The following is a 46,384-nucleotide window of genomic DNA, read 5'->3' on the forward strand; positions in this document are numbered from 1 at the left end:
GCGAGGCCGATCGGGGCGGTGTCATCTGGTTCTTCATGTCCCGCTCGAGCCAACCGGTGGCCGACCTCTCGAGGTCGCCGGACGTCAACGTCTCCTACGCGAAGCCCGATTCGGACTGCTACGTGTCGGTGAGCGGTTCCGCGCGCGTGATCGACGACCCGGGCAAGGCGAGGGAACTCTGGAGCCCGGCCGCCGGGGCTTGGTTCCCTGGCGGCGTAGACGATCCCGACCTGGCTCTGGTCGCCGTCCTCGTGGCCGAAGCAGAGTATTGGGACGTTAAGTCCAACAAGGCCGTGCAGCTCTTCAAGCTTGCCCGGGCGGCGATGACAGGCGAACGGCCGGCCGAGCTCGCAGAGCATCGGCGCGTCCGCTTGCGCTGACGCCACCCGGAACGAGTCCGGCTCAGCGCCGCGGCGTCGTCGCCGCGCCCACGCCGGCGCCGACCGCACCGCCCACCAGGGCGCCCGGCAACAGGCCGATCGGCGTCAGCGCCCCGACCAGGGCGCCCGTGCCCGCGCCGATGCCGCCACCCGTGACAGCGCGCTGGCCCCAGGTGTCGCCGCAGGCGGCGAGCGAGAGCGCGAGGACGGAAACGACAACCACTTTCATCATCTGTTCAGCTCCAGTTGCGGCTCGGAACGCAATCCCGGTGGGGCCCGTTCGACGGGCACACAAACGCCTTCGTCGTGCGCAAAGCTCCCACAAATGCCCGTCCTCCGGTGTGTTCTCCTCGTGACCATGATGCTGCTGGGCGGCCTCCCGGCCGGCCGGGCGCAGACCGTGGGCGGTTTCGACTATGCGCCCGAATACGATTTCTCCGAGTTCTGGGCGGCGACCGACGGCCGCTTCTTCAGGGTGATCGTGGCGGGCAATCCCTTCCCGCAGATGCCGGCCGAGGAGGCCAAGCAGCGGATGCTGCCGGTGATGCAGGCCAACAAGCCGCGCCCGGCGCTCACTTTCACCTACCAGCAGCCGCCGGAGGAGATGCGTCCCGACTACCGGCTGGTCCTGGTGTTCGATCCAGCAAACGACCTCACTGCCGCGCGCGTCTGCGCCGGCCAGATTTTTCTCAAGAAGCCGGCGGAGCCGCGCCCGGCCGGCCGGGTCTATGTCTTCGGCATCTATTGCCGCAACGATCTCGCTCTGTCGCAGACCACGGCCTGGACGCAGGCCGCCAGCCCCGAGGATCCGCGGTTGGGCCAGATGTTCGCCCAACTTTTCCTGGCGCTTTTCGACGACCGGCGCTGGCGTCGCTCTCCCTTCAATCCGTGGTTTGCGCGCTAGCCGATCCGGCCTAAGAGAGAGTCCGTTTGAGGGGGATATTCTTGGGTACCGACGTGGAAATCTGGATGCTGTTCGCGCCGTTCTGGCTGCTCGGCATCTTCGCGGCGCTTGGCGCGATCTGGCATTTCGGCCATTTCAGCCGGCGGTTTAAGCCGCATGAGCTGACGGCGGAACACCATCATCATTTCAAGCGGGCGCAGATCGCGATGATGGCGTGTGTCGGCCTGCTGGTGTTGGGACTGGTGGTCGGCGTCCTCGGGACGCTTTCGCGGGGCTAGGTCCCCGCAATCATTCGGCCACCAGCCCCACGACCTCATAGTGGCCCGGATCCTTGGTAGGACCGGCGATCAGCACCTGCTGGTCGCAGGCCGTCAGGACCAACACGAGCAGGCCTAGGGAAGCCAAGATCCTGCGGAACATGATAAATTCCTCCATCTGGCAGAGGAACGCCGGCTCTCTGCGTTTGGTTGCCGCGCCCTGCACCTTGCCGGGCGAAGATCGGGGAGAACAGGGGCGGGAGCCCATGCCTGCATGACCAGACGTCGAATGCTGCGCCGCATCGCCTACGTGCGGCGCAATCGCTGCAGCGCCTTGGTGTCGGCGCTCTGCTTCTTCACGCTGCTGAATCCGCTTCTGGCGAGTTCGGCGATCGGCGGTTCGGTGCTGGGTCTGGCGCTGTTCGTGGTGCTCGTCCTGGCAGTCTGGGCGCTGCGCCTCGAGCGGCCGGTCCTCTGGGGGCTGGGGGTGTTCGGTTTCATCACCGTCGATGCCCTCATCGCCGACCGCCTGGGCTACAGCGGCCTGCGTCCGATCGCGCTGGGGGCGACGGCGCTGTTCATCGGGGCGATCACCATCGCCCTGTTGCGCTACGTCCTCGACCGGCGGCCGATCACCACCGACAAGGTGTTCGGGGCGGTGGCGGCCTACATCCTGATCGCCCTGTCGTTCGCCAGCCTGTTCGGCTTCCTGCAGGTGTTCCAGCCCAATGCCTTCACCGCCACGATCGCGCATGGACCGGGCGGCAAGCTCAACTGGTCGGACCTGATGTATTTCTCCTTCACGGTGCTGACCTCGACCGGTTTCGGCGAGATCACGCCGGCGACGCCGATGGCGCGCTCGCTGATCGTGATCGAGCAGGTGCTGGGCGTCATGTACGTCGCCTTCCTGATCGCGCGGCTCGCCAACCTCTACGGCTCTGCGAAACGGCTGCAGTAAGAACCGTCCGGGCGCGCTAGGCGGTCCCGCCGTCCGCGCTATACTGCCGCCAAAATCAGGTGAGGAAGCCATGAGCATTACGGCTGAAGCGGCGGCGCCGCGCGAGTTCCGGGACGCTGTCGAGCATTGGGACGCGATCGTGATCGGCGCCGGGCTGTCGGGCATGTACCAGCTCCTGAAGCTCAGGCAGATGGGCTTCAAGGCGCGGGTCTACGAGGCGGGCGGCGGCGTCGGCGGGACCTGGTACTGGAACCGCTATCCCGGCGCCCGCTTCGATTCGGAGAGCTGGACCTACGGCTTCTCCTTCTCGCCGGAAGTGCTGAAGGAATGGGACTGGAAGGAGCACTTTTCCGGCCAGCCCGAGAACCTGCGCTACTGCGAGTTCCTGGCCGACAAGTTCGACCTGCGCCGCGACATCACCTTCAACACCCGCGTGAAGGCTGCGCACTGGGATGACGCCGCCAACGAATGGGAAGTGACGTTCGAGACCGGGGGCCGTGCCCGAGCGCGATTCCTCATCACCGCGATCGGACCGCTGTCGTCGCCGACCATGCCGACCATTCCCGGCATCGAGGATTTCAAGGGCGAGTCCTGGCATACCGGCCTGTGGCCGCATCATCCCGTGAGCTTCGAGGGCAAGCGCGTCGCGGTGATCGGCACCGGCGCCTCGGGCGTGCAGGCCATCACCGAGATCGCCAAGACGGTGGGGCATCTCACGGTGTTCCAGCGCACGCCCAACTGGTGCACGCCGCTGCGCAACTCGAAGATCGAGCCCGAGACGATGGCCGACATCCGCTCGCGCTACGACCAGATCTTCGCCCAGTGCCGCGAGAACTGGGGCTGCTTCGTCCACACCGCCGATCCCCGCCATTCGACCGACGTGACGCCGGAGGAGCGCGAGGCTTTCTTCGAAAAGCTCTACAACACGCCTGGTTTCGCCTTCTGGCAGGGCAATTTCCGCGACGTGCTGATGGACCAGGCGGCCAACGACGCGCTGACGGAATTCGTGATCAAGAAGATCCGCGCCCGCGTGAAGGACCAGAAGATCGCCGACAAGCTGATCCCGACCAACCACGGCTACGGCACGCGGCGCGTCCCGCTCGAGAGCGGCTACTTCGAGGTCTACAACCAGCCCAACGTGAAGCTGGTCGACATCCGCGAGACGCCGATCGAGCGGGTCACCGAGACGGGCCTGCGCGTCGGCGGCCAAGACTACGAATTCGACATGATCATCTACGCGACCGGCTTCGATGCCATCACCGGCGCTTTCGACCGCATCGACTTCCAGGGCCGAAACGGCGCGAAGCTGCGCGACAAATGGGCCGACGGGCCGCACACCTATCTGGGCCTAAACGTAGCGGGCTTCCCCAACATGCTGACGCTGGTCGGCCCGCACAATGCGGCGACCTTCTGCAACCTGCCGCGCTGCATCGAGCAGAACGTCGAGTTCGTGTCCGACCTGCTCGCCTACATGCGCGACAAGGGTCTCAGCCGCATCGAGGCGACGCCCGAAGCGGAATCGGCCTGGACCGCCCACGTCTACGACACCGGATCGCGGCTGCTGCTCACCAAGGTCGATTCCTGGATGACCGGCGTGAACAAGAACGTGCCCGGCCGCCTCAAGCGCACCTTCATGGCCTATGCCGGCGGCGCGCCCAAGTATCGCCAGAAGTGCGAGGAGATCGCGGCCAACGGATACGAGGGGTTCGCGCTTCGCTAACGCGTTCTCTTCTCATTCTCCCTTCCCCTGGCGGGGGAGAGGAGAATGAAAGCCACCACTCCTAACGAGCACCGCGCACCAGGCGTCCCGGGCGGGCACCGGTGAATTCGCCATCGCGATAGGTCACCTCACCGCCGACGATCGTGGCGCGGTAGCCCTCGGCCTTCTGTTCCAGGCGGCGGCCGCCGCCCGGCAGATTGTGGACCGGATGCGGCGCGGAGACTTTCAGCCGGTCGAGATCGATCACGTTGAGATCGGCCTTGTAGCCGACTTGCAGCCGGCCGCGATCGCCGAGGCAGACTGCGCGCGCCGGCACGTCGGTGAGCTGGTGGATCGCCCAGGGCAGCGGCCAGCGCTCGCCCTTGCGGTCGCGTGTCCAGTAGGTCAGCGCGTGCGTCGTATAGCTCGCGTCGCAAATCAGCCCATAATGCGCGCCGCCGTCGCCCAGCGCCATCACCGTATGCTCGTGGCGCAACATGCTCGCCATGTTGGCGTCGGAACAGTCGGTGTAGTTGGCGCCGGGATGGAACAGGATGGTGCGCCCGTCGCCGCTCACCAGCAGGTCGTAGGCGAGTTCGAGCGGCGTGATGCCGAGCGCCGCGGCGCGGGCATCGAGCCGCCGGTCGGCGGGCGGCGTGTAGTCGGGCGGATCGCCCAGTACGAACATGTTGGCGACGCTGCGCATGAAGGCCAGCATCTGCGGGTTGCGGTAGGAGGGCTGCTCCTGCAGCAGCTTCGCCTTCATCGCCGGATCGCGCAGCTTTGCGAGCTTGGCCTCGAGCGGCAGGCCTTCGACCTCACGATAGCTGGGGCAGGTCGAGAACGGATGGAAGGAAAGCTCGAGCCCGTAGAGGACGGCCACCGGACGCGCCGCGACCTGGCCGCGGATCGGCAGCCCGTCGCAATGGGCGCGCTCGATTTCCCGCAGCAGCGTCTGCCAGCGGCCCGGGTAGAGCGAGATGTCGAGCAGGGTGAAGGAGAGGGGCCGTCCCGAGAGTTCGACCAGTCGGCGCAGCATGGCGAACTCGGTGGCGCCCTCGGCCGTGGTATCCGCGAAATCGTCGAGGAGCTGGATCACGCCCTTGCCGGCCCGGCGCATGCCGCGCGCGATCGCGGCGAGCTCTTCCTCGCCCGCGGTGATGGTCGGCGTCAGGGCGCCGTCGGGCGTGCGATGGAACAGCGAGCGGGAGGTCGAGAAACCCAGCGCGCCGGCCTCCAACCCTTCCTGGACGAGTCTCGACATCTCGGCCATGTCCGCCGCGTTGGCCGGCTCCCGATCGACGCCGCGCTTACCCATCACGAAGACGCGCAGCGGGGCATGCGGCACTTGGGTCGCGAAGTCGATGTCGCACTGCCGCTTCGACAGGGCGTCGAGATAGTCGGGAAAGCTCTGCCAGTTCCACGGCACGCCCTCGCGCATGACCAGCTCGGGAATGTCCTCGACGCCTTCCATGACGTTCATCAGCGTGTCGCGGTCTTCGGGCCGGCAGGGTGCGAAGCCGACGCCGCAATTACCCATCAGCACCGTGGTCACGCCGTGCCCGGAGGACGGGGAGAAGCGATCGTCCCAGGTGACCTGGCCGTCATAGTGCGTGTGGATGTCGACGAACCCGGGTGTCACCGTGAGGCCGCGAGCGTCGATCTCCTCTCGGCCGCTGCCGTCGATGCGGCCCACGGCGGCGATCCTACCGTTTTCGATGGCCACGTCGGCGTCGCGCGGCTCGCTGCCTGTGCCGTCGATCACCGTGCCATTGCGCACGATCAAGTCATATGAGGCGGCCATGGCGCCCTCCCATGGGGGTTGCTTGGTTCCACTTTTGCCGCAGCATCGATTCGGCAGAGGGCGCAGGCAAGCCCGTCCCCGGGCGGAACCTTCGCTTTTCACCGCCGCAGGCATGATGTTTCTGCAGGGATTGCCCGGGCCGCTGAACGACGCCCGCGCGGCCCGGTGTCAGGAAAACGTGACTTTGAACCTTCTCGCAGCCGGGGTGTTATGCGGCGAAGGATCATCCATTGCCCCCTCCCGTCTCCCTGCTGTCCGTCGCCCACGCTCTGCCGCCGCACCGGCTGCTCCAGACGGAGGCCGCCGAAGCCGCGCGCGGGATCTTCGCGCACCGCTATGCTGCCTTCGAGCGGATGGCGCCGGTCTTCACCACCTCGGGCATCGAGGCGCGGCACACGGTGATGCCGCTCGACTGGTATCTCTCGACGCTGGGCTGGCCGGAGCGCAATGCGGCCTACCTCGCGGGCGCGCACGACCTGTTCGTCGAGGCCGCCACCCGGGCGCTCGCGGAAGCGGGATGTGCCGCGTCCGATGTCGACACGATCGTCACCATCTCGTCGACCGGTGTCGCCACGCCCAGCCTCGAAGCGCGCGCGGCGCGCCGCATGGGGTTCCGCCCCGACGTAGAGCGCGTGCCGGTGTTCGGCCTGGGCTGCGCGGGTGGCGTCTCGGGGCTGGCGCTCGCCGGACGCCTCGCGTCCGCGCGGCCGGGTTCGACCGTCCTGTTCGTGGCAATCGAGATCTGTACCGCGGCCTTTCGCATGGACCAGCTGACGCCGGCCAACATGGTCGCGACCGCCCTGTTCGGCGACGGCGCGGCGGCCTGCGTGGTGCGCGCCGGCGCGGACGAAGCCGGTCTCGCGCGGATCGAAGGCGCTGGCGAACATCTGTGGCCGGACACGCTCGACATCATGGGCTGGAAGGTCGACCCGACCGGGCTCGGCGTCGTGTTCGACCGCTCCATCCCGCCCTTCGCCGAGCAGCAGGTCGGGCCGGCGGTCGAGGGCATCCTGGCGCGTCTCGGAGTGGCGCGGGAATCGATCGACCGCTTTGCCTGCCATCCGGGCGGCGCCAAGGTGATCACGGCGCTGGAGACCACGTTGCGCCTCGCGCCCGGTACGCTCGATCACGAGCGGGAGGTGCTGCGCCAGTATGGCAACATGTCGGCTCCCACCGTGCTCTTCGTGCTGGAGCGGCTGCTGGCCGGCGGGCTCCCGAGGCGCACCGTGCTGACGGCGCTGGGGCCCGGCTTCACCTGCAGCTGCCTGTCGCTGGTCCGCGCGGCGTGAGCGCGCGGCGATGAGCTGGGCCGCCATCATCCTGGCGTTGGTCACGGCGCAGCGCCTGGGGGAACTGGTGCTGGCGCGCCGCAATACGAAGCGGCTGCTGGCCCGCGGCGGGCGCGAGGCGGGAGCGGCGCACTATCCGCTGATCGTGGCCATGCACGCGGCTTGGCTGCTGGGCCTTTGGTACTTCGCCGTTCTTCGGGCGCCCGCCGGGCAGGAGGTAAACCTCGTGTGGCTCGGCGTCTTCGTCGTCCTTCAGCTGGCCCGGGTCTGGGTGATCGCGTCGCTTGGCGGCCGTTGGACCACGCGCATCGTCGTCCTGCCGGGCGAGCCTCTGGTGAGGCGCGGGCCCTATCGCTTCGTCTCGCACCCGAACTACTGGGTGGTGGCCGGCGAAATCCTCGTCCTGCCTCTCGCCTTCGGCCTTACGGCCTTTGGGCTCGTCTTCACCGTCCTCAACGCGGCGATGATGTGGATCCGCATCCGGGCCGAGGCGGCGGCGCTGGCGCCTCAGTAGGACGCCAGGACCTCGATCTTGTTGTTGGCGACGATCAGGCGCTTGGCCAGCAGGCGGGCGAGGTTGGCCATGATCTTCTCGCCGGCGCGCGCATGGCTGGCGCGGAAGCGGGCGAAAGCGTCGAGCGCCAGGTCGAGGCAGACCACCTTCGTGTCGGCCCAGACGTCCGCCGATCGCGCGGTCTCGAGCAGGGCCATCTCGCCGACCGCCATGCCGGCGGACAGGGTGGCGAGGCGCACGCCGCTCTGCAGCCGGACGCTCACGATGCCGCTCATCACGAACATCAGCGACGAGGCCGTTTCACCGGCCGAGATCAGCCGTTCGCCGGTCCTGTATTCGCGCTGGACCAGCAGAGCCTTGAGTGCGCACAGCTCGTCGTCGTCCAATCCGCGCAGCAGTTCCTGCTCATGAAGATCGGTCGACGTGCCGAGTTCGAGATCGCCGGTCTCGCTGTGGATGATGCGGTCCTCGGCCCACTCGATGGCTTCGTCGAGCAGCCCGATGCTGCGCACGGCGGGCCGGTCGGTCAGCCATTCGGACAACGACTGCTCGATGGGTGTGCCGCGGGGAATGCCGCTGAACACCACCTCGACATGCGCTTGCGCGAGGTCGTCGAGGACGTCGGCGAGCAGTCGCAGCGATGCCTCGCTGACGGACGGCACGCGGCGGAAGTCGAGAATGAGATAGCGCAGGCCGGCGCGCAGGTTGCGGATGCGCCGCGAGACATACTCGATGTTGCCGAAGCTGAGCGCGCCGGTCAGTTCGAGGATCGCGCCATCGCCATGGTGCGCTTCCAGGATGGCCTGCTCGCGCGGCGGCCGGCTGCGCCGCGACGAGACGCTGCCGACGTCGTAGCTGGCGGCGATGCAGGTCCGCACGTCGCCGACCCGGTTCAGCATGTGCAGCCCGAAGTGCGTCGACAGGGCTTCGCAGGTCCGCAGGCCGCGGACGCTGTTGCCCTGGTCGTCGATCAGGGGTGAATAGGTGCCGAGGCCGAGCTGCGATGGCAGGGAGGCCACGATGCCGCCGCCGACGCCGCTCTTGGCCGGGATGCCGACGCGATAGACCCAGCGGCCGGCGGAGTCGTACATGCCCGAGCTGGTCATCACCGAAAGCGTCCGGGCCACGGCGTAGGAGGAAACCACCTGTTCGCCGGTCAGTGGATTGCGGCCCTTGTGCGCCAGCGTCGCCGCCATCACGGAGAGGTCCCGCGCCGAGACCCGCAGCGCGCATTGGCGAAAGTAGACGTCGAGCACCTTGTCGACGTCACCTTGGAGGACGCCGTGGTTGCGGAGCAGATATGCAATCGCGCGATTGCGGTCGCCGGTTTCGCGCTCGGACCGGAAGGTCGGCTCGTCGACCTCAAGGCGCCGTCCGGCAAAGCGGCTCAGCGCCTGCAGCAGCCAGTCGAAGGCGCCGTCCTGCTCGCGTTCGCAGATCAGCCCGGTACAGGCGATCGCGCCGGCATTGACCATCGGGTTGAAGGGCCGGTTGTCGGAGCCCAACCGGATCGAGTTGAAGGCATCGCCGCTCGGCTCGACGCCGACGATCGATTCGACGCGCTCGGCGCCGACCGTTTCCAGCGCGAGGGCAAAAACGAACGCCTTGGAGATCGACTGGATCGTGAATTCCACGGTGCTGTCGCCGATCTCGTAGACATAGCCGTCGACCGTCGTGACGGCGATGCCGAAGTGCGCCGGATCGGCGAGCGCGAGCTCGGGAATGTACGAGGCGACCTCGCCGCTCCGGTCCCTGGAGAACTCCGCATGGCAGCGTGCCAGGAACCGGGCGAGGGGAAGTTCGGCCACCGAATCGCGCTGCTCGTCCATAGTCTTAAGCCTCGATGATCTCTCGTACGCGCGTTGCCAGCGCATCCATGGTGAAAGGTTTGGTGATCACGCTCATGCCGGTATCGAGCGCCCCGAAGACCAGCGCGGCATTCTCCGCATAGCCGGTCATGAAGAGCACTTTCAGGTCGGGACGCAGCGCCCGAGCCGCGTCCGCCACCTGCCGTCCGTTCAGTCCGGGCAGCCCGACATCGGTAATCAGCAGGTCGATCCGCTGTGCCGACTGCACGATCTCGACGCCGCTGGGGCCGTCGACCGCCTCGATGGCGCGGTAGCCGAGATCGCCCAGCACCTCGACGACGAGATTACGCACGACCGGCTCGTCCTCGACGACCAGAACGGTCTCGCCGGTCTCGATCGTCGCATCCTCGGAGGTGCCGCTTTCGGTCTCCTCGGCGCCGGCCTCGCCCTCGAAGCGCGGCAGGCAGAGATGCACGGTCGTACCGCGTCCCAGCGCGCTGTCGATCCAGGCATAGCCGCCGGACTGGCGTGCGAATCCGTAGATCATCGAGAGGCCGAGGCCGGTACCCTGGCCCATCGGCTTGGTGGTGAAGAAGGGCTCGAAGGCCCGTGCGATCGTCTCGGCATCCATGCCCGTTCCGGTATCGGTCACGGAGATGGCGACATGATCGCCGGCCGGCCGGTCGGCATGCGCAGCCGCCTCGGCAGCGCCGGTGTGGCGGTTCTGCGTGCCGATCACCAGCCGTCCGCCCGACGGCATCGCGTCGCGTGCGTTGATCGCCAGATTGAGGATGGCCGATTCGAGCTGGTTGGCATCGCAGCGCGTGAGCCACAGCCCGTCGGCCAGTGCAAGGGTGAGTTCGACTCGTTCGCCCAAGGTCCGTCGCAGCAGCTCCTCCATCGAACCCACCAGTGGATTGACCTGTACCGGGCGCGGATCGAGTGGCTGGCGCCGGGAGAAGGCCAGCAGGCGATGGGTGAGGGCGGCGGCGCGATTGGCCGAGGCGATGGCACCGCTGATGAAGCGGTCGAGATCGCCCAGCCGACCTTGACCGACGCGGCGCTGCACCAAATCGAGACTGCCGGTGATGCCCTGCAGCAGATTGTTGAAGTCGTGGGCAATGCCGCCGGTGAGCTGGCCGATCGCCTCCATCTTCTGCGACTGTCGCAGGGCTTCCTCGGCCGCGCGCAGTTCCGCCGTACGCGCCTCGACCCGCGCCTCCAGCGTGGCATTCAGGGCGCGCAACGCCGCCTCGGCTTCGCCGCGTTCGATCACCTGGCGGGTGCGTTCGGCCACTTCCTCCATGAAGGCGACCTCGTCGGGACGCCAGTGACGGATCGGACGGTCATTGAGGTAGACGATGGTCCGCAGGCGCCCGGCGCGCAGGAACGGCACGACCAGGATGGCGCGTGTGTCCACGGCACGCGCGGTCGCGCGCGTTTCCTCTTCGTCGCTCAGCGGATCGTTCAGCAGATCGGCGATCACGACCGTCTCGCCTGCGCTGAGCCTGTTCACGATCTTGACGCCGAACGCGTGCGCGGGAACACGGCCGAGAAGCGGCTGGGCGCGGCCGTTCGTCCAGCACTCGGAGTAGTCGAACATGTCCTCGACCGGGTCGAGATGGCCGTAGCCCACGCGCGACACCCCGAAGAACCGGCCCATCAGGGCGCAGGCCTCGTTCAAAGCCGCATGGGTGTCGCTGCCGCGCAAGGCGTCGCTGAGTTCGAGCATGAAGGCGTGGCGCGCGTCGGCCAGCTTTGCGGCGCTGATGTCGATCGCGGTGCCGACCGCGCGGTAGCAGTTGCCTGCGGCGTCGAACAGGCCCTTGCCCTTGGCCGCGATCCAGCGGACGACGCCGTCGTCGTGCCCGATCGTGCGGTACTGCACGTCGTAGGTGGCCCGGACCGCCGGATCCAGCGCGGCTTGGAAGGCGCGGGTCGTGGCTTCGCGATCCTCGGGGTGAAGGCCTGCGTAGAAATCGTCCAGCGTGCAGACCGCGTCGGATGAGAAGCCGAACATCGCCTTGGTGCGCGGCGACCAGGTCAGCGTGTTGGTGACGAAATCGACGTCCCAGATACCGATCTCTGCAGCCTCGGTCGTGAGACGCAGCGACTCCTCGTTCAGGAGCGACTGCAACTCTGCAATCCGGCGCCCCGTGATGTCGTGGCCGCTGACGAAGATTCCGTATACGGCACCCGCCTCGTCGCGCATCGGTTCGTAGACGAAATCGATGTACCGGGTGCTGGCATCTGTCGCGAGCCGGACCTTCATCGCGTGGGCGACGTACCGTTCGCCGGTGCTGTAGACGCGGTCGAGCAGTTCGTAGAAGCCCTGGCCCTCGAGTTCGGGCAGCGCCTCGCGCACGCTGCGACCGATGAAGTCGCGCTGGCCGGCGATCGCGAGATAGGCGTCGTTCACATATTCATAGACATGGTCGGGGCCGGTCAGCACGGCGATGAAGCCCGGCGCCTTCTGGAACATGCGGCGCTGTCGCTCGATCTCCCGCATCAGCCGCTGCTCGTTCAGCACCTTCTGCGTGGTCTCGCTGCACACCACCAGCACGCCGCCCACCCCGTAGGGCGCGTCGGCGTCGTCGATCGGGCTGTAGCTGTAGGTCCAGTAGACGTCCTCGCGCCGCCCGTTGCGCGTGATCGGCACGAGGTGGTTCTCGTGCCAGGTGGCCCCGCGACCCGCCATGACCTGGTCGATCTGGGGTCCGATGATGGGCCAGATCTCCTCCCAGACCGTGCGTCCGGGCTGGCCGAGCGAGGACGGATGCCGTTCAGGGCCGATCGATTGACGGTAGGCATCGTTGTAGAAGCAGAGGAGATCGGGTCCCCAAAAGATGTAAATCGGGTGACCGCAATTCAGCATCAGGCGGATCGCCGTACGGAGCGATTGCGGCCAGCCGGCGGGATCGCCGAGCGGCGTCGCCTTCCAGTCATGAGCCAGCATGAGCGCACCCATCTCGCCGCCGCCGGCAAGGAAGCTGGAATCGCGCTGCTCGGAATTCATGGCCGGACAGTCATCGATTCGCGACCGTCCTGCAAGCGTGGCGCCCGGTCGGCGGCCCGTCAGATCACGCGCTGCGTGCGCGCGAAGGCCAGATAGAGTTCATGGGCGCGGGCGGCAATCGGACCGGGCTGCAGGTCGCGGCTTTCGTAGCGGCTGACCGGCTGGACCTTGCCGGCATTGCCGGTGGTGAAGATCTCGTCCGCATCGTCCAGTTCGGCCGGCGCGATGGTCCGCTCCTCGACCGTGATGCCGGCCGAGCGCAGCAGCCTGATGGTGCGCAGCCGCGTAATGCCTGCCAGGAAGCTGCCGTTCGGCACCGGGGTGGCGACGACGCCGTTGCGGGCGAGGAAGATGTTGGAGCTGCAAGTCTCCGCCACGTTGCCCAGCGGATCGAGCACGACGCCGTTGTTGAAGCCGCGCTTCATCATCTCCGCGACGCCGCGCGAGGAGTTGGGATAGAGGCAGCTCGCCTTGGCGTCGGTCGGCGCCGTCTCGGGCGCGGGCCGGCGGATCGAGCGGCAGAGGCCGAGGGTCAGCGGCGTGCCGGCGCGCATCGGCGAGACATAGGTGCAGAGCAGGAACTGCGCGGAGTCGGGATCGACCGAGATCGGACCGGCGCCGCCCTTGCCGGCCCAGAACATCGGCCGGACATAGAGCTCGGCCTTGGGGCCGAAGCGGCGCACGCTCTCGTGCATCAGCTTGAGGATCTCCCCGGGGGTCAGGCTCGGGTTCAGTCCGATGGCCCGTGCCGACCGCACGACGCGTTCCGCATGGAGGTCGAGGTCGGGGCCGCAGCCCTCGAAGGCGCGCCCGCCGTCGAATACCATGGAGCCCAGCCAGAAGGCATGGTCGCGCGGGCCCAGGATCGCCGGGTTGCCTTCGTGCCAGGTGCCGTTCCAGTAGGTGAGCGTGTCCATTTATTCCTCGTCCATTCTCGAAGCCGGCGGACATAGCAGACGATGAGCGGCACGGCCAATCTGGCCCCGATGCTGTTGGCATTGGGTGCGGCATTCTGCTTCGCCCTGGCGTTGATCCTGACGCAGTTCGGGTTGCGCACCATGCCGTCCTGGCGCTCGCCCCTGTATTCGATCGGCGGGGCGCTGGTCGTGGCGTGGATGGCCGCGCTCGTGTTCGTCGACTGGCGGACCTTCGATCTGGACGCGGCGCTGATCTTTGCAGGGGTCGGTTGCATTTTCCCTGTCGTGGTGTCGATCCTCTCCGTGCGTTCGAACGAGCGACTGGGGCCGGCGGTCGCCGGCGCGGTCGGCAACGTGACGCCGATCTTTGCCGTGCTCGGCGCGGTGCTGTTCCTCGGCGAGCATCTCGGCCTTCTGCAACTGGTCGGCCTGGCCATGGTGGTCGGAGGCGTGGCGCTGCTGGCGCTGCGCGGCGGCACCGGCGGCCGTCACTGGTCGGTCTGGGTGTTGGGCCTGCCGCTTGCGGCCGCACTGGTGCGTGGGGCGATCCAGCCCGCAATCAAGACGGGACTGGCCTTGTGGCCCGAGCCACTGGCCGCCGCCGCGATCGGCTACGCGCTATCGAGCGTGGTGATCGTCAGCCTGGTCGGCCGACGCGCCTTGCGGGAGGGCCCCGCGATGCGCAGCGGCGTGCTGTGGTTCCTGGGCGTGGGCTTCGCGAATGGCAGTGCCACCTTTCTGCTGTATGCCGCGCTGGGATTGGGCTCGATCACGATCGTGGCGCCGCTGGTCGCGCTCTTTCCGCTGATGGGCGTGGTGATGAGCTTCTTCTTTTTGCGCGGCGAGCAGCTGCATGTGCTCGGCTTGACGGGAATCCTCATGAGCGTGGCCGGGGTGATCATACTGCTGATGGCTGCAACCTGAGCCGTGACGGAAAAGCGGCCGAATCGGCGCGCGAATTCCCCAGGTGTGATGGCCACTCCCGAGGGCCTGCGTGCGTATCTATCGATACGGGGCGGCACATCGGCCGCCCGGAACGGAGGCAGACAATGATGAAGCGTATCGCTCTCACCGCGCTCGCCGCCGCCGCCACTTTCACGACGGCGGCGTTTGCACCCGCGGTCGTCGCACCAGCAGCCGCGCAGTCGCTCGGCATCTATTTCGGCGCGCCGCCGCAGCCGCGCTACTACGCACCGCCAGTCCAGCGCGTTTGGGCGCCGGGGTACTGGACATGGCATCACGGCCGGCAGGTCTGGGTCGACGGCCACTGGGTGACCCGCACCGTGGCATCGGCTCCGGGCTGGGGCCCGGGTTGGAGTCCTGGCTGGACACCGGGCTGGGGCTGGGGCCGCGACTAGCCCGCACATCGGTGTGACGCGAATGGACGGGGCGCTTCGGCGCCCCGTTTTTCGTTCGTCGCGGCCGTGCGCGATGGCAGGAAGCTGTTGCTGCCGGCTGACGCCGTACTAAGGTCGGCGGGAAACGTCGCCCCGGAACAAAGCGGGCGACGACCCAGGAGGAACGCACGATGACGGCCCCGCTCACAATCCGCCTGCATCCCGCCGACAACGTCGTCGTGGCGCGCATGGACGTCCTGCCCGGCACGAAGGTCGAGGGCGATGTCGCGGCCGCGACGCGCGTGCCCCCGGGCCACAAGATTCTAACGCGGGCGGTGAAGAAGGGCGAACCGCTGCGCAAGTACAACCAGATCATCGGCTTCGCGACGGAAGACCTCGCGCCCGGCGCCCACATTCACACGCACAATTGCGCGATGGGCGACTTCGAGCGCGACTATGCGTTCTGCGCCGACGCCCATCCCACCGACTTCATCGTGCCGCCCGCCACCTTCCAGGGTTATCGCCGGGCCGATGGCCGCGCCGCGACGCGCAACTATCTGGGCATCGTCACAACGGTGAATTGCTCGGCGGCGACCAGCCGCATGATCGCGTCTCGTCTTGAGCCATTGCTCGGTGACTTCCCCAACATCGACGGCGTCGTGCCGCTCACTCACGGCGGCGGTTGCGGGATGGCCGCGTCCGGCCTGGAGATGGATGTGCTGCGTCGCACACTCGCGGGCTATACCCGCCATCCCAACATGGCGGCGGTCGTGGTGCTGGGGCTGGGCTGCGAAACCAACCAGATTTCCGGCCTGATGAATGCGGAAGGCCTCAGGGAAGGTCCGAAGCTCATTCCGATGGCGATCCAGGACGAAGGCGGGGTCTCGAAGACCGTGATGCGCGCCGTTGGATTCCTGAAGGAACTCCTGCCCGAAGCGAACGACGTGAAGCGGGAACCGATTCCGGCGAGCGAACTCATCCTCGCCCTGCAATGCGGCGGCTCGGACGGCTATTCCGGTATCTCCGCCAATCCCGCGCTGGGCGTGGCGGTGGATCTGCTGGTGCGCAACGGCGGCGCTGCCGTCTTGTCGGAGACGCCAGAAATATATGGTGCCGAGCATCTCCTGACGCGGCGCGCCGTGACGAAGGAAGTGGGCGAGAAGATCGTCGAGCGCATTCGCTGGTGGGAGGATCATTGTGCTCGCACCGGCGGTGAAATGAACAACAACCCGTCGCCCGGCAACAAGGCGGGTGGCCTCACGACGATTCTCGAGAAGTCGTTGGGTGCGGTCGCCAAAGGCGGCACGACGAATCTCGTGGACGTCTACAAGTATGCGGAGCCGATCACGGCCAAGGGCTTCGTCTACATGGATTCGCCCGGCTACGATCCGGTCTCGGCGACGGGGCAGGTCGCCGGCGGCGCCAATGTTCTGTGCTTTACGACCGGCCGCGGCAGCGTGTTCGGCTGCAAGCCGACGCCATCGCTCAAGCTTGCGACGAATACCTCACTTTATCGGCGCATGACGGACGACATGGACATCAACTGCGGGACGATCGTCGATGGCGAGGAGACGATCCAGGAGAGCGGTCGCCGCATCTTCGACCTTATTCTTGCCACGGCCTCGGGCCAGAAAACCAAATCGGAAGTTTTGGGAATCGGGGACGACGAGTTCGAGCCGTGGAAGATTGGCGCAACAATGTGAGGAACGGCACGCAGCCATTTTGACCCGGCGGCGTTACGTCTCTCATATGCGATCCACGACTTGCGAACTTGGCCATGCTTTGGCAGCCCAGCCCACAGCGGCCACGGACTTTCCCCCGAGCTTCTACCCAAATTCCCGGTTGTCGAAGGCGGGAGCAGCGAGCGCTCCGCCAGCGCGCATTTGTTTGCTCGTCAAACTGCCCAGGAGAGAGAAATGGCTACAGGCACGGTCAAGTGGTTCAATGCCACGAAGGGATTCGGGTTCATTCAGCCGAGCGACGGCGGCAAGGACGTGTTCGTCCATATCAGCGCGGTCGAGCGGTCCGGCTTGAATGGACTGAACGAAGGCCAGAAGATCGGCTATGAAATCGCGACCGAGCGCGGCCGCTCGGCCGCCGTCAATCTCAAGGCTGCCGACTGATCATGCGAGTGGTTCCCCTCGTCGAACGTCCCGATCTGGCCGAACAGGTTTCGGTTTGGGGCTTCGGCGAGTGGGGACATCTCAACCCCGGCCAGACGCTCGATCGGCGCCGCGCCAAAATCCAGGGCAAGATGAACGTCGATCGCGTCCCGATCGCCTTCGTCGCCCTCGGCGACGATGACGGCATCGTCGGCACGGCCTCGCTGATATTCGACGATCTCGATGGCGATCCGCGCAACCCCTGGCTCGCCAGCGTCTATGTTCCGGTGGAGCATCGCAAGAAGGGCATAGCCTCGGCGCTGGTTCGAACCGTGGAGGATGCGGCGCGGCGCATCGGCTACGACCGTCTCTACCTTTTCACGAGCACTGCCCCCTCGCTCTACGAAGGGCTGGGCTGGAAGGCGCTTGAGCAGCGCGACTATCGCGGCGAGATTATCCAGGTCATGGAAAAGTCGCTGTGAGGAAGCCCGCATGCCATCCGACCTGCACTATCTGTCGCTCGACGAGGTCGCGCGCCGCCTGAAGGCGCGCAAGCTGTCGTCCGCCGAACTCACGGGGGCGATGCTGGACCGAATTCGCGAGATCGATCCTGGGCTCAAGAGCTACGCGACCGTGACCGCCGACCGCGCGTTGGCCGACGCCGGGCGGCTCGATGCCGAAACGGCGGCTGGGCGCTCGCGCGGTCCGCTGCACGGGGTACCCGTCGCAGTGAAGGACCTTTGCAACACCGAGGGCGTCGCGACCGCCGCCGGCATGGCGATCCATCGCGCCAACGTTCCGTCCGCGGACGCGACCGTTGTGACGCGCCTCAAAGAGGCGGGGGCCGTGATCCTCGGCAAGCTGCAGATGACCGAGGGCGCTTACGGTGCGCATCACCCCGCCATCCCCGCGCCGCTCAACCCCTGGAACGCCGCCTATTGGACGGGATCCTCCTCGTCGGGCTCGGGGGCGGCCACGGCGGCCGGACTCTGCTTCGCGTCCCTGGGGTCCGATACCGGCGGCTCGATCCGCTTCCCCTCGACCATGAACGGGCTGTCGGGCCTCAAGCCGACCTGGGGCCGCGTCAGTCGTGCCGGCGTCTTTCCGCTCGCCGAGTCGCTGGATCATGTCGGGCCGATGACCCGCAGTGCGCTCGACGCGGCGATCGTGCTGGGCGTTATCGCGGGCGCCGATCCCGCGGATCCGACGGCCGTCGGCCTGCCGGTGCCGGACTATGCGGCCGGCATCGATGCGGGCGTGCGCGGCAAGCGCATCGGTCTCGCCACCAACATGCATGGACTCGATGCGGACGCGCAGCGGGCGCTCGAAGATGCGGTCGCCGCCTTCAGAACAGCGGGTGCTTCCATCGTCGACGTGAAGCTGCCGGCGAACTTCGACCAGGGGTCTCGCGACTGGGTGCCGTTGTGCGCCGTCGAGGCCGCCGTGGCCCACGAGGGAACATATCCGTCGCGCGCAAGCGAATACGGGCCCGTGCTATCGGGCCTGCTCGACCAGGGTCTGCGTCTCTCCGCGACGGACCTCGCGAAGATGCAGCTGCGCCGCGCCGCGCTGACCGGCGACCTCAACAAATTGCTGGCGTCGGTCGACCTGCTGCTGATGCCGGTCATGGGCCGGGCGGTCTGGTCGACCGAGGCCCTGCAGGCCGCGGGACGGGATCCCGAGACGGTCGCGTCCCGGCTCCGCTATACCGCGCCGTTCGACCTCAGCGGTCATCCCACTCTCACCTTGCCCGGCGGAATGACGGCGGACGGCGTGCCCGTCGGGTTCCAGATCGTCGCCAGGGCCTTCGAAGAAGAGTCCATTCTCGCGGCGGGACACGCCTATCAGCAGCGGACCGACTGGCATCTGAAGCGCCCGCCGCTCTAGAACCGGCGTCCGCAGGCGTCAGGGGAGAGCGTGGACGCTGAATCGTCACTCATTTATAGTGACGCGACCGCCCTCCAGGACGTTTCCCGCCGCGCAAATGCCAAGCCTCTTCGCGAAAAACATGCGGCTGCGTCCAAGCATCCTCACGATGTTTGTGCTGCTGACGGTGCCGGTCTTCTTCGCGATCGTCGCCGTCAACTTCGTGTCGAACGAGAAGATCGCGCGCGACAATGCCGACGAACTGGTCCGCCGCTTCAGCGTCGATGCGATGGAGAACATCCAGTACCTGTTCGATCCGATCAAATCCCTGGTTCGCAGCGCCGCTGCGGTGGGCGGCGAGGAGCCCGATTTCTACGAAAGCAACCGGTCGCTGAAGTATCTGTTCAGCATCCTGCAGCACAGCGACCGAATCATCAGCGTGTATGTCGGCCTGACCGACGGCGTTTTCCGGCAGGCCCGTCAGATCGACCCCACAGTCGAGATCCAGGGCAAGCTGCCGCCCGTCGGCACCGTCTATGCCGACCGCTGGATCACGCCGCAGCGCGGCTCGTCGCCGATCGACCACTACCTGTTCCTCGACAAGGACCAGAAGGAACTGGGCAGTTCGGAGCAGACGACGTCCTACGACCCGCGTTCGCGCCTCTGGTATCGAACCGCGCAGCAGACCGGCGAACTGTCGGTGAGCGACGTCGATGTCTTTGCGACCCTGGGTCTCGTGGGATTCACCGTGGGCGCGCCGTTCTACGTGGATGGCGCGTTGCGCGGTGTCGCCGCGGCCGACATCACGCTCGACGGGCTCTCCACCTATCTCGCCGAGCGCAAGATCAGCCCGGGAACCCTGTCCTACATTCTCGACCATCAGGGGCGGGTCATCGCAAATTCCGAGCGGCTGAAGACCTACGCCACCCAGAACGGCCGGGTCGAACTGCAGCACATCGCCTCGATCGGACACGAACTGCCGGCCATCGCCTTCGGCAACCGGCCGCGCGAAACCGACAGGATGTTTTCCTTCAAGCACGCCGGTCAGGACTATGTTGCGAGCCTGACGACGATGCCGGCGGCGTTCGGCAAGAAGTGGCAGCTTTTCGTCATCACGCCGCTGTCCGACTTCACCAGCGCCTTCGACGAGCAGAACAGGCGGCTGGCCCTGTTCGGGGTGATCGCCATCCTGCTGCAGGTCTGCATCATCTACTTCCTGTCGAGCGTCATCTCCTCGCCGCTGGAGAAACTGGCGCTCAAGGTGACGAAGATCCAGGATCTCGGGAGCGACAATCTTCCGCCGCTGCAGTCGCCGATCCGGGAGGTCGCCGTCCTGTCCAAGGCGATCGAGACGCTCGACGCGGCTGTGAAGTCTTTCGCCGCGTTCGTACCCGTTGGCCTCGTGCGCGAGCTCCTCGATTCCGACCAGAAGCTGGAGCTGGGCGGCCACAGCCGCTTCCTCACGATCTTCTTCTCCGACCTCGAGGCCTTCTCGACCCTGTCGGAGGAGGTGCCGTCGCAGGAGCTGCTGCTGCGGGTCTCGGCCTATCTTTCTGTCGTGACGCGCGCGGTGAACGAGGAACACGGCACGATCGACAAGTTCATCGGCGACGGGGTCATGGCCTTCTGGGGCGCGCCGGCGCTGCTCGACGACCATGCGCGGAAAGCCTGCTTCGCCGCGCTGCGCATCCGCGAGGGCATGAAAGCGCTGAACGCGGGGTGGGAAGCCCAGGGGACCAAGCCGCTGAAGATACGCGTCGGCATCCACAGCGATGCCGTGCTCGTCGGCAACATCGGCTCCAAGGAACGCATGAGCTACACCGTCATGGGCGACGGCGTGAACATCGCGGCGCGCCTCGAGGGCGTGAACAAGGAATACGGCACGCGGATCTGCATCAGCCACGCCGTGTTCAAGGAAGCCGGCGAGAAACTGTGCGTTCGGCCGATCGACGACGTCACGGTGAAGGGCCGCCGCTCCAGGATCCCGATCTACGAACTGGTCGGCGCCTATGGAATGGGTCCGGAGTTCGAGCCGGACGAGGCGACGCTGCGGCTCTGCCAACTCACCCGCACGGCCTATTCGGCGATGGTCGCGGAGGACTTCGCGCTCGCCCTGACGCTCTATCAGGCGATCGCTGCGGAGTATCCCGACGATCCGGTCGTGTACGAGATGGTGAAGCGCCTCTCCGCCGTCGATCCGGCGCGCTTGGTGCCGTTGCAGATGTCGCGCTGATCGATGCTGCGCGTCCGTAAGCCTTCTCCGGCCGTCACGGCGCTGCGGCCGAGCGAGTACACGGCGGCGCTGGTCCAGGCGATCCGCTCCGAGCCGTCGCGGGTTCGTGGCGCCCGGGTGCTGGAGATCGGGTGCGGCAGCGGCGTCGTGCTGGCCGTGCTGGGCGATCTCGGCGCGGTCTCTCTCTGCGGCGTCGACATCGAGGCGGACGCGATTGCGACGGGCCGGTCGCTGCTCTGCGAACTCGGCCACCAGGCCGAGATCCACCAGGGCGATATGTGGCAGCCGGTCGCCGGCCGGCGCTTCGACCTCGTCGTCGCAAATCTCCCGCACTTTCCGATGGATCATTTCGAGGTGGCCGGGCGGCTCTCGACGTGGAGTTCCGGCGGCATCGACGGCCGCGAGCTGCTCGATCCGTTCCTCGAGGAGCTGGCGGAACACATCACCGCCGGCGGACGCGCCCTGATCACCCACAACGCATTCGTGGACGTCGAGCGGTCGCGCCGCATCCTTCGCCGGCACGCGCTCGCGATGCATATCGTGAGGACCGTGCTGGTCCATGTCGCCAAGGAGAAGATCGATCTGATGACGCCCTCGATCCTCGCGGCGGAAGAGGGACGATCGATCCATCGCTACGGTCCGCATGTCTTCGCGGACATGCACATCGTCGAGATCGCCGCGGCCGGAGCCCACGGATGATTTTCCTGCGGCGCATCGTGATCTCTGCCCTGGCGTCGCTCCTGGCCCTCGCCACCCTGCCGTCGCACGCCGAAACGCCCGATGCGGCGCTGGTGAAGCTGCTCGACGAGGCGAAGGCGGCCGCCGCCGTACCGGGGGCGTGCGCGCAGCCCGGCCTCGACCGGCTGGTCCGCATCTTCTGCGAGGGCAAGATCCGCGTTGGCGTCCGCGAATACTATCCCCTGTTCGGCACGCGCGAGGGCTGCGTCCGCTCGGGATACGACGTCGATGTCGCCCGTCGGCTGGCAAAGCATCTCGGTGTCGAGCCGGTCTTCACGCGCGTCAACGCCGCGACGCGCATCCCGCTGCTCGCCGACGACAAGATCGACCTCACCATCGCCACCATGGGCCACAACGCCCAGCGCGACGGCCAGGTGCGGTTCATCCGACCGCACTATTTCCAGTCCGAGACGATCATCGTCGGACCGAAGGGTCTCACGATCAGGGACTGGCCCGACGTTGCCAGCCGCACCATCTGCGTCACCGTCGGCAACGGCTCAAACGCCCAGATCGTCTCGCACAATGCCCGCCTGATGCTGTTCGACGAGGCGGGCGTACTGCCGGACAAGCTGCGCGACGAGACCTGCACCCTGGCCGCCCAGGACGACAGCTTCTTCGACTACTATTTCACCGATCCCGCCTTCGCCGGCAGCTACGACCGGAAGTTCGGCTTCGCGCAGCTCCCCTGGGGCATGGCGGTGGCTCTGGCCGGCAGCGACAAACTCGCCCGGGCGCTCGATCTCACCAGCCAGATCTTCCATCGCGACGGGGTCTTCCTCGACATCGCGAAGGAGAACCGCATCGGCCTCGGCTTTCTCGAGCGCCAGCGCGCAGTGTGGAACCGGCCGGAGTGCAACACAGCCACGGGCGCCGAAAACCCGGCCTGCGTGCTGCCGCCGCTCAGCGCCGTTCTGGAGCCGACGCCGATCGCGGCGCAGGTGGCGGCCTTCGAAGGCTGGATCGAGAAGCATACGGGCATCGCCCTGCAGCTGCCGATGTTCAAGACCATGCCGGCCTGGTTGCTGTTCAAGGCGGGTATCGTCAATTCACTGATCCTCGTGGCCGGCGCGCTTGTGGCGACACTGCTGTTCTCGCTCGTACTGGGCGCGATGCAGAGCTCGCGTTCGTTCCTGCTGCGCTGGCCGGCACGAGCGCTTACCGTCGTGCTGCAATCCTCGCCGGTCGTGCTGACCCTCGTCATCTCCGCGGCCGTGGCCCTGGCGCTGTTTCCCTATTCGTCGGCCGTCGCCATCGGCGCGGCGATTGTGGCGCTGGGCCTGATGAACGGAGCCAATGCGGGCCAGGCGATCGCCGAGGCGATGCACACGCTTCGGACCGAACGCGGCGGGCCCGCGGTACCGACCGCGGACCTGTACGGCCGCGCGGTCAGCCGCTCGGCGACCCAGATCGTGTCGTTCCTGATCAACGCCGCCAAGGGCACGCCGATCGCCAGCTTCATCGGGGCGCCGGAACTGCTGAGCGCACTCACCGACATCACCTCCTTCGCGAGTGGCCGGGCGAGTACCTATTCGCTGTTGCTCGTCTTCTATGTCTGCGTGGTCATCGTCGTCGTCTGGCTGTGCGGCAAGCTGCGGATATGGCTGGAGCGCCGGCAGGTGGTGTCGGCATGAGCCGGATATCGCCCGATTTCGTGCCGCAGCTCCTCGCCGGCATGGTGGTGAACTTCGAGATCGCCGCCATTGCGTTGCTGGTCGGCCTCGCTGTCGGCGGGCTGCTCACCTGGATGAAGCTGGCGGGCGGCGCGTCGGGCGCGTTCGCCACGGCGGTCATCGGACTGATGCGGGCCGCGCCCACCTTCGTCGTCATGTTCTTCCTGCTGAACATCATCCCGTCGGACGCGACCCTGTTCGGCGTCAACGTGGCGCCGTCCGGCATCATGACCGTCGCGCTGTCGTTGGTGCCCTATGCCGCCGCCTATGTCGCCGACAATGGCGGCGAGGCACTGCGCCAGTTGCGCGACGGCTCGCCGCTCGGCGCCCTGCTGTTCCTGCCCAACGTCACGCGTGCCTTCTTCGTGCTGGTCATGTCGTCGAGCGCCGGGGCGGCCATCGGCGTGCCGGAGGGGATTGCCGTCATCCTGCGCGAAGCGGAGCTCATGCCGACGCTGGGCGACAAGATGGTCCTGTTCGCCATCGGCATCCTGTGCTTCGGCATCACCCTTCAGGCCGGCTTTGCGCTGATGCGCCTGCTGCAGCGCTATCTGGGACGCCTCGCGTTGCGGGCCCGCTAGGGTGTAGGCTCCGCCGCAAGACTTGCGGAGGAAACGAATGAAGCTTTCACGTCGGCGCACTCTGGGCGCAGCGGCCGCTCTGGCTCTCGCTCCGGCCCTCGTGCCTGCCCACGCGCGGGCTCAGGCCTATCCGTCCAAGCCGATCCGCCTGATCGTTCCCTATTCGGCCGGTGGCGGCGCCGACACCACCGCGCGGCTGATTGCGCCCAGGCTGCAGGAGGCGCTCGGCCAGACGATCGTCATCGAAAACAAGCCCGGCGCCGGTGGCATGATCGGCGACGAGATCGTGGCCAAAGCCGCTCCCGACGGCCACACGCTGCTGATCGGCGCTTTTGCCCATGCGGTGAACCCGTCGCTGTTTCCAAAGATGCCGTTCCGTACGCCGGAGGACTTCGCGCCCGTCTCGCTGCTGGTCACGGTGCCGGAACTGATGGTGATCACACCGTCTCATCCGGCGAAGACCGTTGCCGAGCTGGTGGCGCTGGCGAAGGCGCAGCCGGGCAAGCTCTCCTATGCGTCGTCGGGCAACGGCAGCGCGCAGCATCTCGCGGCCGAACTCTTCAAGATGCGAACCGGCACCGACATCCAGCACGTACCCTACAAGGGCGGCGCGCTGGCGGTGGCCGACGTCGCGGCCGGGCATGTTCCCTTCTATTTCGGGAACATGAGCGCGGCCCTGCCGCAGGCGCGCGGCGGCCGGGTGCGTCCGCTCGCGGTCACGAGCGCGGCGCGGTCGCCGGCGGCGCCGGACGTCCCCACGCTGACCGAAGCCGGGGTGCCCGATTGCGAGATTTCCGAATGGAACGCGCTGATCGCGCCTGCCGGCACACCGCCTGCCGTGATCGTGCGCCTGCACGCGGAGGTCGCCAAGATCATGCGCACCGAGGAGATGAAGGCGAAGTTCGCCGATCTCGGGGCCGACGCGATCGGCTCGACTCCCGACGAGCTTGCCGCCTTCCTGCGCTCGGAAATGAAGAAGTGGGCCGAGGTCGTGAAGGCCGCCAACATCAAGGTCGAGTAGGTCGGTGAGCGCGAGCGTGCATTACGAATCGGTGTTCCGGCCCGGCCTGTTCGCCGGCAGGACCATCATCGTCACCGGCGGCGGCAGCGGCCTCGGCCGCTGTACCGCCCATGAACTGAAATCACTGGGTGCGCGGATCGCGCTGCTGGGGCGGACGCGGGAAAAGCTCGAGCGGGTGAAGGAGGAGCTGGGCGATCCCGATACCTTCATCCAATCCGCGGACCTGCGCCGTGAGGACGAGGTCAAGGCGGCGATCGCGGGCGTCATGGACTGGAGCGGCGGCCGGATCGACGGCCTGGTGAACAATGCCGGCGGCCAGTTCCCCGCCCAGCTCAAGGACATCTCGCTGAACGGCTGGAATGCGGTGGTCGCCAACAACATGACCGCGACCTTCCTCGTCTCCAAGGCGGTCTATCTGGCCTCGATGGAGGCGCAGGGCGGCGCCATCGTGAATGTCGGCGCCGATTTCGAGATGGGCAATCCCGGCATGGGACACAACGGCGCCGCCCGAGCCGGCCAGACCAACTTCACGTATACGGCTTCGATCGAATGGGCGCATGCCGGCGTACGCGTGAACTCGGTGCTGCCGGGCTTCATCGCCTCCTCGGGGCTCGACCGCTATCCGGAGCGGGCGCACGAGGCACTGCGTTCGGTGAGAGATCGGATTCCCGCCAAGCGGCACGGCACCGAGTCGGAAATCGCGGCCGCCATCGTCTACCTCCTCAGCGACGCCGCGGCCTATGTCACCGGCATCGCGCTGCGTGTCGATGGCGGATTGCACAACGCCGGCAAATCGAACTTCTATCAGGTGCCCGAGCACGGCAAATCGAAGCCTTTCAATGGCTTTCCGCTCTACCGGCCGCCGAAGGTCCTGGAGTAGGGTAGCGCCGGTCGACCATCCCTGAAGGAGAGAACGATGCGAATCGCCCCGATGATGTGCACTCTCATTGCTGCGGCCGGCGTGGCCGTCTCGTTTTCGGCACAGGCCCAGAGCCCGACGGCGAAGGCCGCCCTCAAGGATGCCTCGGGCAAGGATGTCGGCACGGTGCAGCTCGTCCAGACGCCGCACGGCGTGTTGCTCAGGATGTCGCTGAAGGGAGTGGCGCCGGGTGAGCACGCTTTCCACATCCATGCGGTCGGCAAGTGCGAGGCCCCGTTCACCAGCGCCGGCGGTCATTTCAATCCCGCCTCCAAGAAGCACGGCATGGAAGCCACTGAAGGCGCGCATGCCGGCGACATGCCGAACCTGTTCATCCCGGCCAACGGCGAACTCAGGATCGACGTCGCCAATCACATGATCACGCTGGCCAAGGGGCAGCCCAATTCGGTGTTCGACGCCGACGGCTCGGCGATCATCATTCATGCCGGGCCCGACGACTACAAGACCGACCCCACCGGCAATGCCGGCGACCGCATCGTCTGCGGCGTCATCACGGAGTGACTTGAAGACTTCGTCCGCGGTGGCGGGCGAGGGCGCGTATACCTAGCTGGAGCTGATTGAATGGACCTGTCTCGTTTTCCGCGTCGCATCTACACCAACGCGCCCACGCCCATCGAACATCTGCCGCACTTCACCAAGGCCCTCGCCGCCAGTTGCCCCGGCGGCGTCGGCCCGGAAGTCTGGATCAAGCGCGACGACATGCTGGGTCTGTTCCCCGGCGGCAACAAGACCCGCAAGCTCGAGTTCCTGGCCGGCGATGCGATCGCCCAAGGCTGCGACACGCTCGTCACCTGCGGCGCGCCGCAGTCGAACCATTGCCGCATCACCCTCTCGGCCGCGGTCAAGGAAGGGCTGAAGTGCCGCTTCGTGATCGAGGAGCGTGTGCCCGGCTCCTACAAGAAGGAAGCCGGCGGCAACAACTTCATGTTCGAGCTGATGGGCGTCGAGGCGATCACCGTCGTTCCGGGCGGCACCAACATGGGCGAGGCGATGTCGCGGGTGGCGCAGGAAGTGGCCTCGCTCGGGCGCAAGGCGTATGTGATTCCCGGCGGCGGCTCCAACGCCATCGGCGGCCTGGGCTACGTCGCCTGCGTGCAGGAGATGCAGGTCCAGTGGCTCGACATGGGCTTCTCGCCGGATGCCGTGATCGTGGGCTCGGGCAGCTCGGGCACGCATGGCGGCATGGTCGCGGGTTTCCTCGGCAACAACATCAAGGTGCCGCTGATCGGCGTGGGCGTGAGCCGCGATCCCGCCGACCAGGAGCCTCTGGTGCTGAAGGAAGCTCAGGCCGTCGTCGACCTGCTGGGCCTCGACATCAAGGTGCCGGCGTCGGCGGTGAAGAGCTTCGGCGGCTACTGGCAGCCGAAATACTCGGTGCCCAACAAGAAGATGATCGAGGCGGTGCAGATGCTCGCGCGCACCGAGGGCATCCTGCTCGACCCGGTCTATACCGGAAAGATCATGGCCGGCCTGATCGGCCTCGCGCGCCAGGGTCACTTCAAGCCCAATGCCAAGGTGCTGTTCATCCATACCGGTGGTCTGCCCTCGCTGCACGTCTACGAGGACGTCGTGCTGGGCCGCACCGAGGTGCCGGACTGACCATCGAAGGACAGGAGTGAGTGATGACCAGAAACCTGTTGTCCCTCCTTCTGGTCCCGCTCGCCGCGCTCTTCATGGGTGCGGCGGCGAATGCCGAATCGGTGGTCGTCCTTCCGCCGCCCGCCGTCGATCGGCCCGTGGCCCCGGCGGGCGCGAGCGAGACCGCAGTGCTGGCGGGCGGCTGCTTCTGGGGCGTCCAGGCGGTCTTCCAGCACGTGAAGGGCGTGAGCCGGGCCGTCTCCGGCTACGCTGGCGGCACGAAGGACAGCGCCACCTATCCGTTGGTGAGTTCCGGGCGGACCGGGCATGCCGAAGTCGTCGAGGTGACGTTCGATCCCTCCGTCGTGAGCTACGGTACGATCCTGCAGATCTATTTCTCGGTGGCGCACGATCCGACGCAGCTCGACCGGCAGGGACCCGATGTAGGCCCGCAATACCGGTCGGCGATCTTCGTCGCCGATGCCGCGCAGCGCCGCGTTGCCGAGGCCTATATCTCGCAGCTCGACAAGGCCGCCGTCTTCCCGAAGCGCATCGTCACCCGGATCGACGACCTGTCGGCCTTCTATCCCGCCGAGGCCTATCACCAGGACTACGCGACCCTGCATCCCAGCCAGCCCTACATCTACATCCACGACCGGCCCAAGGTGGAGAACCTGAAGCGCCTGTTCGCCGCGCAGTCGCGGGCCACGCCGGTTCTGGTGAACCCTTCGGCCGCCAAGTAGGCGATCCACGCAACCCTTCTCGCGCAGCCACGCAGACGCAGAAGGTTCGTTCTCCGGCGCGCATCAAATCGACAAACCCGTTTCATTGACCCTGAAGCACGGCGTCGCCAGTTTTGGCGTCATGATCGATCCTTCCTCATCCCGCCGATCCTGTCGTCGCTGACGCACGACACAAGCTGATCCCGAAACAATCCATCGAACCAAACGCCCCGCTGCCACGCGGCGGCGAACGGAGAAGTCATGTTCAAGCGACGTACCCTGATCGCCGGCCTCGCCGGTGCCACCCTCGCAGCTCCCTTCGTCGCACGCGCGCAGGAGGTCTATCCCAACCGGCCGGTGAAGATCATCGTGCCCTGGCCGCCGGGTGGCGGCGTCGATCTGTTCGCCCGCGTGATCCAGGCGCCGCTCGGGGCGCAACTCGGGCAGACCGTCATCGTGGAGAACATCGGCGGCAGCTCCGGCCGCGTCGGCACCCTTGCCGCCTCGCGCGCCCAGCCCGACGGCTACACGTTCGCCCTGGTCAACGACACCTTCGCGGCGACCGAAGCGCTCCCCATTCCGGGCTCGCCGGCCCTCTATCCGTCCTTCTCGACGGTGTCGCTCGCGATCTCGGGTCCGCAGGGCCTGTTCACCCATCCGCGCTCCGGGCTCGCCACGGCGCAGGCCTTCGCGGCGGCAGCGAAGGCAAATCCCGGCAAGCTCAACATCGGCGTGCCCGGCCTCGGCAGCAGCCAGCACCTGACCAGCGAGCTGCTGCTGCGTGCCGCCGGCGACCTGCGCGTGACGCACGTACCCTATCGGGGCGGCGGGCCCGCCCTGCAGGATCTCATCGCCGGCAACATCGACGGCATCGTCGTGACGTTCGCCGCCGGCGCCCAGCAGGCGCGCGCCGGGCAACTCGTGGCGCTGGCCGTGACGGGCGCCAGGCGGTTTCCGACCTTCCCGGACGTGCCGACAGCCGGGGAAACCATCGCGCCGGGCTTCGTGCAGGCAACGTGGCAGGGACTGCTGGCGCCGAAAGGAACGCCCGCCGCCGCGCAGGCGCGCGTCCATGCCGCCCTCGAGACTGTGCTGAAGGACAAGGCGATTACCGATCGCCTTGCCGAGTTGGGCTTCGATCCTGTGGGCCTCGACGGCCAGGAGTTCGCGAAGCTCTTCGACAGCACGGTCGACACATTTGCGGGCATCGCCCGGGAACGGAACATCGCCGCGGGCGATTGATCCATCGCGCACGGACCTCAGGCCGATGTTCGGTCGGGCCGGTTCCTGCGCATCAGGCGGAACCGGCTGCGGCCGGGAAAGGCAGGGTCCGATGGCGGGCACATACACGGTCGGCAGACGTGCCGCGCAGGTAAGCTTTGCCGTTGCTGGTATCGTCCCGGTGGTTGCGGGTTCGTGGGGCGTCCTGCAGCCGTTTCTTGGACCGGTAGGAGCGGCCGTGAATCACGGACGCTATCTGTCGGGTTTGCTGCTCGGCATCGGTCTTCTGTTCTGGGCCGCAATACCCCGGATTGAGCGGGAGACCACACGGATTCGCCTACTGACCACGGTGGTGGTGGTCGGCGGACTCTGCCGATTGTTGGGTGTCGTCCTGGGCGATCCGCTGTCGCCCTCGGTCGCTGGTGCGCTCGCAATGGAACTCGTCGTGACGCCGCTTCTCTGCCTCGGGCAATCGCGTCTGCGGCCCCGCGACTGAGGACGCGCAACCCCGGGGCCCCGGCGCCGTTTCGCCGGGATGAAACGCTGGGCCAGGGTACTGGGATGGACGGCCGGCATTCTGCTGGGCCTGCTGATCGTCGCCGCTGGCGGAATATATCTGGTTGCGACATCCGATTATCTCCGGGGACAGGTCGAGGCACGCGCCAGCGACCTGACGGGCCGCAAGACGAGCATCGCAAAGGTCGTGGTGCAGTGGGGCTGGACGGCGAACGTGAGGCTCGAGGGCATCGAAGTCGCCAACGCCAAGTGGGGCAAGGCGCCCTATATGCTGAAGGTCGACCAGGTCGATTTCGACATCCGCCTGTGGCCGCTGCTGGGCGGCAATCTCGTTTTGCCGCGCCTCGTTCTGCGCAAGCCCGAGGTCCAGGTCGAAGTCGGTGACAAGGAACAGCTCAACTGGAGCATGGGCGAGACGCCTGTCGTGACCGGCGCCGCCAAGGCGCTCGAACCCGACAATCGTTTCGATGCGCCGCTGATCGGAAAGTTCGAGGTGACCGAGGGCAAGCTTGGGTACCGCGATCCCAAGCGCAAGCTGGAACTCGACGGCACGGTGTCGACCGCCGCCGGCAAGGCGGGCGACGGGCCTGAGGCGGAGCTGTCGCTCAAGGGCAAGCTCGAAGGGCAGCCTCTGGAGATGCGGTTCGTCGGCGGCTCCGTGCTGATGCTGCGGGATACCGAACAGCCATATCCGCTCGATCTCAACGTGAGCTTTGGCGCCACCAAGATGACGATGAAGGGCACGGTGCAGGACCCGTTCAAGTGGACCGGCGCCAACGTCGATCTCACCCTTTCCGGCCCCAATCTCTCCGACATCTATCCGCTGCTGGGCATCCCGGGCCCGCCGACGCCGCCCTACACGATCGTGGGAAAGCTGGAGCGCGAGCCCGGCCTCTGGAAGTTCGTCCAGTCCAAATGGCGGGTCGGCGAGAGCGACCTGACGGGCGAAGTGACGATCGACGAGCGACGGAAGCCTGAATTCCTGACCGCAAAGCTCGTCTCGCAGAAGTTGGTGTTCGAAGATCTCGCGCCGCTGGTGGGCGCCACGCCGGCGCGCAAGACCAACGTTTCGCCCAAGCAGGCCCAGACTCAAAGCCAGCTCGAAGCATCGGGGGATCTGTTTCCCAACGTGCCGCTGCATGTTGAGAAGATTCGCGCCATGAACATGGACGTCACGCTCGATGCGAAGCGGGTGATCGCACCGCCCTGGCTGCCGGTGCAGGCGCTTTCGTTCCGCGTCCTGATCCAGGACGGCAACGCCACGGTGAAGCCGCTCACTCTGTCGGTTCTGGGCGGCGGCGCAATTGCGGGCGAACTGGGCATCGATGCGCGCACCGACGATCCCAAGGTGCGGGCCAGCCTCAGGCTGACCGATATCGAACTGAGGAACTTCTTCCGCGAATCGCGCTATTTCGATGCCACGCAGGGCAAGATCCAGGGCCGCGTGCAGCTCGCCGGCAACGGGCGGTCGCTTGCCCACGTCATGGGCACGGCCAACGGGCACATGGCCTTTGCCCTCGGCGGCGGCTCTGTCAGCAGCCTGATGGTCAGCCTGGCAGGCCTGCAGATCTTCGACGCGCTGGTGCTCTACGTGGCGGGCGACAACCGCATTCCGATCAAGTGCGCCGTGAGCCGGCTCAATTTCCAGCAAGGCAACGTCTCGTTCGATCGGACCCTGCTCGATACCCAGAAGTCAGTACTTCATGTGAAGGGACAGCTTTCGCTCAAGAGCCAGGCGGTGCAGGCCGAGATCGATTCCGATCCCAAGAGCTTCGACCTGCTCGACCTTCACGGGGCCGTCATGGTCCAGGGCAAGCTGCGCACGCCGCAGATTTCGCTCGGCCGTGTAATCCCGATTCCCACACCCGTCTTCGGCAGTGCCAAGGACGTGCCCTGCGCCGGCCTCACGCAGGAAATCCTGTCTGGTCCCTGAAGCCTCGCCCCCCCCCCGGCCGGAATGAGTGCTTGCCGCGGAAGCGCCAAGCGCCCATTTAACAAGGGTATTCGGCGACGTCTGCGTCGGCGCCTCCTTATTCCGAAGCATCCTGTGGGAACGATCGGCCAGCCCTTTCCGGGCGGCTGCTATCGTATTTCCCCGTGAGATGCATCGAAGCGCCAGACAGGGAGACACCCATGGCCATTGAACGCAAAGCCGAAGCTCCACGCACGCCGATCGCCGTGCTGACGCCCGACGAGGAAGTCACCCTGAGGCGGGTTGCATTCGGTCAGTCGACCGTGCGCGCGATGCGCGCCGAGGACCTCGCGCGGCTTCGCAAGCTGCGTCTGATCCAGGACGACAAGGACGGACCCTGCCTCACCGTGAGCGGACGCCAGCATTTCGACGAACTGCCGAAGGCGATGCTGATGGACAGGGGATCGAAAGACCTGATGTCGGCCATGTCGAAACTGTTCAAGACGAGTTAGCCGGAGGGCGGGCACAAACGAAAGGCCCCGCACCTTTTCAGGTACGGGGCCCTGTCGCGTTGCCGCTCCTGTCCGCGCGCCCCAGTACATCCGTGGTGGCACGCAGGGAGGAGGGCCGGCCGCCGTTATCGGCGGCCGTTGATCAGGAAGCGGCCTTGAGGTTTTCCGCCGCCATCTTGCCGCTCTTACGATCGGCCACGAGCTCGAATTCGAGCTTCTGGCCCTCGCTCAGCATGCTCATGCCGGCGCGCTCGACCGCGCTGATGTGCACGAAGGCGTCGGTGCCGCCATTGTCCGGCTGAATGAAACCGAAGCCCTTCTGAATATTGAACCACTTCACGGTTCCCGTAGTCGTTGTCATGGGAGACCCCTTTGCTGACTTTTTGAGTATGCGAGTCCGGGCGCAGTCTCCGCGTTTGAAGAAGCGGAGGCGCGCTGAAGCCCGTCGAAATTGCACTGCTTTTCGGGATCAAGTGTCGTGGAGCGGACCGCTGGACTATGCCAGCGTGCGCGGACCAAATCAGATGTCCGTGTATCGACCAGCCTCATATGGTCTCTTGCATGCGGGCGCGCAAGGCCCAAATACAGCAAGTCTTCGACGGCGAAGGCGCTCGGGACGACCAGATCCCATGAGGTGACCTATGGAGCCTCAGCCCCCCGCGACCCCTTCCGATATCGAGCTGCGCCGCGCGGCCGGCGCGTTCGCACGACCGGTTGCCTGGCGGAGCATCGTCCAGCTCGTCACGTCGTTTGGTCCGTTCCTGGCAGGATGTGTGGCGATGCATCTCGCCTTCGGCGTTTCGGTCTGGCTCACCCTGGCGCTCGCCATACCCACGGGCGCGCTCATGGTGCGGGTCTTCATTGTCCAGCACGACTGCGGCCACGGCTCGTTTTTCGCGTCCCGCCGGGCCAACGCCCTCGTTGGCCGGCTGTGCAGCCTATGTACCCTCACGCCCTTCCTGAGCTGGGGGCGCCAGCACGCGCTCCATCATGCCGAATGGAACAATCTCGATCGCAGCGATCGCGGCAGCGACATCTATTCGTCGTGCCTGACGGTGCGCGCCTATCTCGATCTGTCGCCGCGACAAAGGCTGCTCCATCGGCTCGTGCGTCATCCGCTGCTCGCCAACCTCGTCCTGCCGCCGCTGGTCTTCCTGCTGCTCTACCGCGTGCCCTTCGATACGCCACAGGGCTGGGCCCGCGAACGTCGCTCCGTCCATCTCACCAATGCCGCTCTGCTCGCGTTTTTCGCGACGCTCACCCTGCTGCTGGGTTGGCGCGAGGTGCTGCTGGTGCATGTGCCGGTTGTTACCGTCGCGTCGATCCTTGGTGTCTGGTTGTTCACGCTGCAGCACCGGTTTCCCGGCGCCCGCTGGTCCGGTCGCGGCTCCTGGCGTTACGTCGACGCCGCAATGGACGGTTCGTCCTGGTTCGATCTCCCGCCGGTGCTGCAATGGCTGACCGGCAACATCGGATTCCACCACGTCCACCATCTGAACCAGCGCGTTCCCAACTACCGGCTGGCGGCCGCGCATGAGGCGGTCCAGCGGCTTCGCGTGGTGCCACCGCTCGGCCTGCGCGCGGGACTGGCCGCGGCCCGCCTGACGCTGTGGGACGAGGCGAGGGGCCGGCTCGTGCGATTTCGCGATGCTCGCGCATAGTGTGGGCGGGCGAGACGATCGGGCGATCTTGCTTTAGCGTGGGCGCCTCATAGAGGAGCCCCGTCAATGTCTGTCCCCCACGGCCCGCTGCAGGGCGTCAAGGTCGTCTCCTGCTCCACGGCGCAGGCGGGTACCGTGCCCTGGATGCTGATGGCCGATCTCGGCGCCGACGTGATCAAGATCGAATCGCCCCAGGGCGGCGACCCGTCGCGGCGCATGACGGTCCTGCCCGGCATGGGCAGCACCTTCTTCGAAGCCAACAATCGTGGCGTGAAGAGCGTGACGCTCAACCTCAAGAGCGAGGAGGGGCGGGAGATCCTGCGCAAGCTGGTCGCCGAGGCCGACATCTTCGGCCAGAACTTCCGGCCGGGTGCGGCCGAGAAGAACGGCTTCGGCTGGGAGGAGCTGCGCAAGGTCAATCCGAAGCTCGTCTATGTCTCGATCTCCGGTTACGGACCCGACGGCCCGCACGCCCATCTGCCGGGCACCGATTCGATGGCGCAGGCGCTGGGCGGCATCGCTGAGGCCTACTCGACGGCCGGCCAGAAGATGAAGACCGGCGTCGTGTCGGTGGCGGACGAGACCTGCGCGATCCTCGCTTTTGGCGGCGCGCTGGCGGCGCTGACGCACGCGCGCACGACGGGCGTGGGCCAGAAGATCGATCTCTCACTGCTCGGCGGGCAGGTTCGCTTGATGGGCTGGACGCTCCAGACTGCGATGTGGCGCAACCAGAATCCCGTCACCGGGCAGGCGCGTGTCACGGGCACGCGGGAGCGGCCTGGCATCAGCGCCAGCTTCGACGATCGCGACGGCAAGCCGCTGGTCTTCCAGCTGACCGGTCCGGACAATTGGAAGGATGCGATGACCGCGCTCGGCTTCTACGAGCGTCTCGAAAAGGCGGGTTTCGCAGATCTCGGGGTCATCATCGATAATGACGCCAGGCGCATTGAACTGCTCGCCACGCTGGACGGCCTGTTCGCCACCGGCACGCGCGACGACTGGGTGGCGAGACTGCGCGGCGCCGACATCGTCTCCGCGCCCATCAACACGCTGCTCGAAGCATCAAACGATCCCGACGTGGTGGCCAACGGATACGTCACCGAGGTCGAGTATCCGAAGCTTGGCAAGAAGCTGAAGGTGCACGGGACGCCCTGGAAATTCTCCGAAACGCCGGCGAAACCCGGCATCGCGCCTGAACTGGGCGAGCACAACGACTCCGTTCTGGGTAAGCTTGGCTATGATGCCTCCGCGCTGGCTGACCTGCGCGCGCGCAAGATCATCTGAGCACTGGAGGAGCCTCGCTATGTCCCGCCCACCTTTGCCGCCCTTTACCGAGCAGACAGCGATCGAGAAGGTCCGCCTCGCCGAGGATGGCTGGAACGGCCGCGATCCGGCGAAGGTCGCACTCGCCTATACGCCCGACAGCCAGTGGCGCAACCGCGCCGAGTTCATCACGGGCCGCGACGCCATCGAGGCGTTTCTCAGGCGCAAATGGGCGCGCGAGCTCGATTATCGCCTGATCAAGGAACTGTGGACCTTTGCCGGCAACCGCATCGCCGTCCGCTTCGCCTACGAATTCCACGACGACAGCGGCACCTGGTTTCGCGCCTACGGCAACGAGAACTGGGAATTCGACTCCGACGGGCTGATGCGACGCCGGATCGCCAGCATCAATGAGCATCCCATCGCGGAGGCGGACCGCAAGTTCCGTTGGCCGTTGGGCCGCCGGCCCGACGATCACCCGGGGCTCAGCGCTCAGGGATTTTGACGGAGAGGTCGCGCTCACATCCGGCGAGCGAGGAAGTGAACGCCCGTCGCTGGATTGCCGTGCATGGTGGTCAGCCGGATCCGCCTGCGGCTGATCGGCTCGAAGCCTGACAGCCAACCCTGCATATGGTCGTCGGTGTGATGGCGCACGATGCCGCCGTCGCCGGTGTCGAAGACACCGTAGGGACCGTGTGGCCTCTCATCGTAACGCGCGCGGTTGCGCGCATCTTCCTGCAGCGGCATGTCGCTGATGAACAGGAGACCGCCGGGGCGCAGCAAGCGGCGAATCTCCGTCAGGACCGCCGCCTGGTCGTCGTCATCGACGATGCAGGTCAGGACCGCGAGGATCATGGCCGCGTCGAAACTTCCGTCTGGCTCGCCGATCGCAGGACGGTCGATATGGCGCAGATCGAGGCCGGGGCACTCGCGGCGCCCGCGCGCCACCATCTCACGCGAGAAATCCACGCCAACCGTGTTGTGAAACCCCAGTCCGGCGAGCGCCCGCAGGCTCCTGCCGTAGCCGCAGCCATAATCCAGGATCCGGTCGCTGTGCTCCAGCGCCGCGGTGAAGTCATCGCTCAACGGATGGGTGAAGGTCTTCGCTGCGCTGCGGTCCCAGTAGCCGCTCTGGTCCGGCATTTTTCTCCTCCGGCTGTTTCGTGGCCCTCACGGGCCCCGACGTCGGCGATCCCGCGGGTTCATCCGGTGAAATCGTTGGCGGGCGAACGAGTCGCCGCAGCCTCCGACGGTCACCCGGAACGCAAACGGCCTGCGGAACGGCGATGCGCGAGCATCCTTCACGATCAGGTGCCTTCGGCCTTCCAGTATGCCGTGATCTTGGTCACAATGTCATGGGGAGAGGGACGACTGTCGGAGTACGCGGTTGCCGATGCGCCTTGCTCTACGTGTATCGTTTCTTTTGGCGACGCTGTCGCTCTCCAACGCCGCTCTTGCACAAGTCACAGATGCCAGGCGCGCATCGTACCGTGCGGCTTTCGAAGAGACGCTTCGCCAGCCGGATAATGCCGAGGTCCTGCTGAAGTATGCGCAGGCCGCCGCAGCGGCCGAGGACTACGAAGGTGCGATCACCGCCTATGAACGGTTCCTGGTCATCGACGCCGACCAGCCGCGGGTGAAATTCGAGCTGGGTGTCCTCTATTACAAGCTCAGGTCCTACGATGCGGCGCGCACCTATTTCGACCAGGCGCGCAGCTCCGCGAAGGCGACCAAGGAAATCGCCGAACGGTCGTCCGAGTTCATCCGGGACATCGACCGGCGCTGGGGCCCGTCGCGCCTGACGGGCGAGTTCGTGGCCGGTATCCGCTACTCCGACAATCCCGCCAGCCTGCCGACGGGTACGCTGCAATCCTACGGCGCGACCGTGGTGCCCGATCCGACCTTTCAGCGGCGCAGCGACTTTGCCTTTATCGGCGCCGCCTCGCTCAGCCACCGCTACGATTTCGGCCGGCAGGACAGCGGCACGCTGGAAACCGACTTCTCGTTCTACACGGCCAAGCAGTTCCAGGTGACCGCCGCCGATGTGATGCTGCTGGACCTCGGCATCGGACCGCGCATGGAGTTGATCGACGGCCCGCTGAGCGGCGTGCAGCTCAAGCCGTTCGTCAGCGGCCGCTACATCACGGTCGGCAACCTGCCGACCTACTGGGCGTGGGGCGCCGGTCTCGAAGCCTCGGTGCCGGTGGCCGACAAAATGCGCGCGGGAATCGTGGTGTTGGGGCAGCGGCGCGACTTCGTGGACAACGCGGTCGTGCCGTTCAATTCCCAGAATTCCGGCAACAATGGAACGGTGGCGGCCAACCTCCGTGCCGAGCTGACGCCCAGCCTGGAAGCGTCCCTGGGCGGCAACTACACGCGATACATCGCGATGACGGGCTTCCAGAGCTACGGCGAGGCGGGCCTGGGCGGCTCGCTGACGCTGCGGTTCGAGGATCCGGTCGGCATCAACGGTCGCAAGTGGACGTTAGCAGGCAATGCGGCGCTGGCCTTCGCGACCTACGACCAGCCCGACCCGTTCATCCAGCCCGGCACCGTTCGAAGCCAGACGGACGTCAATCTTGGATTGCTCCTGTCGGTGCCGCTGGACGACCGTCTGACCCTGGTAGGTCAGACCACGTATTTCCAACGTTCCGCCTCAATCAACAACTACAGCTTCAACTCGTTCAGCAGCCTTCTGGGCATTGGCTGGCGATTCTGAGGGAGCGGTAAATGTCCCCACGGCAATCATGCGCTGTTTTTCTGTCGGTCCTGTTGCCGCTCGCCTTGTCCACGGCGCCCTTGACGTCCGCTTCGGCCCAGAACGTGGGCGTGACCACCGCGGCGAGCGGCGATCCGCGCGGAACCCCGCCGGCGATGCCCACGCGGACCCTACGCGTCGGCATCGACGTGGTCGGCAACGAGCGCGTGACGACCGGTGCAGCGGATCGCGCGCATCTCGTCTTCCTCGACGGTTCCGGCCTGACGGTCGGCGCCAACAGCGACCTCGTGATCGACAAGTTCGTCTACGATCCCAATCGCACCGCCGGCGATCTCACCATCAGCGTCACTAAGGGCGCCTTCCGCTTCGTGGGTGGTGCGATCAGCAAGAAGAGCGACGTCATCATCCGCACCCCGAGTGCCCATATCGGTGTCCGCGGTGGAATCGCGACGGTGACGGTGAGCGCCGACGGCTCGACCACCGCGACCTTCCTGTTTGGCGACCGCATGACCGCGAGCAACGCGGCGGGGACGCAGCGCGCCGTGCGCTACGGCTCGCAGATCTTCGTGCCGGCCGGCGGCGCCGCTCCGCTCGAACCGGTGATCCTGCCCCCCAATACGCTGCAGGCCTATCTCGCGCTGTTCGAGCAGACGCAGACGACGGGCAACGTCATCGGCCCGGGCGACAAGGTGCTGATCGAGGCGGCCGTGAAGACGCTGAACGCGCAGGCACTTCCCTATGCCGATCCCTCATCGAAGCTGGCGCCGTGGCTCGCCTATCTGCAGCTGGTCGCGAATCAGGCCGTCACAACAACCAATGCATCGCGGCCGGTCGGCGGCGGCGCACCTGCCCAGCCAGGCGGTTCGACGGGGGGCACTCAGCCGGGTGGCAACACGGGGCCGGGAACCGGAGGCAACACGGGTGGTGGCTTCAGCATGGGCGGTGGCGGCTAGGGCCGTCGCTCCGACGACCAGGGGAAGTTCACGTACTGGTCGCGCGTGTCGTAGCAGATGTTGCCGTACATCCTGAGATACTCGGCGCGCCGCACGGGGTCGCGATAGACGCTGCCGGGATCGGCGACGTCGGCCTCGTAGCGCGCGATGTTCGCGAGCGAGAGGGCGCTGGGCAGGATGTCCATGGCCTGCGGCACGCTCTTGCCCTCCAGCCAGTCGGCCGCATGTTGCCCCAGCGCATAGGCGAAGATGGGGGAGGCGAGGCTGATGCTGGCCTTGTAGGGGCCGCCCTTCTTGATCTCGGCGACGGCCTCGGGCTCGCCGTCGATGCCGCCCAGGAACTGGTCGTTGCGCGCCTTGCCGGCCGCGCGCAGGGCTTCGAGCGCGCCCAGTACGACGGTATCGGCGCCCAGCACGACGTCGACCGTCGGATGGGCGAGCAGGATGGTGCGCATGGCGGCGTTGCCGCCTTCCTTGTTCACCGTCTGTGGCGACAGATCGGCGACGATGGTTACGCCGGGTATTGTCTTGAGCGAGTCGCGCATCGCCACGAAGCGGGGCGCCAGGAACTGAAGGCTGTCGTGCGTGAGCAGCACGACCTTGGCGCGGCCGCGCAGCCGGTCGCGGATGTACGCCGCCGCTGCGTCACCCAGCACCTTGCCCGTGAGGTATTGCGGCGCGTTCAGGATCTCGGTGGCCGGCGGCGGAACCACGGCGCCGACATAGCTCCCGCCCCACATGAGCTGCTGCAGGCTGGGCGCCAGCGACGCCGGATCGACGGGCGCGGTGACAACGGCACCGACGCCGGCGCTTCGGAACTGTCGTACCTGCTCGATCATCAGCGCCGCGTCGTTGCGCGCGAGGGCGATCCGGTATTCGAGACCGCGGTCGCGGGCGGCGAGCGCCAGTCCGCGGGCGACGCCCTGCATGAACTCGCGTTCGTTGTCCTGTGCGAAGGCCAGAACCCGGTGGAGGCCCGGTGGCGGCGTGCAGGTCGGCGCGTTGGCGTCGAACGGCGGGAAGACGGTCGGGACCACGATGCCCTGCGGCCCCGGAGGCGTCGGGCTCTGGGCGTGCCCCATCGGGCTCGCGGCCAGCAGGCACGCGGCAACAAGGCCCGGCAGAGTCCGCCCCGAAATCATATGCCCCCGCGATCCTCTTCGCATGGCCGCGTCTACCCCCGACGACGCGTCCGTCTGTGGCGACTGTAGGTCAGTCCATCGACAGCGGAAAGATCAGTTGGGCGGCCATGCCGGGTTCGCGCGGCAGGTAGTGGACCTCGGCGCGCATGGTCTGGGCGATGCCCTTCACGACGCGCGTTCCGATGCCGGTACCCTTCGGCGCGCCGCCCTCCTTGCGTCCCACGCCGTCATCCTCGACCACCAGTTCGCCGCGGCCGTCGTGTCGGCGGCTCAGCTTCACGCGGACCTCGCCGGCGCCTTCGGGATAGGCATACTTGAAGGCGTTGGTCAGCCACTCGGCCACCACGACGCCCAAGTTGACGCTGGCGTCGGTGCGCAGCTGCAGCGGCTCCAGCTCGTGGCGGACCGCGATGCCGCCGCGGCCCTCGGCACGCATCGAGGTCTCCAGATGCTCGATCAGGCTGGACAGGTATTCGTTCAGCTCGACGTAGCGCACGTCGCCGGAACTGTAGAGGCGCTTGTGGACCAGTGAGATCGCGAGGATGCGCGCCTGGGTCTCGTCGAGCGCCGCACGCGCCGCGCGGTCGGTGAGGGCGTTCGCCTGCAGACGCACCAGCGAGGCCACGAGGGTGAGGCTGTTGGCCACGCGATGGTTCACTTCGGCCAGCAGCACCTCGGCGCGGTCGCGTGCCTGCGCGAGATCGGCGGTGCGGCGCGCCACGCGGTCCTCCAGCGTGGCGTTCATCAGGCGCACCTCGTCGCGCGCCTGTGCGATCTCCTGGGCGTAGCGCACGACCGTGAAGGCGACGCCGGCGACCACCAGGATGATGACCAGACCGCCGACGATCGAGACCCAGCGCAGCATCACGGCGTTCTCGCGCTGCTCGGCGATGCCGTCGGACAACCGCTCCTCGGCGGCGCGCATGATGCCGGAGAGAAAGACATTGGCCTCGTCCATCAGCGCCTTACCGCGATTGCTCCGCAGCAGCGCCATCGCCTCGGCGTCGCGCAGGTTGGCACGCAGCGCGATCGTGTCATCCATCTCCCGCATCTTCTCGGCGACGACGGCGGACAGCCGCCGGATCAGCGGTTCCCAGGTGCGGTCGCCAGCGAGCGCCTGGCGCAGCGTCTCGAGCTGCCGCTCGGCCTGTCCCTTGGCGCTGTCGTAGGGCGCGAGATAGATCTCGTTGCCGCTGACGAGAAAACCGCGCTGGCTGGACTCGGCCGTCTGCAGCGCGCTGCGCAGCTCGACCGCCGCGGCGCGGGTGGTTCGCGCCTCGTTCACCAGCGCGAAGTAGACCTGGGCCCGCTGGCCCAGCCAGATCGTGGTGCCGACGATCCCCAGCAGAGTCAGCAACCCCACGCCCAGTAGAAGGATCGTGGAGGTGACGACGAAGCGACTGGAGATCGGCATGTGTCAGGAAGCCGTTGCCTGCATTTCCGCCTCCACACAAGCGCCCGCTCCGTGCGGTATCGAACGTTTACATCAGGGCAGGATCGCCTCGCCCTCGATCTCGACCTTGGCGTTGGCATCGATCAGGGCCGAAACCTGCACCAGCGTCATGGCCGGGAAATGACGGCCGAGCGTGGCGCCCCAGGCGGCGCCGACCGCCGCGCCGGCGGCGTTGAACTCCGCGATGTCGGTCACGTAGGCGCGCAGCGCCACCAGGTGCTGCGGCTCGCCACCCGCCGACTTCAGCACGGTGACGAGATTGGAGAGCGCGATGCGCCATTGTGCGCCGGCATCGGCGTCGGCGGGAATGCTGGCCTGGCCGGGTTCGCGCCCGAGCTGGCCGGCGATTCGCACGCTGCGTGTGCCGGTGGCCACGACGGCATGCGAGAAGCCGCGCGGGCGGGGCCAGCCTTCGGGCAGGATCGGCGTGTAGGCGATGTCGGACGGGCTCATCTTCGGGTTCCTCCGGAACGGTTGCGGCCATTCTAGCCGTTGCCGCCGGTCGCGCGCGACCGCATCGTGGCGTCATGGCGGAACCGACGTTCGATCGTCCTCTGCGCGCCGACGCGGCGGTGCATGCGCTGGGCCTGTTGCTGGGCATCGTCGGCGCGGTCTCGATGGTGATCGTGGCGGCACAGTCGCCGGGGCAGGGGCGGATGGCGGCAGTCCTCGTCTATGTCGCGGGATTGCTTGCGATGCTGGGCTGCTCGGCGGCCTACAATCTGCGGATCACCAGTCCGCGCCGCGAGTGGCTGCGCCGCCTCGACCACGCCGCGATCTTCGTGATGATCGCCGGCACCTACACGCCGCTCACGCTGCTGAAGTTGCGGGAGCCGTGGTCGAGCGGGCTGACGGCGGTGATGTGGAGCATGGCGGCCCTCGGCATCGCCGCGAAGCTGCTGCAGCCCCGCCGTATCGAATCGCTGTCGGTGCTGCTCTATCTGCTGATGGGCTGGATCGGCGTGCTCGCGATCGACGAGCTGCTGGCTTCCGTCGAACCGACGACGCTGCTTCTGCTTCTCGCAGGCGGCGTGGTCTATTCGCTGGGCACGATCTTCCATCTGTCGAGTCGGCTGCCGTACCAGCAGGCGCTGTGGCATGCTTCGGTGCTGCTCGCCGCTTCTATCCACTATGCGGCGATCCTGTTGTTGTTGACGCGCTGAAGCCACGCCGCTTTAGCTGATCGCATGTCGTCGCTTCTCCTCTTCCGCGTCACCGCGGTGGCCGTCGTCGTTGCCGGCATCGCGATGATGGTCGCCGGCGGCGCGACCAGCGTCTGGGCCTGGACGACACCCGATACGCACCTTGTCTTTCGCGTCGGCCTGCCGCTCGCAACCGCGTGGCTGGTCTTCACCATGATGAAGCTGGCGCTTGCCTTGCCGCACGCGTGGAAGGGTGAGGAGAAGGAGCCCGCGCCCGATGCGCATGTGGCGCTGGAGAGCGCCCGGGCCGATGCGGCCGACGGCTGGGTGAAGAAGTCGGCGCCCGATGCCGTGTCCGTGCGCCAGATCCTGCTGCCGCGCGAGCCGGAGCCGCGCCGGCGACGCCGTGTGGCGCAACGCGTCGAACTGCGCGGCGGCCGCGTCCTCTATCGCGTGGTGCCGGCGCGCCCGAACACGACGGCGCGGCGCGTCACGGTCGCGGCGGCGCTGGCCGTCGCGGGGCTCGCTCTCTTCCTCGCCCTGGGGCCGATCGACCTCGAGAACGTGAGCTGGATCGCCTCACTTTTCCGCGCGCTCGAGGAGCTTCCGGGCCTTTTCGAGCGCGTCGAGGCAGCCGGCCTCCTGGCCACGCTCGGCTTCGGCGCGCGCGGCGACCAGCAGGGCCTGTAGCGCGGTCCGGTCGGCGGCTCGGTCCTTCGTCGCCCCGTCCTTGCCGGCCTCCGGGGAGGCCGGCGCCGCCTGCTTGGGCGTGACGTCGGGCATCGTCGGCATGCGGCTGTCGGTGGTTGCGGGTGGTTTGATGACCGAGCGGTCCGGGGTGGCGGGCGGCTCGATCACGCCGCCCGAGCGGCCGAGGTCGCGCGAGGTGACACCCGGACCCGTGCCCTGGCCGGGCGCGCCCGGCGCCTTGTCGGGAGAGGCGGTCGGCGGATCCGTCGAGATGTTCTGGCTGCGGGCCAGCTCGCGCACTTTGTCGAGGCAGCCTTCGGCCACAGCCGTTCCCGGGAACAGCGCCAGCGCCAGGATCGTGATCGGGGCGGAAAATGGTCTGTGCATGAATGCGCAAACGGCTCGTCGCGAGGCGTGGTTGCGCCCTTGAATTGCGGCCCGAGACCCCTAACATAACGAGTGCAAAATGCCGGGATGAACCCGGTGGCAACAGGGATGTCCAGATGACCAGGTTTCGTTGGCTCGCGATCCTCGCGGCTTTGATCATTGCGGTGCCGTCGCTGGCGCCGTCGCCCGCCGACGCGCGCGCGGGCGGTGGCAGCGGCTCGGGCAGCCGCGGCAGCAAGTCGGGCGATGCCCCGGCGCCGACCCAGACCGCGCCGACCTCCAAGCCGGTCGAGCGCAGCACCACGCCGCAGCAGAAGAGCCCGTCGGCCAGCCCGGCCAACACCGCCGCGGCCGGCGCCAAGCCCGGCTTCATGCAGCGCAATCCGTTCCTGTCGGGCCTGCTCGGCGGCATGCTGGGCGCCGGCCTGATCGGCATGCTGTTCGGCGGCGGCTTCGGCGCGGGCCTCGCCGGCCTGGCGGGCATGCTGGGCTTCCTGCTGCAGATCGCCCTGATCGGCGGCATCGTCTACTTCGCCGTCCGCTGGTGGAAGTCGCGCAACGGCACGCCCGCCGCGGCCTTCGCGGGCGCGGGTGCCGGCGGCGGCACTCCGCCGTCGCCGAATTCGGCCCAGCCGGAAGCGACGCCGATGGCCCGCTCCGGCCTGCAGTCGATGCTGGGCGGTGCCGGTGCCGGCGCCGCGTCGGGCTTCGCCACGCCGCAGCTCGCCATCCTCGAGGCCGACTACAATGCCTTCGAGGCGCTGCTGAAGGACGTGCAGGCCGCCTACAGCGCGGGCGACCTCGCCAGGCTGCGCAGCCTCGTGACGCCCGAAATGCTGGGCTACTTCTCGCAGGAGCTGTCGGCCAACGCGAGCCGCGGCGTCGAGAACAAGGTCACGGACGTGAAGCTCGAGCAGGGCGACCTGTCCGAGGCCTGGAGCGAGGGCCCGATCGATTACGCGACGGTCGCGATGCGCTTCAGCATGATCGACGTCATGCGCAACGTCGCCGACGGCCGCGTGGTCGAGGGCAACGAGCAGGTGCGTAGCGAGGCCACAGAAGTGTGGACCTTCCTGCGCAGCCAGGGCGGCAACTGGATCCTCTCGGCGATCCAGCAGACCTGATCGCTCCCGAGCGAGGGAATATCGAATCGGCCGGCCCGCAAAGCCGGCCGATTTTCTTTGTGCGGCCCGCTCCTTGCAGCGCCCGTGACGCCGCCCGCGCGCGGCGATAGCCTGCGTGTGGGGAAGGGCCGGGGAAGGCCAGCTATTGGGGAGACGTTAATGATCCGCCTGACACGAAGGGCCGCCCTCGGTGGCGCCGCGCTGTTGCCGCTCAGCCTCGCCGCGCCGTCGCGCGCGCAGGCCAAGTTCCCCGACAAGCCGATCCGGCTGATCATCCCCTGGGCCGCCGGCGGTCCGGCCGATGCCGGCTTCCGCATCCTCGCCGAGTCCGCAGCGAAGAAGCTCGGCCAGCCGGTGATCGTCGAGAACAAGGGCGGTGCGGCCGGCGTGCTGGGCGCGCTGGCGCTGCAGGATGCCAAGCCCGACGGCTACACGATCAGCCAGATGCACATGAGCGTGCTGCGCCAGCCGATGGTGAACGCCTCGCTCAAGTACGACCCGATCCGGGACCTGACCTACATCCTGCAGATCACCGGCTTCGTGATGGGCGTCGTCGTGCGCCCCGACGCGCCGTGGAAGACGCTGCCCGAGCTGCTGGCCTATGCGAAGGCCAATCCCGGCAAGCTGAACTGGGGCACGCTGGGCGCCGGCTCGACGCAGCATCTCGCGATGGAGAGCCTCGGCCTGAAGCAGGGCCTCAGCTGGACGCACGCACCCTATCGCGGCACCGCCGACACGCTGCGCGCGCTGATGGGCGGCGAGATCGACTTCGCCTCGGAGTCCTCCGGCTGGGCGCCGCTCGTCATGTCGGGCAAGCTGCGCCTGCTCGCGGTCTTCACCAAGAGCCGCGCCAGGCGCTTCCCCGACGTGCCGACGGTCCAGGAGCTCGGCCTGGAAATCGCCGTCGACAGTCCGGGCGGTCTCATCGGCCCCAAGGGCATGGACCCCGCGGTGGTGAAAATCCTGGCCGACGCCTTCCGCGAGGCCGCGGGCGAGCCCAAGCATCTCGAGTTCCTGGAGAACATGGACCAGCCGCTGCTGCTGCTCGACGGACCGGCCTATCAGGCGGAGATGGCGAGGACGATGGAGCAGGAGCGGGAACTGCTCAGGAAGCTGAACCTGCTGGCGACTTAAAAACAACCTCACCCTGAGGAGCGGCCGCAAGGCCGCGTCTCGAAGGGTGCGCGCGAGCACCGTGTCTGTGGCCCATCCTTCGAGACGGCTGCTGCGCAGCCTCCTTGTATCAAGAGACGGCCGCGTCGGCGTAGAGTTGCGGGCGCGGTCTCGGTGGAGAGCCCGGAGTCTCCTGGGGCCTACAAGCCCGTTCCTGAGCTCGGTGCCTCCACCGTTGATTT

General features: G+C 67.2%; 47 protein-coding genes (1 of these 47 running past the window's edge). 35 read left to right on the top strand and 12 right to left on the bottom strand.

Annotation, left to right across the window (positions count from 1 at the left end; all coding sequences use genetic code 11):
- Positions 1 to 380 carry the 3' portion of a pyridoxamine 5'-phosphate oxidase family protein gene (locus LJ725_RS21855; RefSeq protein WP_230553037.1) on the top strand. 124 nt of this gene lie to the left of the window's left edge, so 380 of the gene's 504 nt are visible here — the last part of the coding sequence; the start codon falls outside the window, past its left edge; it ends in the stop codon at positions 378 to 380.
- A gap of 22 nt (positions 381 to 402) precedes the next feature.
- Here LJ725_RS21855 and LJ725_RS21860 read toward each other — a convergent pair whose 3' ends face one another.
- The gene (locus LJ725_RS21860; protein ID WP_230553038.1) at positions 403 to 612 is read right to left on the bottom strand and encodes a bacteriocin; all 210 of its coding nucleotides are present in this window, start codon (positions 610 to 612) and stop codon (positions 403 to 405) included.
- Between the two features lie 93 nt (positions 613 to 705).
- Here LJ725_RS21860 and LJ725_RS21865 point away from each other — a divergent pair, with 93 nt between their 5' ends.
- Both LJ725_RS21865 and LJ725_RS21870 read left to right on the top strand, forming a co-directional pair.
- Positions 706 to 1,284: a hypothetical protein gene (locus tag LJ725_RS21865; RefSeq protein ID WP_230553039.1), complete on the top strand. Its 579-nt coding sequence runs from the start codon at positions 706 to 708 to the stop codon at positions 1,282 to 1,284.
- Positions 1,285 to 1,349: 65 nt separating this feature from the next.
- Positions 1,350 to 1,562, top strand: a complete 213-nt coding sequence (locus LJ725_RS21870) for a hypothetical protein (protein WP_230553040.1) — start codon at positions 1,350 to 1,352, stop codon at positions 1,560 to 1,562.
- A 10-nt stretch (positions 1,563 to 1,572) separates the two neighbouring features.
- On the opposite strand, the gene LJ725_RS29015 is transcribed toward LJ725_RS21870, so the two are convergent.
- The gene (locus LJ725_RS29015; RefSeq protein WP_268990802.1) at positions 1,573 to 1,704 is read right to left on the bottom strand and encodes a hypothetical protein; all 132 of its coding nucleotides are present in this window, start codon (positions 1,702 to 1,704) and stop codon (positions 1,573 to 1,575) included.
- A gap of 111 nt (positions 1,705 to 1,815) precedes the next feature.
- Here LJ725_RS29015 and LJ725_RS21875 point away from each other — a divergent pair, with 111 nt between their 5' ends.
- Positions 1,816 to 2,499: a potassium channel family protein gene (locus LJ725_RS21875; protein ID WP_230553042.1), complete on the top strand. Its 684-nt coding sequence runs from the start codon at positions 1,816 to 1,818 to the stop codon at positions 2,497 to 2,499.
- Between the two features lie 70 nt (positions 2,500 to 2,569).
- The gene (locus LJ725_RS21880; RefSeq protein ID WP_230553043.1) at positions 2,570 to 4,219 is read left to right on the top strand and encodes a flavin-containing monooxygenase; all 1,650 of its coding nucleotides are present in this window, start codon (positions 2,570 to 2,572) and stop codon (positions 4,217 to 4,219) included.
- Between the two features lie 61 nt (positions 4,220 to 4,280).
- Here LJ725_RS21880 and LJ725_RS21885 read toward each other — a convergent pair whose 3' ends face one another.
- A complete protein-coding gene (locus tag LJ725_RS21885) occupies positions 4,281 to 6,002 on the bottom strand; it encodes an N-acyl-D-amino-acid deacylase family protein (protein WP_230553044.1) in 1,722 nt (573 codons plus the stop codon).
- A gap of 230 nt (positions 6,003 to 6,232) precedes the next feature.
- Here LJ725_RS21885 and LJ725_RS21890 point away from each other — a divergent pair, with 230 nt between their 5' ends.
- Together LJ725_RS21890 and LJ725_RS21895 are read left to right on the top strand one after the other, a co-directional pair.
- Positions 6,233 to 7,291, top strand: a complete 1,059-nt coding sequence (locus LJ725_RS21890; RefSeq protein WP_230553045.1) for a type III polyketide synthase — start codon at positions 6,233 to 6,235, stop codon at positions 7,289 to 7,291.
- Between the two features lie 10 nt (positions 7,292 to 7,301).
- Positions 7,302 to 7,805, top strand: a complete 504-nt coding sequence (locus LJ725_RS21895; protein ID WP_230553046.1) for an isoprenylcysteine carboxyl methyltransferase family protein — start codon at positions 7,302 to 7,304, stop codon at positions 7,803 to 7,805.
- On the opposite strand, the gene glsA is transcribed toward LJ725_RS21895, so the two are convergent.
- The 3 genes from glsA to LJ725_RS21910 are packed head-to-tail and all read right to left on the bottom strand — an operon-like array spanning position 7,799 to position 13,546.
- On the bottom strand, positions 7,799 to 9,634 hold the full coding sequence (gene glsA / locus LJ725_RS21900) for a glutaminase A (RefSeq protein WP_230553047.1): 1,836 nt from the start codon (positions 9,632 to 9,634) through the stop codon (positions 7,799 to 7,801). The genes LJ725_RS21895 and glsA overlap by 7 nt on opposite strands.
- Before the next feature lie 4 nt (positions 9,635 to 9,638).
- Entirely contained in the window at positions 9,639 to 12,629 is a 2,991-nt protein-coding gene (locus LJ725_RS21905; protein ID WP_230553048.1) for a GAF domain-containing hybrid sensor histidine kinase/response regulator, read from the bottom strand.
- A gap of 59 nt (positions 12,630 to 12,688) precedes the next feature.
- Positions 12,689 to 13,546: a branched-chain amino acid aminotransferase gene (locus LJ725_RS21910; protein WP_230553050.1), complete on the bottom strand. Its 858-nt coding sequence runs from the start codon at positions 13,544 to 13,546 to the stop codon at positions 12,689 to 12,691.
- 42 nt (positions 13,547 to 13,588) lie between these two features.
- Here LJ725_RS21910 and LJ725_RS21915 point away from each other — a divergent pair, with 42 nt between their 5' ends.
- The 19 genes from LJ725_RS21915 (at position 13,589) to LJ725_RS22005 (ending at position 32,495) form a co-directional block, all read left to right on the top strand.
- Positions 13,589 to 14,470 (top strand): DMT family transporter, encoded by an 882-nt coding sequence (locus LJ725_RS21915; RefSeq protein WP_230553051.1) that lies wholly within the window; start codon positions 13,589 to 13,591, stop codon positions 14,468 to 14,470.
- 125 nt (positions 14,471 to 14,595) lie between these two features.
- The gene (locus tag LJ725_RS21920) at positions 14,596 to 14,904 is read left to right on the top strand and encodes a hypothetical protein (RefSeq protein ID WP_230553052.1); all 309 of its coding nucleotides are present in this window, start codon (positions 14,596 to 14,598) and stop codon (positions 14,902 to 14,904) included.
- Positions 14,905 to 15,074: 170 nt separating this feature from the next.
- A complete protein-coding gene (locus LJ725_RS21925; RefSeq protein ID WP_230553053.1) occupies positions 15,075 to 16,586 on the top strand; it encodes a UxaA family hydrolase in 1,512 nt (503 codons plus the stop codon).
- Positions 16,587 to 16,799: 213 nt separating this feature from the next.
- Complete coding sequence (locus LJ725_RS21930; RefSeq protein ID WP_230553054.1) at positions 16,800 to 17,006, top strand: cold-shock protein; 207 nt, start codon at positions 16,800 to 16,802, stop codon at positions 17,004 to 17,006.
- Positions 17,007 to 17,008: 2 nt separating this feature from the next.
- A complete protein-coding gene (locus LJ725_RS21935) occupies positions 17,009 to 17,467 on the top strand; it encodes a GNAT family N-acetyltransferase (protein ID WP_230553055.1) in 459 nt (152 codons plus the stop codon).
- Between the two features lie 10 nt (positions 17,468 to 17,477).
- The gene (locus tag LJ725_RS21940; RefSeq protein WP_230553056.1) at positions 17,478 to 18,872 is read left to right on the top strand and encodes an amidase; all 1,395 of its coding nucleotides are present in this window, start codon (positions 17,478 to 17,480) and stop codon (positions 18,870 to 18,872) included.
- A gap of 121 nt (positions 18,873 to 18,993) precedes the next feature.
- On the top strand, positions 18,994 to 21,084 hold the full coding sequence (locus LJ725_RS21945) for an adenylate/guanylate cyclase domain-containing protein (protein ID WP_230553057.1): 2,091 nt from the start codon (positions 18,994 to 18,996) through the stop codon (positions 21,082 to 21,084).
- Between the two features lie 3 nt (positions 21,085 to 21,087).
- Positions 21,088 to 21,783: a methyltransferase domain-containing protein gene (locus LJ725_RS21950; RefSeq protein ID WP_230553058.1), complete on the top strand. Its 696-nt coding sequence runs from the start codon at positions 21,088 to 21,090 to the stop codon at positions 21,781 to 21,783.
- Entirely contained in the window at positions 21,780 to 23,453 is a 1,674-nt protein-coding gene (locus tag LJ725_RS21955) for a transporter substrate-binding domain-containing protein (protein WP_230553060.1), read from the top strand. Before LJ725_RS21950 ends, LJ725_RS21955 begins: the two co-directional genes overlap by 4 nt.
- On the top strand, positions 23,450 to 24,073 hold the full coding sequence (locus LJ725_RS21960; protein ID WP_230553062.1) for an ABC transporter permease: 624 nt from the start codon (positions 23,450 to 23,452) through the stop codon (positions 24,071 to 24,073). The genes LJ725_RS21955 and LJ725_RS21960 overlap by 4 nt, the downstream gene beginning before the upstream one ends.
- Positions 24,074 to 24,110: 37 nt before the next feature.
- A complete protein-coding gene (locus LJ725_RS21965) occupies positions 24,111 to 25,094 on the top strand; it encodes a tripartite tricarboxylate transporter substrate binding protein (protein WP_230553064.1) in 984 nt (327 codons plus the stop codon).
- 4 nt (positions 25,095 to 25,098) lie between these two features.
- The gene (locus tag LJ725_RS21970) at positions 25,099 to 25,974 is read left to right on the top strand and encodes an SDR family oxidoreductase (RefSeq protein WP_230553066.1); all 876 of its coding nucleotides are present in this window, start codon (positions 25,099 to 25,101) and stop codon (positions 25,972 to 25,974) included.
- Positions 25,975 to 26,010: 36 nt separating this feature from the next.
- Positions 26,011 to 26,535 carry a superoxide dismutase family protein gene (locus LJ725_RS21975; RefSeq protein ID WP_230553068.1) on the top strand — a complete coding sequence of 175 codons (525 nt, stop codon included), beginning with the start codon at positions 26,011 to 26,013 and terminating at the stop codon, positions 26,533 to 26,535.
- Positions 26,536 to 26,595: 60 nt separating this feature from the next.
- Positions 26,596 to 27,633 carry a D-cysteine desulfhydrase family protein gene (locus LJ725_RS21980; protein WP_230553069.1) on the top strand — a complete coding sequence of 346 codons (1,038 nt, stop codon included), beginning with the start codon at positions 26,596 to 26,598 and terminating at the stop codon, positions 27,631 to 27,633.
- Positions 27,634 to 27,656: 23 nt separating this feature from the next.
- A complete protein-coding gene (gene msrA / locus LJ725_RS21985; protein ID WP_408015766.1) occupies positions 27,657 to 28,355 on the top strand; it encodes a peptide-methionine (S)-S-oxide reductase MsrA in 699 nt (232 codons plus the stop codon).
- A 240-nt stretch (positions 28,356 to 28,595) separates the two neighbouring features.
- Positions 28,596 to 29,576, top strand: coding sequence for a Bug family tripartite tricarboxylate transporter substrate binding protein (locus LJ725_RS21990; RefSeq protein ID WP_230553072.1), 981 nt, complete (start codon positions 28,596 to 28,598; stop codon positions 29,574 to 29,576).
- Between the two features lie 91 nt (positions 29,577 to 29,667).
- Positions 29,668 to 30,051 (top strand): DUF4345 domain-containing protein, encoded by a 384-nt coding sequence (locus LJ725_RS21995; RefSeq protein WP_230553074.1) that lies wholly within the window; start codon positions 29,668 to 29,670, stop codon positions 30,049 to 30,051.
- Between the two features lie 39 nt (positions 30,052 to 30,090).
- Complete coding sequence (locus LJ725_RS22000) at positions 30,091 to 32,004, top strand: AsmA family protein (RefSeq protein ID WP_230553075.1); 1,914 nt, start codon at positions 30,091 to 30,093, stop codon at positions 32,002 to 32,004.
- Between the two features lie 200 nt (positions 32,005 to 32,204).
- On the top strand, positions 32,205 to 32,495 hold the full coding sequence (locus tag LJ725_RS22005) for a hypothetical protein (protein ID WP_230553077.1): 291 nt from the start codon (positions 32,205 to 32,207) through the stop codon (positions 32,493 to 32,495).
- Between the two features lie 142 nt (positions 32,496 to 32,637).
- On the opposite strand, the gene LJ725_RS22010 is transcribed toward LJ725_RS22005, so the two are convergent.
- Entirely contained in the window at positions 32,638 to 32,856 is a 219-nt protein-coding gene (locus tag LJ725_RS22010) for a cold-shock protein (RefSeq protein WP_230553079.1), read from the bottom strand.
- 280 nt (positions 32,857 to 33,136) lie between these two features.
- On the opposite strand from LJ725_RS22010, the gene LJ725_RS22015 reads away from it, so the two are divergent.
- The 3 genes from LJ725_RS22015 to LJ725_RS22025 all read left to right on the top strand — a co-directional run bounded on the left by LJ725_RS22015 (position 33,137) and on the right by LJ725_RS22025 (position 35,924).
- On the top strand, positions 33,137 to 34,156 hold the full coding sequence (locus LJ725_RS22015) for a fatty acid desaturase family protein (protein ID WP_230553081.1): 1,020 nt from the start codon (positions 33,137 to 33,139) through the stop codon (positions 34,154 to 34,156).
- A 66-nt stretch (positions 34,157 to 34,222) separates the two neighbouring features.
- Positions 34,223 to 35,440 carry a CaiB/BaiF CoA transferase family protein gene (locus LJ725_RS22020; protein ID WP_230553083.1) on the top strand — a complete coding sequence of 406 codons (1,218 nt, stop codon included), beginning with the start codon at positions 34,223 to 34,225 and terminating at the stop codon, positions 35,438 to 35,440.
- 19 nt (positions 35,441 to 35,459) lie between these two features.
- Positions 35,460 to 35,924 carry a nuclear transport factor 2 family protein gene (locus LJ725_RS22025; protein ID WP_230553085.1) on the top strand — a complete coding sequence of 155 codons (465 nt, stop codon included), beginning with the start codon at positions 35,460 to 35,462 and terminating at the stop codon, positions 35,922 to 35,924.
- Positions 35,925 to 35,938: 14 nt separating this feature from the next.
- On the opposite strand, the gene LJ725_RS22030 is transcribed toward LJ725_RS22025, so the two are convergent.
- The gene (locus tag LJ725_RS22030; protein WP_230553086.1) at positions 35,939 to 36,562 is read right to left on the bottom strand and encodes a class I SAM-dependent methyltransferase; all 624 of its coding nucleotides are present in this window, start codon (positions 36,560 to 36,562) and stop codon (positions 35,939 to 35,941) included.
- Positions 36,563 to 36,812: 250 nt separating this feature from the next.
- Here LJ725_RS22030 and LJ725_RS22035 point away from each other — a divergent pair, with 250 nt between their 5' ends.
- Both LJ725_RS22035 and LJ725_RS22040 read left to right on the top strand, forming a co-directional pair.
- On the top strand, positions 36,813 to 38,138 hold the full coding sequence (locus LJ725_RS22035) for a tetratricopeptide repeat protein (protein WP_230553087.1): 1,326 nt from the start codon (positions 36,813 to 36,815) through the stop codon (positions 38,136 to 38,138).
- Positions 38,139 to 38,248: 110 nt separating this feature from the next.
- Positions 38,249 to 39,091, top strand: a complete 843-nt coding sequence (locus tag LJ725_RS22040) for a FecR family protein (RefSeq protein ID WP_230553088.1) — start codon at positions 38,249 to 38,251, stop codon at positions 39,089 to 39,091.
- Here LJ725_RS22040 and LJ725_RS22045 read toward each other — a convergent pair.
- The 3 genes from LJ725_RS22045 to LJ725_RS22055 all read right to left on the bottom strand — a co-directional run bounded on the left by LJ725_RS22045 (position 39,088) and on the right by LJ725_RS22055 (position 42,139).
- Positions 39,088 to 40,233 carry a sugar ABC transporter substrate-binding protein gene (locus LJ725_RS22045; RefSeq protein WP_230553089.1) on the bottom strand — a complete coding sequence of 382 codons (1,146 nt, stop codon included), beginning with the start codon at positions 40,231 to 40,233 and terminating at the stop codon, positions 39,088 to 39,090. The genes LJ725_RS22040 and LJ725_RS22045 overlap by 4 nt on opposite strands.
- Before the next feature lie 70 nt (positions 40,234 to 40,303).
- Positions 40,304 to 41,647, bottom strand: a complete 1,344-nt coding sequence (locus LJ725_RS22050; RefSeq protein ID WP_230553090.1) for a sensor histidine kinase — start codon at positions 41,645 to 41,647, stop codon at positions 40,304 to 40,306.
- A gap of 72 nt (positions 41,648 to 41,719) precedes the next feature.
- Positions 41,720 to 42,139: a RidA family protein gene (locus LJ725_RS22055; protein ID WP_230553092.1), complete on the bottom strand. Its 420-nt coding sequence runs from the start codon at positions 42,137 to 42,139 to the stop codon at positions 41,720 to 41,722.
- A 74-nt stretch (positions 42,140 to 42,213) separates the two neighbouring features.
- Here LJ725_RS22055 and trhA point away from each other — a divergent pair, with 74 nt between their 5' ends.
- Both trhA and LJ725_RS22065 read left to right on the top strand, forming a co-directional pair.
- A complete protein-coding gene (gene trhA / locus LJ725_RS22060; protein ID WP_230553093.1) occupies positions 42,214 to 42,849 on the top strand; it encodes a PAQR family membrane homeostasis protein TrhA in 636 nt (211 codons plus the stop codon).
- A 24-nt stretch (positions 42,850 to 42,873) separates the two neighbouring features.
- Positions 42,874 to 43,518, top strand: a complete 645-nt coding sequence (locus LJ725_RS22065) for a hypothetical protein (RefSeq protein WP_230553095.1) — start codon at positions 42,874 to 42,876, stop codon at positions 43,516 to 43,518.
- Here LJ725_RS22065 and LJ725_RS22070 read toward each other — a convergent pair.
- Positions 43,408 to 43,905 (bottom strand): hypothetical protein, encoded by a 498-nt coding sequence (locus LJ725_RS22070; RefSeq protein ID WP_230553097.1) that lies wholly within the window; start codon positions 43,903 to 43,905, stop codon positions 43,408 to 43,410. The two genes, LJ725_RS22065 and LJ725_RS22070, sit on opposite strands and share 111 nt — an antisense overlap.
- Positions 43,906 to 44,021: 116 nt before the next feature.
- Between LJ725_RS22070 and LJ725_RS22075 the strand changes: the two genes are divergently transcribed.
- On the top strand, positions 44,022 to 45,029 hold the full coding sequence (locus LJ725_RS22075) for a Tim44 domain-containing protein (protein WP_230553099.1): 1,008 nt from the start codon (positions 44,022 to 44,024) through the stop codon (positions 45,027 to 45,029).
- Between the two features lie 159 nt (positions 45,030 to 45,188).
- Complete coding sequence (locus LJ725_RS22080; RefSeq protein ID WP_230553101.1) at positions 45,189 to 46,163, top strand: tripartite tricarboxylate transporter substrate binding protein; 975 nt, start codon at positions 45,189 to 45,191, stop codon at positions 46,161 to 46,163.
- Positions 46,164 to 46,384 lie beyond the last annotated feature (221 nt).

The sequence above is a fragment of the Reyranella aquatilis genome (genome assembly GCF_020880995.1).
Lineage (GTDB): Bacteria > Pseudomonadota > Alphaproteobacteria > Reyranellales > Reyranellaceae > Reyranella > Reyranella aquatilis.

Bases quoted from the DNA above. Each gene is read 5' to 3' on its own strand.
- LJ725_RS21860 (WP_230553038.1), bottom strand. From the start codon at position 612: ATGATGAAAGTGGTTGTCGTTTCCGTCCTCGCGCTCTCGCTCGCCGCC.
- LJ725_RS21865 (WP_230553039.1), top strand. From the start codon at position 706: ATGCCCGTCCTCCGGTGTGTTCTCCTCGTGACCATGATGCTGCTGGGC.
- LJ725_RS21870 (WP_230553040.1), top strand. From the start codon at position 1,350: ATGCTGTTCGCGCCGTTCTGGCTGCTCGGCATCTTCGCGGCGCTTGGC.
- LJ725_RS29015 (WP_268990802.1), bottom strand. From the start codon at position 1,704: ATGTTCCGCAGGATCTTGGCTTCCCTAGGCCTGCTCGTGTTGGTCCTG.
- LJ725_RS21875 (WP_230553042.1), top strand. From the start codon at position 1,816: ATGACCAGACGTCGAATGCTGCGCCGCATCGCCTACGTGCGGCGCAAT.
- LJ725_RS21880 (WP_230553043.1), top strand. From the start codon at position 2,570: ATGAGCATTACGGCTGAAGCGGCGGCGCCGCGCGAGTTCCGGGACGCT.
- LJ725_RS21885 (WP_230553044.1), bottom strand. From the start codon at position 6,002: ATGGCCGCCTCATATGACTTGATCGTGCGCAATGGCACGGTGATCGAC.
- LJ725_RS21895 (WP_230553046.1), top strand. From the start codon at position 7,302: ATGAGCTGGGCCGCCATCATCCTGGCGTTGGTCACGGCGCAGCGCCTG.
- glsA (WP_230553047.1), bottom strand. From the start codon at position 9,634: ATGGACGAGCAGCGCGATTCGGTGGCCGAACTTCCCCTCGCCCGGTTC.
- LJ725_RS21905 (WP_230553048.1), bottom strand. From the start codon at position 12,629: ATGAATTCCGAGCAGCGCGATTCCAGCTTCCTTGCCGGCGGCGGCGAG.
- LJ725_RS21910 (WP_230553050.1), bottom strand. From the start codon at position 13,546: ATGGACACGCTCACCTACTGGAACGGCACCTGGCACGAAGGCAACCCG.
- LJ725_RS21915 (WP_230553051.1), top strand. From the start codon at position 13,589: ATGAGCGGCACGGCCAATCTGGCCCCGATGCTGTTGGCATTGGGTGCG.
- LJ725_RS21920 (WP_230553052.1), top strand. From the start codon at position 14,596: ATGATGAAGCGTATCGCTCTCACCGCGCTCGCCGCCGCCGCCACTTTC.
- LJ725_RS21925 (WP_230553053.1), top strand. From the start codon at position 15,075: ATGACGGCCCCGCTCACAATCCGCCTGCATCCCGCCGACAACGTCGTC.
- LJ725_RS21930 (WP_230553054.1), top strand. From the start codon at position 16,800: ATGGCTACAGGCACGGTCAAGTGGTTCAATGCCACGAAGGGATTCGGG.
- LJ725_RS21935 (WP_230553055.1), top strand. From the start codon at position 17,009: ATGCGAGTGGTTCCCCTCGTCGAACGTCCCGATCTGGCCGAACAGGTT.
- LJ725_RS21940 (WP_230553056.1), top strand. From the start codon at position 17,478: ATGCCATCCGACCTGCACTATCTGTCGCTCGACGAGGTCGCGCGCCGC.
- LJ725_RS21945 (WP_230553057.1), top strand. From the start codon at position 18,994: ATGCGGCTGCGTCCAAGCATCCTCACGATGTTTGTGCTGCTGACGGTG.
- LJ725_RS21950 (WP_230553058.1), top strand. From the start codon at position 21,088: ATGCTGCGCGTCCGTAAGCCTTCTCCGGCCGTCACGGCGCTGCGGCCG.
- LJ725_RS21955 (WP_230553060.1), top strand. From the start codon at position 21,780: ATGATTTTCCTGCGGCGCATCGTGATCTCTGCCCTGGCGTCGCTCCTG.
- LJ725_RS21960 (WP_230553062.1), top strand. From the start codon at position 23,450: ATGAGCCGGATATCGCCCGATTTCGTGCCGCAGCTCCTCGCCGGCATG.
- LJ725_RS21965 (WP_230553064.1), top strand. From the start codon at position 24,111: ATGAAGCTTTCACGTCGGCGCACTCTGGGCGCAGCGGCCGCTCTGGCT.
- LJ725_RS21975 (WP_230553068.1), top strand. From the start codon at position 26,011: ATGCGAATCGCCCCGATGATGTGCACTCTCATTGCTGCGGCCGGCGTG.
- LJ725_RS21980 (WP_230553069.1), top strand. From the start codon at position 26,596: ATGGACCTGTCTCGTTTTCCGCGTCGCATCTACACCAACGCGCCCACG.
- msrA (WP_408015766.1), top strand. From the start codon at position 27,657: ATGACCAGAAACCTGTTGTCCCTCCTTCTGGTCCCGCTCGCCGCGCTC.
- LJ725_RS21990 (WP_230553072.1), top strand. From the start codon at position 28,596: ATGTTCAAGCGACGTACCCTGATCGCCGGCCTCGCCGGTGCCACCCTC.
- LJ725_RS21995 (WP_230553074.1), top strand. From the start codon at position 29,668: ATGGCGGGCACATACACGGTCGGCAGACGTGCCGCGCAGGTAAGCTTT.
- LJ725_RS22000 (WP_230553075.1), top strand. From the start codon at position 30,091: ATGAAACGCTGGGCCAGGGTACTGGGATGGACGGCCGGCATTCTGCTG.
- LJ725_RS22005 (WP_230553077.1), top strand. From the start codon at position 32,205: ATGGCCATTGAACGCAAAGCCGAAGCTCCACGCACGCCGATCGCCGTG.
- LJ725_RS22010 (WP_230553079.1), bottom strand. From the start codon at position 32,856: ATGACAACGACTACGGGAACCGTGAAGTGGTTCAATATTCAGAAGGGC.
- LJ725_RS22015 (WP_230553081.1), top strand. From the start codon at position 33,137: ATGGAGCCTCAGCCCCCCGCGACCCCTTCCGATATCGAGCTGCGCCGC.
- LJ725_RS22020 (WP_230553083.1), top strand. From the start codon at position 34,223: ATGTCTGTCCCCCACGGCCCGCTGCAGGGCGTCAAGGTCGTCTCCTGC.
- LJ725_RS22025 (WP_230553085.1), top strand. From the start codon at position 35,460: ATGTCCCGCCCACCTTTGCCGCCCTTTACCGAGCAGACAGCGATCGAG.
- LJ725_RS22030 (WP_230553086.1), bottom strand. From the start codon at position 36,562: ATGCCGGACCAGAGCGGCTACTGGGACCGCAGCGCAGCGAAGACCTTC.
- LJ725_RS22035 (WP_230553087.1), top strand. From the start codon at position 36,813: ATGCGCCTTGCTCTACGTGTATCGTTTCTTTTGGCGACGCTGTCGCTC.
- LJ725_RS22045 (WP_230553089.1), bottom strand. From the start codon at position 40,233: ATGATTTCGGGGCGGACTCTGCCGGGCCTTGTTGCCGCGTGCCTGCTG.
- LJ725_RS22050 (WP_230553090.1), bottom strand. From the start codon at position 41,647: ATGCCGATCTCCAGTCGCTTCGTCGTCACCTCCACGATCCTTCTACTG.
- LJ725_RS22055 (WP_230553092.1), bottom strand. From the start codon at position 42,139: ATGAGCCCGTCCGACATCGCCTACACGCCGATCCTGCCCGAAGGCTGG.
- trhA (WP_230553093.1), top strand. From the start codon at position 42,214: ATGGCGGAACCGACGTTCGATCGTCCTCTGCGCGCCGACGCGGCGGTG.
- LJ725_RS22065 (WP_230553095.1), top strand. From the start codon at position 42,874: ATGTCGTCGCTTCTCCTCTTCCGCGTCACCGCGGTGGCCGTCGTCGTT.
- LJ725_RS22070 (WP_230553097.1), bottom strand. From the start codon at position 43,905: ATGCACAGACCATTTTCCGCCCCGATCACGATCCTGGCGCTGGCGCTG.
- LJ725_RS22075 (WP_230553099.1), top strand. From the start codon at position 44,022: ATGACCAGGTTTCGTTGGCTCGCGATCCTCGCGGCTTTGATCATTGCG.
- LJ725_RS22080 (WP_230553101.1), top strand. From the start codon at position 45,189: ATGATCCGCCTGACACGAAGGGCCGCCCTCGGTGGCGCCGCGCTGTTG.